Source organism: Halocynthiibacter sp., from assembly GCF_049608145.1.
Taxonomy (GTDB): Bacteria; Pseudomonadota; Alphaproteobacteria; order Rhodobacterales; family Rhodobacteraceae; genus Halocynthiibacter.
Map to the genome: position 1 here is coordinate 1 of NZ_JBMYXF010000008.1, position 57,671 is coordinate 57,671.

General features: G+C 54.2%; 54 protein-coding genes (1 of these 54 running past the window's edge). 26 read left to right on the forward strand and 28 right to left on the reverse strand.

Annotation, left to right across the window (positions count from 1 at the left end):
* The coding region (locus ACPGUT_RS04160) for a DNA translocase FtsK 4TM domain-containing protein (protein WP_423989057.1) at nt 1-1,996 on the reverse strand (1,996 nt) is incomplete at its 3' end.
* Nucleotides 1,997-2,290: 294 nt separating this feature from the next.
* On the reverse strand, nt 2,291-3,622 hold the full coding sequence (locus tag ACPGUT_RS04165) for an amidase (protein ID WP_423989058.1): 1,332 nt from the start codon (nt 3,620-3,622) through the stop codon (nt 2,291-2,293).
* Between the two features lie 48 nt (nt 3,623-3,670).
* On the opposite strand from ACPGUT_RS04165, the gene ACPGUT_RS04170 reads away from it, so the two are divergent.
* A complete protein-coding gene (locus tag ACPGUT_RS04170) occupies nt 3,671-4,933 on the forward strand; it encodes a UbiH/UbiF/VisC/COQ6 family ubiquinone biosynthesis hydroxylase (protein ID WP_423989059.1) in 1,263 nt (420 codons plus the stop codon).
* 12 nt (nt 4,934-4,945) lie between these two features.
* On the opposite strand, the gene ACPGUT_RS04175 is transcribed toward ACPGUT_RS04170, so the two are convergent.
* From ACPGUT_RS04175 to ACPGUT_RS04185, 3 genes are read right to left on the reverse strand one after another with little or no spacing between them, the layout of a single operon-like run.
* Nucleotides 4,946-5,143 carry a Trm112 family protein gene (locus ACPGUT_RS04175; protein WP_423989060.1) on the reverse strand — a complete coding sequence of 66 codons (198 nt, stop codon included), beginning with the start codon at nt 5,141-5,143 and terminating at the stop codon, nt 4,946-4,948.
* Nucleotides 5,140-5,775: an LON peptidase substrate-binding domain-containing protein gene (locus ACPGUT_RS04180; protein WP_423989061.1), complete on the reverse strand. Its 636-nt coding sequence runs from the start codon at nt 5,773-5,775 to the stop codon at nt 5,140-5,142. The genes ACPGUT_RS04175 and ACPGUT_RS04180 overlap by 4 nt, the downstream gene beginning before the upstream one ends.
* Before the next feature lie 26 nt (nt 5,776-5,801).
* Nucleotides 5,802-6,722: a tetratricopeptide repeat protein gene (locus ACPGUT_RS04185; protein WP_423989062.1), complete on the reverse strand. Its 921-nt coding sequence runs from the start codon at nt 6,720-6,722 to the stop codon at nt 5,802-5,804.
* Between the two features lie 166 nt (nt 6,723-6,888).
* Between ACPGUT_RS04185 and ACPGUT_RS04190 the strand changes: the two genes are divergently transcribed.
* Nucleotides 6,889-8,310, forward strand: coding sequence for a DUF2793 domain-containing protein (locus tag ACPGUT_RS04190; protein ID WP_423989063.1), 1,422 nt, complete (start codon nt 6,889-6,891; stop codon nt 8,308-8,310).
* A gap of 34 nt (nt 8,311-8,344) precedes the next feature.
* Here ACPGUT_RS04190 and ACPGUT_RS04195 read toward each other — a convergent pair whose 3' ends face one another.
* On the reverse strand, nt 8,345-9,133 hold the full coding sequence (locus ACPGUT_RS04195; RefSeq protein WP_423989064.1) for an exodeoxyribonuclease III: 789 nt from the start codon (nt 9,131-9,133) through the stop codon (nt 8,345-8,347).
* Nucleotides 9,134-9,223: 90 nt separating this feature from the next.
* Here ACPGUT_RS04195 and ACPGUT_RS04200 point away from each other — a divergent pair, with 90 nt between their 5' ends.
* The gene (locus ACPGUT_RS04200; protein WP_423989065.1) at nt 9,224-10,453 is read left to right on the forward strand and encodes an MFS transporter; all 1,230 of its coding nucleotides are present in this window, start codon (nt 9,224-9,226) and stop codon (nt 10,451-10,453) included.
* Between the two features lie 184 nt (nt 10,454-10,637).
* Nucleotides 10,638-11,585 (forward strand): LytTR family DNA-binding domain-containing protein, encoded by a 948-nt coding sequence (locus ACPGUT_RS04205; RefSeq protein ID WP_423989066.1) that lies wholly within the window; start codon nt 10,638-10,640, stop codon nt 11,583-11,585.
* Nucleotides 11,586-11,644: 59 nt separating this feature from the next.
* On the opposite strand, the gene ACPGUT_RS04210 is transcribed toward ACPGUT_RS04205, so the two are convergent.
* Entirely contained in the window at nt 11,645-12,331 is a 687-nt protein-coding gene (locus ACPGUT_RS04210) for a response regulator transcription factor (protein WP_423989067.1), read from the reverse strand.
* Between the two features lie 182 nt (nt 12,332-12,513).
* Between ACPGUT_RS04210 and ribA the strand changes: the two genes are divergently transcribed.
* A complete protein-coding gene (gene ribA, locus ACPGUT_RS04215; protein ID WP_423989068.1) occupies nt 12,514-13,605 on the forward strand; it encodes a GTP cyclohydrolase II in 1,092 nt (363 codons plus the stop codon).
* Nucleotides 13,602-14,108, forward strand: coding sequence for a L,D-transpeptidase family protein (locus tag ACPGUT_RS04220; protein WP_423989069.1), 507 nt, complete (start codon nt 13,602-13,604; stop codon nt 14,106-14,108). The genes ribA and ACPGUT_RS04220 overlap by 4 nt, the downstream gene beginning before the upstream one ends.
* Nucleotides 14,109-14,118: 10 nt before the next feature.
* On the opposite strand, the gene ACPGUT_RS04225 is transcribed toward ACPGUT_RS04220, so the two are convergent.
* Together ACPGUT_RS04225 and ACPGUT_RS04230 are read right to left on the reverse strand one after the other, a co-directional pair.
* Nucleotides 14,119-14,772 (reverse strand): YggS family pyridoxal phosphate-dependent enzyme, encoded by a 654-nt coding sequence (locus tag ACPGUT_RS04225; RefSeq protein ID WP_423989070.1) that lies wholly within the window; start codon nt 14,770-14,772, stop codon nt 14,119-14,121.
* A gap of 102 nt (nt 14,773-14,874) precedes the next feature.
* A complete protein-coding gene (locus ACPGUT_RS04230) occupies nt 14,875-15,813 on the reverse strand; it encodes a porin (RefSeq protein WP_423989071.1) in 939 nt (312 codons plus the stop codon).
* A gap of 280 nt (nt 15,814-16,093) precedes the next feature.
* Between ACPGUT_RS04230 and ACPGUT_RS04235 the strand changes: the two genes are divergently transcribed.
* The 5 genes from ACPGUT_RS04235 (at nt 16,094) to ACPGUT_RS04255 (ending at nt 21,360) form a co-directional block, all read left to right on the forward strand.
* Nucleotides 16,094-16,609 carry a DUF3576 domain-containing protein gene (locus ACPGUT_RS04235; RefSeq protein ID WP_423989072.1) on the forward strand — a complete coding sequence of 172 codons (516 nt, stop codon included), beginning with the start codon at nt 16,094-16,096 and terminating at the stop codon, nt 16,607-16,609.
* Between the two features lie 96 nt (nt 16,610-16,705).
* Nucleotides 16,706-19,264 carry a leucine--tRNA ligase gene (gene leuS / locus ACPGUT_RS04240; RefSeq protein WP_423989073.1) on the forward strand — a complete coding sequence of 853 codons (2,559 nt, stop codon included), beginning with the start codon at nt 16,706-16,708 and terminating at the stop codon, nt 19,262-19,264.
* The gene (gene lptE / locus ACPGUT_RS04245; protein ID WP_423989074.1) at nt 19,251-19,739 is read left to right on the forward strand and encodes an LPS assembly lipoprotein LptE; all 489 of its coding nucleotides are present in this window, start codon (nt 19,251-19,253) and stop codon (nt 19,737-19,739) included. Before leuS ends, lptE begins: the two co-directional genes overlap by 14 nt.
* On the forward strand, nt 19,736-20,758 hold the full coding sequence (gene holA, locus ACPGUT_RS04250; RefSeq protein WP_423989075.1) for a DNA polymerase III subunit delta: 1,023 nt from the start codon (nt 19,736-19,738) through the stop codon (nt 20,756-20,758). The genes lptE and holA overlap by 4 nt, the downstream gene beginning before the upstream one ends.
* Nucleotides 20,759-20,766: 8 nt before the next feature.
* Nucleotides 20,767-21,360: a glutathione S-transferase family protein gene (locus ACPGUT_RS04255; protein WP_423989076.1), complete on the forward strand. Its 594-nt coding sequence runs from the start codon at nt 20,767-20,769 to the stop codon at nt 21,358-21,360.
* A 16-nt stretch (nt 21,361-21,376) separates the two neighbouring features.
* On the opposite strand, the gene ACPGUT_RS04260 is transcribed toward ACPGUT_RS04255, so the two are convergent.
* The 4 genes from ACPGUT_RS04260 to ACPGUT_RS04275 form a co-directional block, all read right to left on the reverse strand.
* Nucleotides 21,377-22,531, reverse strand: coding sequence for a TIGR03862 family flavoprotein (locus ACPGUT_RS04260; protein ID WP_423989077.1), 1,155 nt, complete (start codon nt 22,529-22,531; stop codon nt 21,377-21,379).
* Nucleotides 22,528-23,865, reverse strand: coding sequence for a mechanosensitive ion channel family protein (locus ACPGUT_RS04265; protein WP_423989078.1), 1,338 nt, complete (start codon nt 23,863-23,865; stop codon nt 22,528-22,530). Before ACPGUT_RS04265 ends, ACPGUT_RS04260 begins: the two co-directional genes overlap by 4 nt.
* A gap of 75 nt (nt 23,866-23,940) precedes the next feature.
* Nucleotides 23,941-24,555: an enoyl-CoA hydratase/isomerase family protein gene (locus tag ACPGUT_RS04270; protein ID WP_423989079.1), complete on the reverse strand. Its 615-nt coding sequence runs from the start codon at nt 24,553-24,555 to the stop codon at nt 23,941-23,943.
* On the reverse strand, nt 24,552-25,307 hold the full coding sequence (locus ACPGUT_RS04275) for an SDR family oxidoreductase (RefSeq protein ID WP_423989080.1): 756 nt from the start codon (nt 25,305-25,307) through the stop codon (nt 24,552-24,554). The genes ACPGUT_RS04270 and ACPGUT_RS04275 overlap by 4 nt, the downstream gene beginning before the upstream one ends.
* A 299-nt stretch (nt 25,308-25,606) precedes the next feature.
* On the opposite strand from ACPGUT_RS04275, the gene ACPGUT_RS04280 reads away from it, so the two are divergent.
* The 7 genes from ACPGUT_RS04280 (at nt 25,607) to lpxK (ending at nt 31,955) form a co-directional block, all read left to right on the forward strand.
* Nucleotides 25,607-27,154, forward strand: a complete 1,548-nt coding sequence (locus ACPGUT_RS04280; RefSeq protein ID WP_423989081.1) for a DUF2125 domain-containing protein — start codon at nt 25,607-25,609, stop codon at nt 27,152-27,154.
* A 130-nt stretch (nt 27,155-27,284) separates the two neighbouring features.
* Nucleotides 27,285-28,631, forward strand: coding sequence for a TldD/PmbA family protein (locus tag ACPGUT_RS04285; RefSeq protein ID WP_423989082.1), 1,347 nt, complete (start codon nt 27,285-27,287; stop codon nt 28,629-28,631).
* The gene (locus ACPGUT_RS04290; protein WP_423989083.1) at nt 28,618-29,409 is read left to right on the forward strand and encodes a 3'(2'),5'-bisphosphate nucleotidase CysQ; all 792 of its coding nucleotides are present in this window, start codon (nt 28,618-28,620) and stop codon (nt 29,407-29,409) included. The genes ACPGUT_RS04285 and ACPGUT_RS04290 overlap by 14 nt, the downstream gene beginning before the upstream one ends.
* Nucleotides 29,410-29,471: 62 nt before the next feature.
* Nucleotides 29,472-29,717, forward strand: a complete 246-nt coding sequence (locus ACPGUT_RS04295) for a DUF4170 domain-containing protein (protein ID WP_039018608.1) — start codon at nt 29,472-29,474, stop codon at nt 29,715-29,717.
* Nucleotides 29,718-29,836: 119 nt separating this feature from the next.
* Nucleotides 29,837-29,980: a hypothetical protein gene (locus ACPGUT_RS04300; protein WP_423989084.1), complete on the forward strand. Its 144-nt coding sequence runs from the start codon at nt 29,837-29,839 to the stop codon at nt 29,978-29,980.
* Between the two features lie 15 nt (nt 29,981-29,995).
* Nucleotides 29,996-30,967 carry a 3-deoxy-D-manno-octulosonic acid transferase gene (locus ACPGUT_RS04305; protein WP_423989085.1) on the forward strand — a complete coding sequence of 324 codons (972 nt, stop codon included), beginning with the start codon at nt 29,996-29,998 and terminating at the stop codon, nt 30,965-30,967.
* The gene (lpxK, locus tag ACPGUT_RS04310) at nt 30,954-31,955 is read left to right on the forward strand and encodes a tetraacyldisaccharide 4'-kinase (protein WP_423989086.1); all 1,002 of its coding nucleotides are present in this window, start codon (nt 30,954-30,956) and stop codon (nt 31,953-31,955) included. Before ACPGUT_RS04305 ends, lpxK begins: the two co-directional genes overlap by 14 nt.
* On the opposite strand, the gene ACPGUT_RS04315 is transcribed toward lpxK, so the two are convergent.
* From ACPGUT_RS04315 to ACPGUT_RS04325, 3 genes are read right to left on the reverse strand one after another with little or no spacing between them, the layout of a single operon-like run.
* Entirely contained in the window at nt 31,945-33,087 is a 1,143-nt protein-coding gene (locus tag ACPGUT_RS04315) for a CaiB/BaiF CoA transferase family protein (protein WP_423989087.1), read from the reverse strand. The genes lpxK and ACPGUT_RS04315 overlap by 11 nt on opposite strands.
* Nucleotides 33,084-33,761: a DsbA family protein gene (locus ACPGUT_RS04320; RefSeq protein ID WP_423989088.1), complete on the reverse strand. Its 678-nt coding sequence runs from the start codon at nt 33,759-33,761 to the stop codon at nt 33,084-33,086. Before ACPGUT_RS04320 ends, ACPGUT_RS04315 begins: the two co-directional genes overlap by 4 nt.
* Nucleotides 33,762-33,773: 12 nt before the next feature.
* Nucleotides 33,774-34,307, reverse strand: a complete 534-nt coding sequence (locus ACPGUT_RS04325) for a DUF721 domain-containing protein (protein ID WP_423989089.1) — start codon at nt 34,305-34,307, stop codon at nt 33,774-33,776.
* A gap of 64 nt (nt 34,308-34,371) precedes the next feature.
* On the opposite strand from ACPGUT_RS04325, the gene mutY reads away from it, so the two are divergent.
* Complete coding sequence (mutY, locus tag ACPGUT_RS04330) at nt 34,372-35,421, forward strand: A/G-specific adenine glycosylase (RefSeq protein ID WP_423989090.1); 1,050 nt, start codon at nt 34,372-34,374, stop codon at nt 35,419-35,421.
* Between the two features lie 46 nt (nt 35,422-35,467).
* Entirely contained in the window at nt 35,468-36,601 is a 1,134-nt protein-coding gene (locus tag ACPGUT_RS04335) for an alkane 1-monooxygenase (RefSeq protein ID WP_423989091.1), read from the forward strand.
* Nucleotides 36,602-36,626: 25 nt separating this feature from the next.
* Here ACPGUT_RS04335 and ACPGUT_RS04340 read toward each other — a convergent pair whose 3' ends face one another.
* From ACPGUT_RS04340 to ACPGUT_RS04360, 5 genes are all read right to left on the reverse strand, one after another.
* On the reverse strand, nt 36,627-37,763 hold the full coding sequence (locus tag ACPGUT_RS04340) for a polysaccharide biosynthesis protein (RefSeq protein WP_423989092.1): 1,137 nt from the start codon (nt 37,761-37,763) through the stop codon (nt 36,627-36,629).
* 85 nt (nt 37,764-37,848) lie between these two features.
* Nucleotides 37,849-38,457 (reverse strand): sugar transferase, encoded by a 609-nt coding sequence (locus tag ACPGUT_RS04345; RefSeq protein ID WP_423989093.1) that lies wholly within the window; start codon nt 38,455-38,457, stop codon nt 37,849-37,851.
* Nucleotides 38,454-39,320: an NAD-dependent epimerase/dehydratase family protein gene (locus tag ACPGUT_RS04350; RefSeq protein ID WP_423989094.1), complete on the reverse strand. Its 867-nt coding sequence runs from the start codon at nt 39,318-39,320 to the stop codon at nt 38,454-38,456. The genes ACPGUT_RS04345 and ACPGUT_RS04350 overlap by 4 nt, the downstream gene beginning before the upstream one ends.
* A 208-nt stretch (nt 39,321-39,528) precedes the next feature.
* Complete coding sequence (locus ACPGUT_RS04355) at nt 39,529-40,632, reverse strand: site-specific DNA-methyltransferase (protein WP_423989095.1); 1,104 nt, start codon at nt 40,630-40,632, stop codon at nt 39,529-39,531.
* A gap of 106 nt (nt 40,633-40,738) precedes the next feature.
* Nucleotides 40,739-41,374, reverse strand: a complete 636-nt coding sequence (locus ACPGUT_RS04360) for a ribonuclease HII (protein WP_423989096.1) — start codon at nt 41,372-41,374, stop codon at nt 40,739-40,741.
* A gap of 112 nt (nt 41,375-41,486) precedes the next feature.
* Between ACPGUT_RS04360 and ACPGUT_RS04365 the strand changes: the two genes are divergently transcribed.
* Nucleotides 41,487-43,451: a hypothetical protein gene (locus ACPGUT_RS04365; protein ID WP_423989097.1), complete on the forward strand. Its 1,965-nt coding sequence runs from the start codon at nt 41,487-41,489 to the stop codon at nt 43,449-43,451.
* Nucleotides 43,452-43,492: 41 nt separating this feature from the next.
* On the opposite strand, the gene ACPGUT_RS04370 is transcribed toward ACPGUT_RS04365, so the two are convergent.
* Both ACPGUT_RS04370 and ACPGUT_RS04375 read right to left on the reverse strand, forming a co-directional pair.
* Nucleotides 43,493-43,912, reverse strand: coding sequence for a hypothetical protein (locus ACPGUT_RS04370; RefSeq protein ID WP_423989098.1), 420 nt, complete (start codon nt 43,910-43,912; stop codon nt 43,493-43,495).
* A 247-nt stretch (nt 43,913-44,159) separates the two neighbouring features.
* A complete protein-coding gene (locus tag ACPGUT_RS04375) occupies nt 44,160-44,798 on the reverse strand; it encodes a hypothetical protein (protein WP_423989099.1) in 639 nt (212 codons plus the stop codon).
* A 267-nt stretch (nt 44,799-45,065) separates the two neighbouring features.
* Here ACPGUT_RS04375 and ACPGUT_RS04380 point away from each other — a divergent pair, with 267 nt between their 5' ends.
* The 5 genes from ACPGUT_RS04380 (at nt 45,066) to ACPGUT_RS04400 (ending at nt 50,115) form a co-directional block, all read left to right on the forward strand.
* A complete protein-coding gene (locus tag ACPGUT_RS04380) occupies nt 45,066-45,347 on the forward strand; it encodes a hypothetical protein (RefSeq protein ID WP_423989100.1) in 282 nt (93 codons plus the stop codon).
* A gap of 291 nt (nt 45,348-45,638) precedes the next feature.
* Nucleotides 45,639-46,340, forward strand: a complete 702-nt coding sequence (locus ACPGUT_RS04385) for a winged helix-turn-helix domain-containing protein (protein ID WP_423989101.1) — start codon at nt 45,639-45,641, stop codon at nt 46,338-46,340.
* Between the two features lie 127 nt (nt 46,341-46,467).
* Nucleotides 46,468-46,866, forward strand: a complete 399-nt coding sequence (locus ACPGUT_RS04390; protein ID WP_423989102.1) for a hypothetical protein — start codon at nt 46,468-46,470, stop codon at nt 46,864-46,866.
* 219 nt (nt 46,867-47,085) lie between these two features.
* The gene (locus ACPGUT_RS04395) at nt 47,086-48,129 is read left to right on the forward strand and encodes a LacI family DNA-binding transcriptional regulator (RefSeq protein ID WP_423989103.1); all 1,044 of its coding nucleotides are present in this window, start codon (nt 47,086-47,088) and stop codon (nt 48,127-48,129) included.
* Nucleotides 48,130-48,153: 24 nt separating this feature from the next.
* Nucleotides 48,154-50,115 (forward strand): CocE/NonD family hydrolase, encoded by a 1,962-nt coding sequence (locus tag ACPGUT_RS04400; protein WP_423989104.1) that lies wholly within the window; start codon nt 48,154-48,156, stop codon nt 50,113-50,115.
* 27 nt (nt 50,116-50,142) lie between these two features.
* On the opposite strand, the gene ACPGUT_RS04405 is transcribed toward ACPGUT_RS04400, so the two are convergent.
* From ACPGUT_RS04405 to gltB, 5 genes are all read right to left on the reverse strand, one after another.
* Nucleotides 50,143-51,153 carry a KpsF/GutQ family sugar-phosphate isomerase gene (locus ACPGUT_RS04405; protein ID WP_423989105.1) on the reverse strand — a complete coding sequence of 337 codons (1,011 nt, stop codon included), beginning with the start codon at nt 51,151-51,153 and terminating at the stop codon, nt 50,143-50,145.
* 26 nt (nt 51,154-51,179) lie between these two features.
* Nucleotides 51,180-52,229, reverse strand: coding sequence for a tRNA epoxyqueuosine(34) reductase QueG (gene queG, locus ACPGUT_RS04410; protein ID WP_423989106.1), 1,050 nt, complete (start codon nt 52,227-52,229; stop codon nt 51,180-51,182).
* A 75-nt stretch (nt 52,230-52,304) separates the two neighbouring features.
* A complete protein-coding gene (locus ACPGUT_RS04415; protein WP_423989107.1) occupies nt 52,305-52,970 on the reverse strand; it encodes a glutathione S-transferase family protein in 666 nt (221 codons plus the stop codon).
* Between the two features lie 58 nt (nt 52,971-53,028).
* Nucleotides 53,029-53,829, reverse strand: a complete 801-nt coding sequence (gene mtgA, locus ACPGUT_RS04420) for a monofunctional biosynthetic peptidoglycan transglycosylase (protein ID WP_423989108.1) — start codon at nt 53,827-53,829, stop codon at nt 53,029-53,031.
* 156 nt (nt 53,830-53,985) lie between these two features.
* Nucleotides 53,986-57,671, reverse strand: partial view of a glutamate synthase large subunit gene (gene gltB, locus ACPGUT_RS04425; RefSeq protein WP_423989109.1) — the 3' portion only. The gene runs 844 nt beyond the window's last position; only the last 3,686 of its 4,530 coding nucleotides appear in the window; its start codon lies off the right edge, out of view; its stop codon occupies nt 53,986-53,988.

Genomic DNA, 57,671 nt, shown 5'->3' on the forward strand with positions numbered 1-57,671 from the left:
TCTTAGCAAGGTTTGCAACAACCGGAGCACCGCCAATGTCTTTGCCCAGTGCCAATGGCAGACTGTGGCTGCCGTCGCCAAAATCACGACCGGACAGAATCTCGCGGAAGCTTACCATTTCGCGTTTTTCGTTAGGCAGTTCGATACCAATCACCGACCGACCAGGCACTGTGGATACACGTGCGGACAGTGCGGACATGGAACGTGCAATATCATCAGCAAGACCAATCACACGGGATGCTTTCAGACCCGGCGCAGGTTCCAGTTCATACATTGTGACAACGGGACCAGGGCGCACGGAAACGATTTCGCCTTTTACACCGTAATCATCCAGAACGCTTTCCAGCATGCGCGCGTTTTCTTCCAGGGCCTCATCAGACAGATGGTGACGTTCAATCGTCTCAGGGCTGGCCAGCAGGCTGAGGGGCGGGTTTTCATAAGTCTCTGCCGAGGCATCAAACTTCAACGCAGGCTGCGCTTCGGCCTGGGCCTGACGAGAAGGCTGAACCGGCTTGTTTGGCGCGTGTTGTACGACAGCTTTCTGCACCGGCGGCTGTGGAATTTGCATAGGCGCAGCCATCTGTGGCACCGGATCAACCGCAATTGGGGCCGGGGTTTCCTCAGCAAAATCATCGAAAGGTTCGCCGTAATCATCTTCCTGATACGCCGAGTAATGGTCTGGCATATCTTCCACGATCACATCGTCATGATAATCCTGAAAATCATCGATTTCTGGTTCAGCCTGCCAAGATGTATCCATGGCTTCCATATCCACAGAGGGGGCCGCGGCAACGGGTGTTGCAACAACAGGCGCGGCCGCAATTGGCGCAACGGTCGGCACCGGCGCGCGGGACAGTTGCGGTTCGGCACGCATGGACGGTTCTGCCGGCCGTACTGTGTTTGCCTTCAGAACGGGCACACGACGGCGACGCGCCTGAATGGCATCAGAAATCCGCGACTTAATGCGGTCACTGCCATCTTCAGCGGGTTCTTCAAACGCAGGTGGTGCGGTCTGGACCAGCTCTGGCTCAGGGGTGCGACGCAACAACGATGCAAACAATCCCTGTTTGGTTTCTTCCTGAGGCAGGTCTTCGATGACCTCTTCCTGCTCATATGGGTGTTCATACACGGGTGCCGCCTGTGGGGGCTGGTAGTATTCTTCCGGGCGAACAACTTGTGTCGCGTGCTGAACAGGGGCAACAGGCTGTGATGCGACTGATGGTTCAGCATAAAGCGCGGCTTGTGCGGCCTCATATTCTGCATTCTGCTGACGGTCCAAGCGTGCTTGTTTTACAGATTGCGCGGTTGCGGCAGCTTTCGCAGCCCCACGACCAAATAGGCGACGCAACTGGGCATAACCAACGATGGCGCCCAACAATAGAAAGCGGCCGAAACGCCCCAGTTCACTGCGGGTAAAGCCTAGGACATACAGCATCATAGCAATCATACCAACGGCAGACGCGATGGACAGAAGATTGACCCAAACAGACATGCCACCAAAGCCCTGAACCACATTCAGAACCGCGCCAGAGATCAGATCCCCGATAACGCCACCCGGACCAAAACTGTGAACCCACAGATCCGAGTTGCCAAGGGATGAAGCAAATACAGAAATAGACGCATAAGCTGAAATCAAAGCAATCCCAACAGGCGTAAACAGCAGGCGCGACATCGCGCGTTCTTCACCATAGTGGGTAACAAAACGTGCCCCCCAACCCAGAAGAATAATCGCAACACCCCAGCCACCCCAGCCGACAAGCGTATAAAGAGGCCCGGCAATCGCCGCACCAGGCGTACCAAGTGTGTTCTGAACCGGCGCATCAGATGCTACAAACCAGCTTGGGTCAGACGGAGAGAAGCTGGACAGCAACAAAACGAAAGCCAGCCCGACAATTATCATCGCGACACCCAGCAATTCCTTGCCGCGTTTTTCCAGTGACGCCTGCGTGTCACTGTCGAAAAGAGGATCACGTTGTCTGATCTGATAAGACGCCATTTTGCCTGTCCTTACACTAACCAAACCGCTTTAATCGGCGGCTTTATCTTTGTTGGGGCGGTACATGCCCGTAATCATACTGTTGGCAGGGATGGGGAATAACACCGGTGAAACCACACCGAATGTGTCAAAAACTTCATAAAAGAAAAGGGCTGCGCCTGCTCTTTTGAAACCATATCTGCCTCTGCTCCGGGATCATTTCGCCCCGATTGGGTCCAGAATAAGGCGCATAATGCTATCTGTCCAGCCCGGTCCTGTCCGGTTCGTGGGATCGGGCTGATTTCTGTGACTCTTTTACGCCAGCGCGCTTTCTGCAGCCGCACCCAGACGCAAAAGCCGTTCTTCTGTATGGGGCGGGGTCATCAACGTGACGCCGCAGGATGGCACGCCGGTTGGCAGGGTCAGCGCGGTCAGACCCATCAGATTGCCGATACGCGTGTTGCGCAAGGCCAGCAGATTTTCTGTGATATAATAATCGTGATCTGACATCAGCCGTTCCGCATTCGGAGGCACAATCGGGGATGTGGGTAAGATCACCGCGTCATATCCAGCCGTTGCCTTTAGATAACCAGTGCGCAGATGTTCCATCTTTTGCCATGCGGCCACATATTCACCCGCAGACCAAGATTTCCCCAACTGAAAACGCCCCAGAATTTCCGGGAACATCACGTCAGGATTGGCTTCAATCGCATCTTTCCAAGTGCCCCATGCCTCCGAAGTATATAGGATGCTGGTCAATTCCATGATGTCGGAAACCTCAGATACATCGCCACGATCCACCTGTGCACCCGCCGCCTGCAGGCGCTCAACGGCACTCTGGAAAGCTGCACGTGGCGCATCCCGCAGATCATCCATCGCGACCGTTTCAAGCACCAGGAATTTACGCCCGGTCAAAGTTGCGCCTTGCAGGTTCGCAGGTTTCCCCCCCTCGGTCAAAGCCAGAAGCTGTGCACAATCTTCAACCGATTTCGCCAAAGGCCCAACCGTATCAAACCAGGCACACAGCGGAACGACACCTTCCAGCGACAGACGGCCAGCGGTTGTTTTCAGGCCAACCAGATCATTCCAGGCCGCCGGAATACGCACCGACCCGCCTGTATCAGATCCTATTGCAGCAGGTGCCAGACCAAAGGCCACGGACGCCGCCGCGCCGGAACTGGACCCACCCGACACAGCATCAATGTCGTTCACACAGGGCGACGTGGCGGTGATCGGGTTCAAGCCCAATCCCGAGAACGCCAGTTCAGACATATGGGTTTTACCAATACAGATCAGACCGGCCGCAGTCGCATTTTTCAAAACGACCGCATCCTGATCCGGCACACGGCCTTTCAGCAATGCTGTGCCTGCCTCGGTTGCGACACCCGCTGTATCAAACAAATCCTTCCAGGAGATCGGCACACCGTCCAGCGCGCTTAGCCGTGCACCGGTCTTTGCGCGTTCAGATGCGGCTTTTGCTTCGGACATGGCCCGATCTCGGGTCAGGCGTGCATAAATGCGATCCGTCATGTCATGCGTTTCAATCGCACGCAGCACAGCTTCTGTCAGATCGACCGGATCAAGTTCCCCCGCGCCAATCATTTTCCCCAATTCTGTTGCGGTTTTTTCCTGCCAGTTAAGCGACATCCCGATCTCTCCCTGTGTGTTGCAAGAACGGTAGCGTCACAGGGGCGCATGGACAATCCCCGCAGGGTCGCGATAGTGGGTTTTATGACCTGCGACTCAGATATCCTGATTGCGGGCGGCGGGTTGAATGGCCCCTCGCTTGCGCTTGCCTTGGCCGATGGCGGCCTGAACGTAACCCTTGTGGATGCAGCACCCGAAGGTGCGCGCGAAATCCGGGGTTTTGATGGCAGGTGCTATGCGCTTGCTCTGGCGTCCCAACGGCTATTTCAAGCCATTGGTGTTTGGTCCCTTCTGGATGACAACGCCCAGCCTATCCTGAATGTAAAGGTCAGCGATGGTCGTGCAGGCGAAGGCCCCGGTCCGTTTGTTATGGGGTTTGATCACGCTGAAATCGAAGAAGGGCCAACCGGTTACATGGTTGAAGATCGTTTCATTTCACGTGCCTTGCGCGAAGCCGTGGACAAACATCCACTGATCACAAAGGTGTCCGGCGCAAAAGTTATCTCCCAGTATGTGGATGGCGCGATTGTTACGGTTGGTTTGGATACCGGCGACAATCTGACGACCCGGCTTCTGGTCGGCGCTGACGGGCGCGGCAGCGGTGTTGCCCAACGTGCCGGCATCAAACGCAACGGTCATAGCTATCATCAAACGGCGCTGGTCTGTTCTGTAGAACACCAAAAACCGCATAACGCGACCGCGCATCAATTCTTCATGCCCGAAGGCCCACTTGCCATTCTGCCCCTGCCCGGCAACCATTCTTCAATCGTCTGGAGCACCTCTGACGCTGAAGCTGCGCGAATCTCATCTCTGAATGACGATAACTTCATGCAAGAACTGCGCCCGGTGTTTGGCGATTTTCTGGGCGAAATTTCACTGTCTGGTGCTCGCTTTACCTATCCATTGACCCTGTCATTGGCCGAACATTTCGTCGCTGACCGGCTTGCCCTGATCGGTGACGCCGCCCATGGGGTGCACCCTGTCGCAGGTCAGGGTCTGAACCTGGGTCTGCGGGATGTGGGGGCACTGGCGGAAGTTCTGATCGAAGCACGTCGCCGTGGGGAAGATTTCGCCGCCATCGATGTTCTGGCACGATATGAACAATGGCGACGCTGGGATACCACCGTGATGAGCGCCGGTATGGACAGCGTTGTACGCCTGTTTTCCAATGATAACCCGATTTTGCGGGCCGCGCGGGGCATTGGCCTGGGTGTGGTCAACGCCATGCCTAGCCTGCGCCGCAATTTCATCCGCGAAGCTGCCGGTCTAACTGGCGACCTGCCAAAGCTGATGCAGGGGCGTCAGATTTAACGCTGGACGGGCCTAGTCGATCCGGCGGGCTTCATCGATCAGCATTACAGGAATGCCGTTGCGGATAGGGAACGCCAGACGGGCCGCGCGGGAAATCAGTTCCTGGCGCTTTGCGTCATATTCCAGTGGCTGTTGTGTCTGCGGGCAGATCAGAGCTTCCAGCATACGTGGCGAAAATTCGGCATGGGATGTCGGGGCTTCGTCGTTCATTGAATAACCTCATCGTCGGAATTGCTATAGATCGCATATTCAAGCAATGCGGTCAGGGTTCTGCGTCGTTCTGCAAGATTTTCGGCCTCAAGCAAAGCCTGTTTTTCCTCAATTGAGAACGGACAGAGCATGGACAGAGAATTGACCAGCATATCTTCTTCCGCCCCCTGAATTTGTTCCCAATCTGTGCTGAGATCCCGCAAATCAAAATATCGCTGCAGCAGGCCCAGAAACCCCTGTCGGTCAAAGGACGGATCACGGCTCACGCGCTTTGAGTCGTGTTCAAATCCTGCCCAGCTGATCCGCGCACATTTGTAAGGGGTAAACCCATCTTCCAGCTGCTCAATTCGAAAACGTGACACACCGGTCAGCGTGATCATATAACGATTGTCATCGGTTTCCGTAAATGACGTCACCCGACCAAGACAGCCAACCTGATGCAGGGTTTCACTGTCTTTTTCCACGGGCTGCACGATACCGATCAGACGTGAAGCCGTGCGCAACGCATCATCCAGCAATGCAAGATAGCGCGGCTCAAATACATGCAAAGGCAACCTCGCCCGGGGAAGCAGTACCCCCCCAGGCAAAGGGAAAAGCGGAATGGTTTCGGGCAAGTCAGATGGCAGGATCATAACACCACCCTAACCCGAACAACCATTTACGCAAAGATCATTGATGACAGACGGCGACGCCCGTTCAGCACAACAGGATCTTCAGCCTTGAGTGCGTCAAAAATGGTAAACAGCTGGGCTTTGGCCGCGCCATCATTCCATTCCCGATCACGACGGAACAGATCAAGCAACATATCAACCGCAGCTTCTGTCTCGCCATTCGCATGCAACGCAGTCGCCAAATCAAGACGCGCCTGATGATTGTTTTCATCCGCATCCAAAGCGGCCCGCAATTCGGTCAGAGGGCCTGCTTCTGCCGCTTGTTTCGCCAGATCTAACTGTGCGGCTGCAATTTCAACTTCGGCACTTTCAGAAATCTCGGCAGGAACACCATTCAAGGCAGCCTCGGCTTCGTCCAGGTTGTCCATCGCAAGATGCCCACGCACCAGCCCACCCCACGCACCAGCATGCTGACCATCTTCTTCAAGAATCGCGGCAAAGGTCTGAATGGCGTCTTCAGTGGCACCTTCTGTCAGCATTTCCTCGGCCGCAGCAACAGCATCGTCTAGGCCGTTGTCTTCGTCACCAGCCAACGCTGCGAGCTTATCAACAAAGGCTTTGATTTCTGACGGTGGCAACGCCCCCTGGAAACCATCAACCGGTTTGCCTTCAAAGAACGCATAAACTGTCGGAACAGATTGAATTTGCAACTGTCCAGCAATGCCCTGATTCTTATCGACATCCAACTTCACCATGCGCACCTTGCCGCCGGCTTCAGCCACCGCGGCTTCCAGTGCCGGGCCCAAAGTTTTACAGGGGCCACACCAAGGCGCCCAGAAATCGACAATCACCGGAACGGTCTGACTGGCCTCAATGACATCCGCCATAAATGTGGCTTCAGATCCGTCTTTGATCAGATCTGCGGGTGCAGCGGTATCGCCACTGGTTTCATTTCCAAATTCAAGCATTCTCTATCCCCTTTGGGTTCTCTTCCTAGATGGCGTGAAATGACGCCGGTTTCAAGCCCGCTACCGGATCGTTTTCTTAACAGAAAGTTACCGGAACGCGTGCAGTCGCAGCCTGATCGAAAGGAATTTCAGTCCAGATTTGCCCATTCACAGCAGAGGCCACCACATGACCAACACGCCCATTCTTTCTATGCCCTACATCGCGCCCTCTCAGGCGCAAAAACACGTCACCCACAACGAAGCCCTGCGCCTGTTGGACATCCTTGTGGAATTGACCGCCGACAGCCGCACCACCACCACACCACCACCCGCCCCGACTGAAGGACAGCGTTTCATCATTGCCACGGGGGCAACCGGGGACTGGGCCGGACAGGACGGTCAAATCGCGGTGCGCGAAAACGGCGCCTGGATCTTTATCCCCCCGCAAATCGGCTGGATCGCCATGATCACCGATGTGATGGAACTGGCAACATATGATGGCAGTGACTGGGTTCCAGTGAAACCAAATCTGACATCTTCTGATCTGAACAATCTGCCCGGTCTGGGTGTGAACACCAGCTCAGACAGCACAAACCGGCTGGCCGTGTCTTCGGATGCAACGCTACTGACCCATGCAGGCAGCGACCATCAGGTAAAGATCAACAAAAACAGCATTGGCGACACGGCCAGCCTTTTATTTCAAAGCGCCTGGACCGGTCACGCCGAAATGGGACTAAGCGGGGACACAAATTTCTCAATCAAAGTCAGTGACGGCAGCAGCTGGTTCACAGCAATGGAAACGGATGGAAACACAGGTCGGGTTCGCTTTCCGTCCGGCGGTGTGCGCCCGGTTCTCGCAGGCCCGACGACCTGGTATGTTGATCCCGCCAGTGGCGATGATGGCACCAGCGGTCTGTCTTCCGGCACCGGGGCCTTTGCCACACTTCAGCGTGCCGTAGATGAAGTCCTGTCCATCGATGCGGGCGGTCATGCGGTGACCATCCAACTGGCGGATGACACCTATACGCTGACCTCGCCCGTTGTTGTCGACCAACCTCTCATTGGTGGTGGCGAAATTATGATCACAGGCAACACGTCCACCCCTTCCCTTGTCGCATTGCACGGCAGCGCCGGAGGGATTGAGATCATTGGTGCCGTTGTGTCTTTATCCGGTGTTGAGATCAGCACATCTGCCCCAGCTGAAGCTTGCATCACAGGCGCCGAGAACGCCCAGATTACCCTGTCAGACATTGAATTCGGCACAGGGGGCTCGGCTCACATCAGCCTGCAGAATGCAGAATGTGCAATCGTTGGAGATATCGAAATTTCTGGTGATGCGGACCGTCATATCGCTTTGGATCATACGGCCGTATTTCGGATGGATGGTCAGGCAATAACCCTGTCTGGTTCCCCAGATTTCACCACCGCCTTTGTCGAGGCAACCAACGGATCCAGTGCCAGCTTTGATGGCAACAGTTTCACAGGCACAGCCACTGGCCCACGATATGATGTGACAGTTGTATCCTGTATCAACACCTATGGTTCTGGGGCCACGCATCTGCCAGGCAACAGCGCTGGCAGCACGGGCGACGGTGGCGTCTATCTATAAAATAATAAGCCCCGGCTGTGGCCGGGGCTTGCCGTTAAATATCAAAGCTCGCAAAGACAGGTGCATGGTCAGATGGTTTTTCCCATCCCCGCGCATCGCGATACACGCGGCTGCTGTGGGCAGTGTCCTTAATATCCCCGGTTGCCCAGATGTGATCCAGACGCCGCCCCTTATCCGCCGCATCCCAGTCCTTCGCACGATAAGACCACCAGCTGTACAACTTGCCCTCAGAAATATCCGCGCGGGTCACGTCATGCCAACCGCCCGAAGTGCGTACATCTTCGAACAATTCAACTTCAACCGGAGTGTGGCTGACAACTTTCAAAAGCTTCTTGTGATCCCAAACATCATCCTCGCGCGGCGCGATATTCAGATCCCCCACCAGGATTGATTTCTCCGGGCGGTTCGCATTGAAATAATCCCGCATCTCTGAGAAGTAATCCAGCTTCTGACCGAATTTCTCGTTCACCTCACGATCCGCAACATCGCCCCCTGCTGGTGCATAGACATTGTGAATGGTCACCCCGTTTTCCAACCGCCCGGCCACATGACGTGCATGACCAAGAGATGCGAAATCCTGCATGCCAGCATCTTCAATTGGCATCTTCGACAGGATCGCAACGCCGTTGTACCCCTTCTGACCACTGGCAACCATATGTTCATACCCAAGCGCTCGGAACCCCTCCATCGGGATCTTATCTACCGGGCTTTTGCATTCCTGCAGACACAGTACATCCGGGGCCTGCTCTTCCAGAAGTTTCAGCACAATTGGTTCGCGCAAACGGACTGAATTGATGTTCCAAGTGGCAAGTGTGAAGGGCATGGGTGATCCTTTGCGGAGGGGAAGAACAAAGCATGTATATCCAGCCATATTCGCTTTGCCAATCCTTCAGCCCCATGTCAGGCTCGCGTTATGAAATTATTACGCACGAACCGGAATTACCGCCTGCTGTTTTCAGCGTCGTCCATCAGCAACCTTGGCGACGGTATCGCCGCCCTTGCATTTCCTTGGCTCGCCACACTTTTGTCTAGGGATCCTTTTGCAATCGCGATGGTCGCAATGGCCATGCGGATGCCCTGGTTTCTGTTTTCCCTGCCGATTGGCGTGTTAACCGATCGTCTGGATCGCCGTCTTTTGATGGTTCAGGCCGATATTTTTCGCGCCCTTCTAACCCTGGGCATTATTACCCTGATATTTTCCGTGGGTCCCCTGCCTGCGCAAAGCAGTGATCACCTGATCTGGGTCCTTGCAGGGGCGGCCTTTCTGATGGGCAGCGCCGAAGTCTTCCGAGACAACGCCGCACAAACCATGTTGCCTTCGGTCGTTTCAAAAGATGATCTTGAGGCCGCGAATGGCCAAATGTGGAGCGCAGAACAAATTATGGGGTCTTTTGTGGGGCCACCCCTTGCCGGGGTTCTGATCGCGCTTTGGGTGCCACTGCCTTTCAGTGTCAATGCGCTTGCCTTTGCTTTATCCGCTTGGGCGCTTTGGTGCATTCGCATGACAAAAACCGCACCACCCACGCGACGTCATTTCCTAACCGAACTGTCTGAAGGCATGCGCTGGATGTGGCAACATAAGATCATTCTGCGCTTTGCTCTGATGTTGGGCATTTTGAACGCATTGATCACCATGACCATGACCGTCTTTGTTCTGTTCTCTCAGGAAATTCTCGGTTTGAATGCGGCGGCCCATGGCATGCTGATGACAGCCGGGGCATTGGGGGGCGTGGCCGGGGGCATTCTGTGCCCCAAAATTATTTCCCGTCTTGGCCCACAACGCAGTGTCTTGGCGGCTCTGGCACTTTTCCCGATCCCTGCACTCGTGATTTTCTTCACGTCCAATGTCTGGATTGTCGCCATCGCATTATTCACAGAAATGTTCGCAGCAATTTTATGGAACATCGTAACGGTTTCTTATCGTCAGCGCTTTATCCCGGATGCACTTCTCGGGCGCGTAAACTCTGTTTACCGTTTCTTTGGATGGGGAATGATGCCTATCGGGGCTTTTGCTGCTGGCGTCATTGTTGACGCCGCGCAACCAGGTCTTGGACGGGAATTGTCATTACGCCTGCTATGGGGTATTGCCGCAGCGGGGAATACCCTTTTGTTCTTATATGGTACATTTCGCCTGAAGTTTTAAGGCGCCGGAATTCTTCCGGATAAACTGCGTTCATCGTCAGGCCAGGCGATTGAACGCGTATCAGGGAACTCTTTAACTTTGGCCTGTACTCACTACTCGATGCATGCAGCAGAACATCGATAAAATTGGGTACACTCTGTAACAAACACACTCTTGCAACCACACCTGATGTCATCTTAGTGCCATGTCCGACCCAGTAAAAAAAGGCAATTGCCGTGAAGTGCACTTATTTGTCACGAACGGCACACGTCTCCGAACAGATCTGTCCGAAGCCACCCGATTCCTCCTGGGGAAATTGACGATTGGCTGCGTTTTGGGATTCGCGGTCTTCCTCACATCCTTCAAAAATCTAAAATTTGACGCCGAAGCCACGCTGGTTTTCCGATTTTCTTACTGGCTTATGTGTGCTTCGCTTTGCGTGGTGTTATGGTGGCTGATCATGGCAGTTCTTTCCGTCACCTTTTGGCGAAAGTGGCCTGACCGCGCGCTGCCCAGTTTGGCAATCTCAACAGTTGTTTCATTCAGCATCGTTTGGATCGCCATTACATTTCTGATTTTATATGATGTCGTGCCCGATTATTCGGTCATCAGTTATATTGAATTTGTACGAAGTTGGATTTTTGTTGTCGGCTTTGAATTCTGTCTCGTTGTTTTTGTCTGGCCGGCTTACCAAGCCAACTATAAATCCGCGATAAATTCGGGAAAACAGCAATCACACAAACAGTCGAACCCAGAACAACCCACGACTGCCTCCCCTCCCGAGCTGAAGCCCATTGAAAATTACGTCGTGCAAATTGGCGACATTACAGTCGACACCCGCATGCTGCTTAGCATCCAGGCCCAGGAACATTATGTAGAACTACGCTGCATCAACAGAAGTGGCATCACGCGCCTTAGCATCAGCAAGGCTGTCAAAGCGGTCGAAGCCGTGGACGGTATGCAAGTCCATCGATCTTGGTGGGTCGCGCGCCGCGCTGCGAAGCAATTGAAACGCGAAGATGGCAAATTGGTGCTTGAACTTAACTCTGGTGAAACAATTTCGGTTTCCCGCGGACGCAGCTCAGCCGTGCGCGCCTGGATGAAAACCATTCCCCATGATGCGGGCGCCGTCGCAAAAAAAGACCCGGTATAAAACCGGGTCAGTCCAACAGGGAGAGATGGTGCCATAACCCGGGCACCGACGGGATTACGTTAACTGACGAGACGGTAACCACCGCTTTCCGTCACCAACAGGCGCGCATTAGAGGGATCAGGTTCGATCTTCTGACGCAGACGATAAATATGGGTTTCCAGCGTGTGTGTGGTGACACCGGCATTATAACCCCAGACTTCATGCAACAGCACATCCCGCGCCACCACACCATCTGCCGACCGATACAGAAACTTCAAAATATTGGTTTCTTTTTCGGTCAGGCGAATCTTGCGGTCGTCTTCAGTGACCAGCATCTTGGTCGCAGGTTTGAACGTATATGGCCCAAGCTGGAACACAGCATCTTCTGATTGTTCATGTTGACGCAGCTGCGCACGAACACGCGCCAAAAGCACCGGAAATTTGAACGGCTTGGTCACATAGTCATTCGCGCCCGCATCAAGACCCAGAATTGTATCCGCATCTGAATCATGGCCGGTCAGCATCAGGATCGGACATTTCACGCCCTGCTTGCGCATCAGACGGCAAAGTTCCCGACCGTCTGTATCAGGCAGGCCCACGTCCAGGATCACCAGATCATAAATCGCTTCACGTGCTTTTTCCATCGCACCGGCACCATCAGCCGCTTCGAACACATCGAAATCTTCGGTCATCACAAGTTGTTCTGACAAAGCCTCGCGCAGGTCTTCATCATCATCAACAAGCAGGATTTTCTTCAGGTTGCTCATTATATTTATCCTTGTTCAAACCGTATCAGTGCTGTGTCCCTATCAATTGAGTATGCCACAGATAATTCTCAAGTGGGCGAAACAAATTCTCACGGCCTCGTGTCCGTAACGCAGAATATGTTTCAATTCCGTGGATATTTTCATTATGTCTCACTCAGACCTGTAACAATCGGCGGCTCCAGATGAACGCTCTTTTCCCGACAACCACAGAACGACTCGCTCGGGCGCGGGCAGATCTGCGTATGGGCGTTGCCATTATTCTGACAGATGGTGACGACAGTCTTCTCGCGATTGGCGCTGAAAATGTCAGTGCTGATCGTCTGGCAGAAATGCGCACCTTGGGGGATGTCAGCCTGACACTTACCGCACGGCGCGCCGAAACCCTGAAGATACGCGCATATGATGGGGACATTGCCCGCCTGCGCCTGCCCTCAGACGCCGGTGTCGCATGGATCCGTGCCACCGCGGATCCTGCGGATGATCTGTTACATCCCATGAAGGGCCCCTGGAGCGAACTGCGTGGTGGCGATTGCCAACTTGCCCGCGCCGCAGTGCAACTGGCCAAATCCGCCCAGATCTTACCTGCGATGCTATGTGTTCCCGTGGATGGTGGTCGAAATTTTGCATCTTCTCATGATCTGACTGTTCTGGATGGCGCGGCCACGGAACTTTTGCTGAAGAACGGTCACGCCCTGACGCAAGTCGTCCACGCTCGCCTGCCCATGACCGTGTCCGAAGCCGGGCGTCTGCATATTTTCCGCACCGATGATGGGTCAAGCGAACATTACGCAGTTGAAATCGGATCACCTGATCGCGACCAGCCGGTTCTGACGCGTCTGCATTCTGCCTGTTTCACGGGTGACGTCATTGGTTCCCTGAAATGCGATTGTGGCCCGCAACTGAACGCAGCCCTGGCCGCGATGGGACAGAATGGCGCGGGCATATTGCTGTATCTCAATCAGGAAGGGCGCGGCATCGGACTTGCCAATAAAATGCGCGCTTATTCCCTTCAGGATCAAGGGTTTGACACCGTCGAAGCAAATCATCGTCTGGGTTTTGAGGATGATGAACGAGACTTCCGCACAGGCGCAGAGATCCTGAAAAAACTTGGTTTTAAATCCGTGCACCTCATGACAAACAACCCCGCCAAAGTCGCAAAAATGAACGATATGGGCATCAAAGTAGTCGAACGTGTCGCCCTGAAAGTCGGAGAGACGGAACAGAACCGCGCATATCTTGCGACCAAAGCAAAAAAATCGGGGCATCTGCTGTGACCCCTTTTGATCTGGTGGTGACCCCGCGCGGCGTGCGTTTTATGGGGCGTTTGTTTCCCTGTTCGATTGGCAAGGGTGGGATCCGCGCAGACAAATGCGAAGGTGACGGCGCAACCCCCGTCGGTCGTCATGAAATTGTTGGTGGTTTCTATCGCCCTGATCGCATTACGGCACCGCGCACCGCGCTGCCGATGATGCCTTTGCGGCTGAATGATCTCTGGTCAGATGACGTGGATGATGTGAATTACAATCATCTGATCAACGCACATCCCTATGATTTCAGTCATGAAAAACTGCGCCGCGCCGATCCTCTTTATGATCTCGTTCTGGTCACAACCTGGAACTGGCCCGTTGCCATCCCCGGCAAGGGATCAGCGATTTTCATCCACCAATGGCGCAGACCCGGCTACGGCACCGAAGGCTGTATCGCCTTCAGCCGACCTGACCTGCATTACATTGTGGAAAATCTGCGCCCCGGCGCCCAGCTCATTGTGCAAAGCTGATCACCGCAGATCAACCGTAATCCCGCGCCCCAAAGATTGCCGATCCGACACGTACATGGGTCGCGCCCTGTGCAATCGCGCGTTCATAATCTCCGCTCATCCCCATGGACAGGCCTTCAATACCGTTACGTTCCGCAATTTTGCGCAGCAACGCAAAATGCAGGGATGCTTCTTCATCCGCAGGCGGAATGGCCATCAATCCTACAATAGGCAGATCTAGCGCACGACATTCCTTGATGAAATCATCCGCATCTTTGGGCAGAACACCGGCTTTCTGATCTTCTTCACCCGTGTTCACCTGAATGAACAGATCCGGACAATGGCCCAGTTCTTGTGCAAGACGCGCCAGAGTATTCGCAAGTTTCGGGCGATCCAGTGAATGGATGGCTTCGAACAGGTCCATCGCCTGACGCGCTTTGTTCGTCTGCAACGGGCCAAGCAGGTGCACCTTCACATCTGAAAACTGTTCGCGGAACGCAGGCCATTTACCGGCGGCTTCCTGCACCTTGTTTTCGCCAAACAGACGATGCCCCTCACGCAAGACAGCTTCGACCCGATCATTGGGTTGCACTTTGGAAACCGCAATCAGCTGCGCGCTGCCCGGGGTGCGCCCGGTGCGGATCTCTTCTTTTTCAATTTTCGCGGTGATTTCTGAAAGTGACATAGTCGGCCCCGTTGTTTCAGGCCTGATCTAACATCGCTTCCCCACAAAAGAAAAGGGCGGGAATAAATCCCGCCCTTCCCTTATAAGAAATGTTCTTCTGAATTAGAAGGACATCGCCAGACCCAAGGACCAGGAAGAACCACCGAGTGGGTTAACACCAGTTTTGATCAGGTCAGAAGCGTAACCGAACTGAACTGATGCACCACCGCCCAGGCCGTAGTTTACAGCCAAGCCGTAACCGTCTGTTTTCACGCCAGCAACAGTTTCATACTCACCGTAGTTTGCAGAAACAGTCAGATCGCCAGAAACGTAAGCCAAGCCAAGCCCGATGTGCTTGTCGTTGTCTGTTGCAGCTTGACCGTCAAGATCAGAGTAGTTCAGGATAGCGCGCAGGCCGTTTGCGAAGGTTGTGTCAACAGACAGACCAACGATGCCGTTTGTGCCGTTGTCCTGGTAACCAAGACCCAGACCCAGATCCAGACCGCCCAGAGCAGCGTTGTATTTCAGACCAAGGCCGAAAACATCGTCAGCAGCTGTTGGCTGGTCGTTGATCTGAACAGATGCTGCTACGCCGAAATCACCAAAGGTGTTGTCGTAACGAAGAACCTGACCACCGTGGTCACCGTCAAGGCCGGAGTTGCCGTTGTAACCAACGTGGGAAGTGTGGTCATCAGCGATAGAAGAACCAACACCAGTTTCCTGCATCGCCCAATCCAGAGCGCCGTCTGTGTCACCCAGTGTCAGTGTGCCGAAGCCACCGGAGATGAATACAGCAGATTTGTTACCAGTGTTGCCGGAACCTACGCCCAGGCCACCAGTTTCGTCGAGATCGATAGTCGCACCGAATGTCAGGCCGCTCTCAGTTTCGCCGGACAGTGTGAAACGAACGTCGATGTCGTTGTGGAACTGTACGTTAGAGTTAACGCCATAACGATCGCCAGAGATCAGACCCATTTCAGCAGAACCGGACAGTGCTACTTCAGCAGAAGCGAAGCCAGCGGTTGCTACGAGTGCGGTAGTCGCGAGAAGAATTTTGTTCATTTTGTTTCCCTCATGGAATTCAAAGGTGCATCCCAATTCAGGGGAATCTGAACCGGGTATGAGGGTGTTTCCCCCGTTTTCGCCCGCCGATCAAGAAAAGCCCGCCCTGAACAGCGAAAGTCATCGCTCCTGGTGCAGCTTTGCCACAGTTCATTTCCGGGCCTGATGGCAGGTCTTCGCGCAACGCGACTATATTACACTATATAACAGGTGAAAAACCTTGCCCGGCTTCCCAGTCACCTGTAACAGAGGGAACGCAGGTTAATTCAGGGCAAAACACATGACACTTAGCAAATCTATTGGAAAACTGGCGATTGCCGTGACGTTGATTACCCTGGCAGCCTGCGGCGACAACCGTTCTGCCCGAAACGATTCCTACAGTGGCGAGAATCGCAGCCAAACACCTGCTATTGAACAAGCCAAACAGGAGTTGGCCGGCACAAGTGAACGCGAGACGATTTGGGATCTTTTCAACAGCGGGGATGACGCAAACGTTACCCTTGAGGTCAACAAATACATCTGGCGTGCCAGCCTTGAGACACTGAATTTCCTGCCCATCCAGACCGCCGATCCGTTTTCCGGCGTTATCTCTACCGGCTATGGCACCCCTCCCGGCAGTTCCCGCAGCTACCGCGCGACGATCTACATCACAGACCCCGCTCTTGATGCGCGCTCTCTGAACCTGTCACTGCAAACCCGTGGTGGCCGTGCTGTTGATGCAGACACACGCCGCGCTGTGGAAGATGCGATTCTCACACGTGCCCGCCAGCTGCGTATTGCCGAAGGCAAACTGTAACGCACTATATAACGTCCGCTCTGGACCACTGCCCATTCACCGATTATGACCACGCCGGGCCCGATGCCCGGCGTTTTCACGTAAAGGACCTGAGATATGTCTCGTTACACCGCATCTGATCTGGAACCCAAATGGCAAAAAGCCTGGGAAGAAGCCGGAGTTTTCACAGCCACCCGCGATGAGAACAAAGAAAAATACTATGTGCTTGAGATGTTCCCTTACCCATCCGGCAAGCTGCACATGGGTCATGTACGCAACTATACCATGGGCGACGTGATTTCGCGTTATAAGATGTCTTGTGGTTTTTCCGTGCTGCACCCAATGGGATTTGATGCTTTTGGCATGCCTGCGGAAAATGCGGCGATGGCAATCGGTGGTCATCCGAAAACCTGGACCTATGAAAACATCGACACAATGGTCGAACAGATGAAACCGCTGGGCCTGTCGCTTGACTGGTCCCGTATGTTTGCCACCTGTGATGTTGAATATTACGGGCAACAACAGGCCCTGTTCCTCGATTTCCTCGAAAAAGGTCTGGTTTATCGCAAAAATGCCGTCGTGAACTGGGATCCGGTGGATATGACGGTTCTGGCGAATGAACAGGTGGAAAACGGCTGTGGATGGCGGTCAGGTGCACCAGTGGAACGCCGCGAACTGACACAATGGTTCTTCAAGATCTCGGATTATTCCGATGAATTGCTGACCGCCCTGGACGGATTGGAAAACTGGCCTGCAAAAGTGCGCCTGATGCAGGAAAACTGGATCGGCAAATCACGCGGTCTGCAATTTGCCTTTGAACGTGTGGACGGCGAAGAACCGATCACAGTTTACACCACCCGCCCCGACACGCTGAACGGCGCAAGCTTTGTGGGGATTTCGCCAGATCACCCGATTTCCAAGGAACTGGAAGAAAACAACCCCGAAGTTGCTGCGATTCTTGCGGAAATGCGCAAGGGCGGCACCACGGAAGAAGCCATCGAAACCGCTGAAAAGCTGGGCTATGACACCGGTATCAAGGCGAAACATCCGCTGACCGGTGCGGAATTGCCCGTTTGGATCGCGAACTTTATCCTGATGGATTACGGCACAGGTGCAATCTTTGCCTGTCCGGCCCATGATCAGCGCGACCTTGATTTCTGCCGTAAATACGATCTACCCGTGATCGACACCTTCTTTGCGCTGGACAATGAGACAGCTGTCGAAAACGAAGCTTTCGTTCCAATGAAGTCCGAGAAAGTGAAATGGGTTGACCATTTCGCAGGCCTGGATGAGGCAACCGGCGAAGAGGCCATCAATGTTACGATTGATCTGGCTGAAAAAGACGGTTGGGGCGAAGGTGTGACCAAGTTCCGCCTGCGTGACTGGGGCCTGTCCCGTCAACGCTATTGGGGCTGCCCGATTCCTGTGGTGCATTGTGATGCTTGTGGCGTGGTTCCTGAGAAAAAAGAAAACCTGCCGATTGAATTGCCGTTTGATGTCAGCTTTGACCAGCCGGGCAATCCGCTGGACCGTCACCCGACCTGGCGCAACTGTGCCTGCCCGTCTTGTGGTGCTGACGCGCTACGCGAAACCGACACGATGGATACCTTCGTTGATTCATCCTGGTATTTCGCCCGCTTCACCGCACCGGATGCTGCAACGCCAACAGATATGGCCGAGGCCGAATACTGGATGAACGTCGATCAATATATCGGCGGGATTGAACATGCGATTCTGCACCTGCTCTATTCCCGCTTCTTTGCGCGTGCGATGCAAATCTGTGGTCATTTGCCGGACAAAGCGATTGAACCGTTTGATGCGCTGTTCACGCAGGGCATGGTGACGCATGAGATCTATGAAAACACCACGCGCAAAACCCCAGAAGGGCGCACGCTGTATCATTACCCGGAAGAAGTCGAGAAACGCGACGGCAACACCTATGTTAAGGGCACGGATGAACAGTTGAAGGTCACGCCTTCTGCGAAAATGTCTAAGTCCAAGAACAATGTCGTCGATCCCGTTTCTATCATTGATGCTTATGGCGCTGATACGGCTCGTTGGTTTGTTCTCTCTGATTCTCCCCCCGAACGGGATGTGGAATGGACAGCCTCTGGTGCCGAAGCCGCCGCAAAGCACCTGAACCGCGTCTGGAATCTGTGTGACCGCATTGGCGAGATGGATAAAGATGCCAAAGGCACGGGCGACGAAGATCTGCTGCGCGAAACGCACAAGGCGATTCGCGATGTAACCTTGGGTGTGGAAAGCTTTGGCTTTAACGCGGCCATTGCGAAACTTTACGGTTTCACCAACATCATTCAGAAATCCAAAGCCAGCCACAAAGCACAGCGCGAGGCCATCATGACCCTTGCGCAACTGATGGCCCCGATGACGCCACATCTGGCGGAAGATATCTGGGCGCATCAGGGCGGCGAAGGTCTGGTGATCAACGCACCATGGCCAAAGGCTGACAAAGCTCTCCTGGTGGAAAGCAGTGTCACAATGCCGATCCAGATCAACGGCAAACGCCGCGCCGAAGTCAGCGTGCCTGCGGATATGGGCAAAGAAGAGATTGAAAAAATCGCGCTGGCACATGATGCTGTGGTCAAGGCGCTTGATGGCAATGCGCCAAAGAAACTGATCGTGGTTCCGGGACGCATTATCAATGTGGTTGTTTAAACACCTCTCTGTATTTCTGATTGTCGCAGCCCTAACCGGCTGCGGCTTTACACCTGCCTTAGCACCGGATCAGTCTGGCCATGCGTTACAAAACAGCATCGAAGTCATGGCCCCTTCTGATCGCAACGGGTTTGATATCACCCGCCGCCTTGAAGAACGTCTTGGGCAGCCGGAAAACATCCGCTGGACGCTGAACTATCATTTAACGGTGGAAGAAGACGGTCTTGGCATTACGCCGGAACAGGTCACGACCCGCTATAATATTGATGGTGTGCTGACTTATACCCTGAAAGATGACACGACCGACAGCGTTGTCGCCGAAGGAAAAGTTTCCAATTTCACCAGCTACGCCGCCACAGGCACGACAATTTCAACGCAAACAGCACAGCGCGATGCACGCCAGCGACTGATGGTGATTCTTGCAGACCAGCTTTACACCAGACTGCTGCTTGTCAGCGATCAGATCGCCCCATGAAACTGGCGGCGCGCGAAGCAGGCAGATATTTTGCAAAGCCTGATCCGGGCAAAACCGGGCTTTTGATCTATGGCCAAGACGCAATGCGCGTTGCCCTGAAACGACAACAGGTGATTGCCGCCCTTGTTGGCCCCAAAGGCGAAGAAGAAATGCGCCTGACCCGGATCAACGGGGCAGAGCTGCGCAAAGATCCTGCCCAGCTGACAGACGCAATGAAAGCCGTCGGTTTCTTCCCTGGCCCGCGTGTTGTCTTTGTAGAAGAGGCCACAGAATTCGCGTTTCCCGCCCTGCAAACCGCATTGGACGACTGGCAAGACGGTGATGCACAGGTTGTCGTGACGGCAAAAGCACTGAAAGCCACATCCAAAACACGCAAACTGTTTGAAGGCCATCGCAACGCTTACGCTGTCGGCATTTATGATGATCCCCCCGGGCGTGAAGAAATCGAAGAGATGTTGCAAAAAGCCGGCCTGCAAAATGTGCCACGCGATGCGATGGAGACAATCGAAAACCTGTCACGCAGCCTTGACCCAGGTGATTTTTCTCAGGTCATCGAAAAGCTGGGTCTCTATAAACATCGCGATACATCCCCTGTATCCGAAGCCGATATCGAAGCCGTCGCGCCCACCTCTACCGAAGCCGCGCTGGATGACATGTTGAATATCATCGCCGAAGCCCGCACCGCAGAAATCGGCCCCCTGATGGCGCGTCTGCGCAGCCAGGGTATTTTGCCGGTGACGCTTTGCATTGGTGCCATGCGTCATTTCCGAACACTGCACGCCGCTGCATCTGATCCGGGCGGGCCGTCCCAGGGCATATCCCGACTGCGCCCCCCGGTTTTCGGCCCGCGTCGCGACCGTATGACACGCCAGGCCACGAACTGGGGATTACGCCGCCTGGAACAAGCCCTTCAGGTGCTAACCGAAACTGATCTTCAGCTGCGATCTTCATCCAATGCCCCCGCCAATGCCGCGATGGAACGCGCGCTGATCCGTCTTTCAATGCTTGCCCGACGATAGGAAACACCATGTATGAAGTCATCGGCGCGATCCGCTCGCGCACCCGCCGTGTCCTGTGGATGTTGGAAGAAATCGGTGCCAGCTATACACGCAACGCAGCCCCCGCCCGGTCAGATGCGGCCCGGGCCATCAATCCAACGGGCAAAATCCCTGCCCTGATTGCAGATGGCACCACCTTGACCGACTCGACCGCCATCATTCAGTTTCTGGCCGATCGTCACGGACAGCTCACCTATGAAACCGGCACGATTGAACGCGCACAACAGGATGGCTTTACCCAGCTTATTCTGGACGAATTTGATTCTGTTCTGTGGATGGCCGGTCGTCATGAACATTACCTGCCCGAGGAGGAACGTATTCCCGGCGTTCGCGACACCTGCGCAAAAGAACTTGCCCGCAATATGGCAGCACTTGCACCACGTCTTACCGGGAACGCATTTCTTATGGGCGATAAAATCACCGTACCGGATTTGATCTTGGCACATTGTTTAGACTGGGCGCGCAGTGCAGGTTTCGAAATCAGCGAACCCACACTGGAAGAGTATCGCAAACGCCTACGTGCCCGCGATGCATATCGCAGAACTTTGGCCATGACAGAATAAGGCCCTAACCCATGGGTTAGTCTCTATTTTGGGCCCAGTTTGCTGCTGCACGACCTGCAAACTGTCCTGTCGCTAGACAGGCCGTGATCAGATAACCACCGGTTGGGGCTTCCCAATCCAGCATCTCGCCCGCACAAAATACACCCGGCCTATTTTTCAACATTAGGCCACGATCAAGTGCTGCGAACTGCAGGCCACCTGCAACAGAAATCGCCTCGTCTATGGGGCGCGGGCCATCATGGGACAACGGCATATCCTTGATCGATCCTGCACTGAAATCAGACCCTATTTCACGCAAAAGCGCGACTTTTACTGCACTCAATCCAGCTTTACGCAGGTGATTGGTCATGCTGTTTTTCGCGCGTGGTCGATCCAGACGCATCTGTAATTTTTCGACGGATAGATCCGGCATCAGGTCCAGGAACAGATCCGCACCCTCGCGCATTTCACGGGACACCGCATAAATTGCACTGCCTTCAATCCCCCGCCCGGAAATTACAAATTCGCCTTTCACCTGACGATTGCCGCATTTCAGAACCACTGGTTTAACAGGCGCACCCAAATGTTTCGCCATGTGGTCAGACCAGTTTCTTTCAAATCCCATATTGGCAGGTTTAAACGGTACAACCTGATCGCCCAGATATTCCACCCAGACCCCATCGGCCCCCAATCGCGCCCAGCTGGCGCCGCCACAGGCGAGAACGGTCACATCCGGTGTCAAAACTTCGTTCCCGTTTGCGCTGACGACCGAAACACCGCCATCGGTGAAGCCATTCCAACGCAGGCCCGTTCGCAACACCACACCCAGCCCATCCAGTCGTATCAACCAGCTGCGTAACAGGGGCGACGCCTTCATCACCTTCGGAAACACCCGCCCAGATGATCCGGTAAATACGTCTTGTCCCAGCCCCTGGGCCCAGGCCTTTGTCTGTTCCGGTCCAAACCCATGCAGAATTTCCAACAACAGATCCGGCGCATCAGGGAAAGCCGCCAAAAAATCCGCAAGGGGTTCATCTTTTGTCAGGTTCAGCCCGCTTTTCCCCGCCATCAAAAATTTGCGCGCGGGGCTGGTTTTCGCTTCGATCACCGTGACAGACAACCCCGCTTTCGCCAGCTCCTCCGCGGCCATCAACCCGGCTGGACCCGCTCCAATGACAAGCCCCGTTTTCATTCTGCAACTGTCGGCAAAGCGCCCTTAATTTCGACAACGCGATGCGGATACGGAATTTCGATATTCGCGTCTTTCAGCGCATTCCAGACGATGAACATAATATCTGACGTGAATTTATTCTCACCGTCATCAAACCCGTTCACCCAGAATTCCACGGCGAAATCAACGCCGCTGTCACCAAACCCGCGCAACTCACAATCCGGAGGGTATGGCGCATCAAGCACACCTTTGTGCTGTGCCACTGCCGCTTCGATAATGTCCGGCACTTTGTTGATGTCGGTATCATAACTGACAGAAAATTCGACTTCGTAGCGGTTGGAAGACCCCTGATCAGAATAGTTCACAACACGGGTTGTAATGAAATCCTCATTCGGAACAACGATCCAGCGACCATCAAAGGTTTCCAGAAAAATCGCACGCGCAGTCATCTTTACAATTGTGCCGGATTCACCGCCGTCCAGTTCCACATAATCCCCCACGGTCGCCTGACCTTCCAGCAAAAGAATCACGCCCGAAATGAAGTTCGACGCAATTTTCTGCAGGCCAAAACCAAGACCCACACCAATCGCACCACCAAGCACCGCAAGGGCCGACAGGTTGATCCCCATGATGTTCAGAAGCAACAAAAAGGCGAGACCAAATATAAAGATCTCGGATGCTTTCACAGCCAACTGTCGCGTTGCAGGGCGCAGCTCTGCCTGCTTCTGGATATAGGTCGTGCTCTGATCATTCGACCAACGCCCCAACCAGAACAGCAACGCCCCGGCAATAACGCCACGCACCAAAGACATGACAGAAAAACTAATGTTGCCCAACTGGATGATGGTCGCACTTAGAAAATCTGTCGCCGGGTTCAACATACCCACCGTGTGCAGCGCCATGGCAGGCAAAAGGACATATTTGCCAAGAAGTTTCAGGAAAGAATCGTTGATAATATCCCGCACAAAGGCACGCACAGCCAGGAACAGGAACACACGTTTGCCAAAGGCAATCACAGCCCCCGACCCAAACAAAGACCGCGTCACACCTTCGCCGGCGCCGGTAAAAGCGTAAGCCAGCAAGGGCAACATCAGGGGCAGGTAGATCAGCGCATAGCGGCGCAGGCGCGCGATGATATGGCTTTGTTCTTCAGGCGGCGTGACCAGGCGAATAATCACCGGCGTTGCCTTGCGCGTTACATACCAGGCGATGCCAAAGGCAAGAACCAGCAGGGCAAATTGTGTCCATGCGGCGGGTGAAAGCAGCCAGTCACTGGCAAGATCCCAGGCCCATAGCCCATATTCTTTTACCGTCTCAACAATCCCGCCCTGGGTCTCTGTGGCTTCTACGCTCATAATACTCTCCGGTCCTGGCACTCAGAATAGATGATGCATACAGGCTCTGACCAAAATCTCAAGGCGAACCAGACGTTAACCCAACATGGCCTTGATCGCCGCCACATGCGCAGCAGACGCCCCACAGGGAACATCTGACAGATTGTGCGCCTCGGTCATCAGATCTTCCGGTGCAGTGATGCGATCAACCAATCCAAACGAAAGCGCTTCATCCGCTGTGATTTTCTGACCGCTCATCAAGATCAGTTTGGCGCGCGCCGGGCCGATCAGGGCTTTCATCCGGATGGGATCAGATGGCTGCGGCAGAAAGCCCAGTTTCATCACCGGATAGAAAAACTTTGCGTGCGCCACAGCAAGGCGCAGATCGCAGGCTAGGACCATCCCCATAGCGCCCCCGGCAAGCGTGCCATTCAATGCCGCAATCGTCAGGCAGGGCGCAGTGGCCACCGCCCCTGAAAGGCGTTCCCACAGGGGGGAAGTGGCAAGGCCTGCGCGGGCCTCATCCAGATCAGCCCCTGCCGAAAAAACCGTACCTTCCCCCGTCAAGATAACCGTGTTTACCCCAGCATCAGAGACTGATTCAAAGATCTCACACAATTCTTCTAGCATGCCAGAGGTCAGAGAATTTGCTTTCTCCGGCCGGTCAATTTTCACAACCTGACAGGCCCCGGATTTTTCGACCCGGATCATACGGTCAGACCTGCCCGTTTGCGAACTTCTTCATTCGCATGATGCACTTCCTGGCCCAGATAATCATCTGCATCTTCCCCACACATCCACAACAGGATCTTTGCGGGTACATCGACAGGATGGTGATCTTCCCAGTCCAGCAGGCTGACCGCATTAATGCCGGATGCTTTGATGTCTTTTTGCATGCGTGTCGCAACCGTTCCGGGGGAAAATCCCATAATCCGTACGCCCTTGCCGCCACTTTCCAGATGCGCCGCATTCGTCAGCATCGCGGTGCCGGCCTTAGACGTGCAATAGGCGCTCCAGCCTTCCAATGCGTTATGGGCCGCACCGGAACTGATCGTGATCACAGTGCCCGCACCGCGTGTTTCCATCCCCGGAATAACCGCCCGCATCCCGTTATAGACACCTTTTGTATTGATATCGAGCACACGTCCCCAAGCTTCGGGATCAGACGTCGACATCATACCAATCGGGTCGATCACCCCAGCATTATTGATCAGAATATCAATAGGTCCAAAGTGGCGTTCCGCCTGGGTGATCGCATTTACCATGTCGGGCCAGGACGACACATCGCCACTTACCGCCAAAGCATTTTCGCCAATTTCACCTGCAATAGTCTCTGTTTCGGCAGTCGAACGCGCGAACAGTACCACATTCGCGCCCGCCCCCGCGAACAGCCGTGCTGTGGCTTCGCCAATGCCGCGGCTTGCCCCGGTTATAAACACTGTCTTTCCTGAAACGCCGGCCATCCCATGCCTCCCTTTTTTCTGATACCCTCATGTTAGAACGCTAGGTCTGTCAACAAAAGGGCTTTGGGGCAGAATGTCACAACCGCTTGAAGCGGGGCCTGGGCACCCCCATATCAAATCACATGAGAACATCAGACAATCCACACCGATATATTACTGACCGATCCCATACAGCCTGCCCAGGCCTAAGTTTGACTTAAGCGAAATCCAGGCAATTTCCGTAGAACCTGTCCCCATGCCTTGACCGGCTGACAACCTGCGCGATAACTGAACTCAAATTCATTCCGAAAGGCTCTGCAATGAACCGTATTCTTTCATTTGGTGGTCTCGCCGCCACATCCACCATTCTAATGACCACCACAGCGCTGGCGGATATTTCCGCATCCGAGGTCTGGCAGGCCTGGCAGGAAGACGCTGCGCGTATGGGCATGAGCCTGACAGCCGCCAATGTAACAGAAACCGGCAATGGTCTGGATCTCTCCCCACTGGAATTCACTGCAACCATTCCACAATTCGGCGAAATGGAAGCCCCGCTTGATCTGCGCTTCAACATCGGTGGCGTATCTCTGCAGGAAAATGGCGGTGACGTCGCCGTTGTCTGGCCTGAAAATCAGGAAGGCGTGATTTCTGTGACTTATGGTCAGGATGGCGGCGCGCTGTCATTTGAAACCGCATCTTCAGCCCGCACCACCAATATCAGCGGCACGACCGACGAAATGACCTATGACGTCAATCTGGAAAACCTCGCTTGGAAGATCTCTGACTGGTCCGTCACCAGTGACGAACTGTCTACCGCTGATTTGGCGCAACTCGTCTTTGAAATGTCAGGTCTAATGGCAGGCGCAGAAATGCAGGCCATCGTGAACCGCGAAAACGGCTGGCAGGCAAATCTCACCGGCAAAACAGCAACGTCATCTTATGAATTCTTGATGGATACAGGTGATGGCCAAATGCGGCAGAGCCAGTCACAATCGCAATCCGGCGTAAATTACACCAGCCGCGTCACTCTGCCTGACGCAATGGATTTCACCACTGCTGAAGGTCTGATTGCAGCCCTGAAAGGTGGACTGGGCTTTGCCATGAGCGGCACCATGGATGAAATGGAACAAACCCAGGTGCAAACGACCCCGATGGGTGAGGTCACCAGCAACATCCTTGCCAAAGATCAGACCATTGACATGCAAATCGACAGCGGCATTGTAAAAATGGCGGGGGTTGCAGGCGAAACCAACCTGAATATCGCAGGCGGTATGATCCCGCCAGTCAGCATTGGCGCAGCGGGTATGGATATTGATATTACCGCCCCGCTGATCGCAGATAACACCCGTGCGCGCTATATGGTGGCACTGAATGAATTCACGTTGAACGATGAAATCTGGGGGATGTTTGACCCGGCTGCCATGTTGTCCCGCGATCCCGCCCAGCTGACCATCGATCTGTCCGCAGATCCGTCCTGGCAGATTGATGTGCTGGATCTTGCCGCTTGGGAAAGTGTCGGGCCAGATGCGCTTCCGCTGATGCCCAACGATATCCGCCTTGATGCGTTCGAACTTTCCGCTGCGGGTGCCAGCATCACCGGCACCGGCGAAATGTCTGTGAACTATGATCCCGTCGCAAAGGGCGAACAGCCCCTGCCTGCCGGTCATATTGATCTGGCCGCATCTGGTATCAATGGCCTGATGGACAACCTGACTAAAATGGGTTTCCTGCCAGAACAGCAAGCCATGGGCGCGCGTATGATGATGGGCCTCTTTGCCGTTCCAGGTGAAGGCGAAGACACGTTGAAATCCCGTCTGGAAATCAACGAAGCCGGGGAAATCCGCGCAAACGGTCAACGCCTGAAATAAGCCGACCAAATCCATTTTCGGGGCCGCGCAGTCAATCGCGCGGCCCTTTTCTTTTGCCCAAAGCCATCATCTGCTTGTGCGAAGGCCTCTGGGCAATTACCTCTGGTGCAAACAGACAGCAGGTCCGATTATGACAAACGCCCTTTCCGATATCACAGATGCCCTCCTCCTAGCCGCGCGCAAAGCTGGTGCAGATCACGCCGACGCGCTTGCGGTCGAAGGCCAGTCCGTTTCTGTGGACGTGCTAAAGGGCGCGTTGGAACATGCGGAACGTTCGGAAGGCACTGACATCGGGCTGCGGGTCTTTATCGGCAAACGCACCGCTGTTGTGTCATCATCGGACACCCGCACCGATACCATCGCCCAGATGGCGGAACGCGCAGTTGCCATGGCGAAAGAAGCACCAGAAGATCCCTGGTCCGGGCTTGCCGAAAGCGGCGAATTCGCAACCTCTTTTGATGTGGCGTCCCTTGAACTGGAAGACCCATCAGACGAACCCACCCCCAAAGCGTTGGAAGAAGACGCGCGTCAGGCCGAAGCCGCCGCACAGGCTGTTCAGGGTGTCTCGCAGGTGCAGTCTTCAAGTGCTGGTTATGGTCGCCATAGCATTCATTTGGCCACCAGCAACGGGTTTGCAGGCGGATATGCCCGCACCAATCGCGGCACATCCTGTGTGGCGATCACCGGGGAAGGCACGGGGATGGAACGTGACTATTACGGCGATTCTCGCATTTTTCAGAACGATCTGATTGCCCCTGCCGAAATCGGCCGCATTGCCGCTGAACGTGCTGTATCTCGCGCCAATGCCCGCAAACCGGCAACCGGCACCTATCCTGTGATCTTTGATGAACGGATCTCATCTTCGTTAATCGGGCATCTTCTGGGGGCTGTGAACGGTGCATCCGTCGCGCGTGGATCAAGCTGGGCGAAAGATTGCATTGGTGAACAGATCCTGCCGGAACATATGTCTTTGATTGAAAATCCCCACCGCGCCCGCGTTGGGGGATCCCGTCCTTTTGACGGCGAAGGTCTGGCGACCCGATCCCGTCACGTGGTTGAAAATGGTGTTCTGACCGGATGGACACTTGATCTTGCCACCGCGCGGCAGCTGAACATGACAAGTACCGCAAACGCCAGCCGAGGCACCTCGTCCGGGCCTTCACCAACCAGCGGAAATGCGACCCTAACACAGGGCAATCAGACCCTAAATGATCTGTTGCGTGACATGGGCACGGGCCTGCTGATCACCTCGATGATCGGGTCAACCATCAACCCAAACACCGGTGATTATTCCCGCGGCGCATCCGGTTTTTGGATCGAAAATGGCGAAATCCAATATCCGGTCAATGAATGCACCATCGCCGGAAATCTGCGTGATATGCTGAAACGCATCATTCCTGCCAATGATGCCCGCACCCATCTGTCGCGTGTCGTGCCATCGCTGATGATCGAAGGAATGACCCTTGCCGGAAACTGATCTGAACCTTTTGCGTGATGCGGCCCTGGCCAGCGGCGACATTGCGCGAAAATTCTGGAAAAAAGACCCCGATGTCACTGACAAGCCCGATGGCGCAGGCCCGGTCACCGAAGCCGATCTTGCGATTGACCGGATGTTGCACGCGGATCTGCGCGCAGCCCGCCCTGATTATGGCTGGCTTTCTGAAGAAACCGAAGACGACAATGCCCGCCTGTCGCACGATCGCGTTTTTATCATTGATCCGATCGACGGCACCCGGGCCTTTATCAACGGCGAGAAAAGCTTTTCCCATTCTCTGGCAATCGCAGAAAAAGGCGAAGTCATCGCCGCCGCTGTGTATCTGCCCATGCGCGACGAAATGTATTTGGCCCATCGCGATGGCACAGCCACATTAAACGGCGCAACAATACAGGCCACATCCGCCAACATGCAGGGCGCGACGGTTCTGGGCACCAAGAACAATTTCGCAGCACAGCACTGGCAACATGATGAAATGCCCCCGATTGAACGTCACTTTCGATCATCCCTTGCCTGGCGCCTATGCCTGATCGCCCAAGGACGTTTTGACGCCATGATCACCATCCGTCCGACATGGGAATGGGATGTCGCCGCCGGCAGCCTGATAGCACAGCTTGCCGGGGCAACTGTGACCGATCTTGCCGGGGGGCAGGCACGCTTTAACAACGCCCATCCGAAACTGCGTGGCATGCTGGCCGCTGGGCCTGGGCTGCATCAGGATCTGATAACACGGCTTAAGCCTGAATCAGTGCCCGACTAAGCCCTTTCACCCGGACGCAATTTCCCTTAGATTGCAGGCAAATTCAAAACCCAGAGGTTCCAATGACCCAACGCCTGCATCTCGTCTTTGGTGGCGAACTGACCGATCCTTCTAAAAATGCTTTTAAAGATGTGAATGACATCGATATCGTTGGCATGTTTCCGGACTATGACAGCGCCTATAACGCTTGGAAATCCGCAGCTCAACGTACCGTAGATAACGCGCATATGCGCTATTTCATTGCCCATATTCACCGTCTTCGGGACGAAGCCACTGCCGCTTCCCCGACCGAGGAACTTGGCAACTGAAAACCGGTTTCACCCCTCCCGTCAGCCTAAAACTTTATGAGGCTCTGACGCGGCGCAAACGTCTGACGGGGCATGCATCTGCCCCTCAGACACCGCGCCCGGAGGGTCCGCTTGTCTGGTTGCATGCCTGTACTGAACCTCAGGCCATTGCATTTACTGAACTGGCCCAGCGTCTGTCCGAAGACCGGGATGAACTGTGGTTCCTGATCACCACCCAATCCCCGCATGTGAAATCGCGCCTCGAAGTGCAGCTGGACGCCTAGCCCATGCCACAAGTCATGACCTACATGTTTGCAGAAGATGATGCGTCACTCGCCCGTCATTGGCGCCCCGATATCTGCATCTGGACCGGCGGCACATCCCATCTTTCCCTGTTGACTGAAATTGCCCGTACAAGTGAACTGATGATGCTTGCCGATGCCGAGATCCAGACATTGTCACGCGGCACCTCCCTGCCCATCCCCGGATTGCGCAAAGCTGTTGCAAACTATTTTGACAAGATTTTTTCGATTGATCAGATGAATTTGACGGGCCTGCAAACAACCGTTTCTGACAGCAGCCGTGTCGAAGAACTGGGCGCTCTGCGCGAAGGCGGGTGTCCCCCGACCTGCAACGAAAGCGAGCTTGCCGATGTCACCGCACGCCTGGCCGCACGCCCCGTCTGGCTGGCCGCCGCCTGTGCCCCGTCTGAATTCGACACTATTTTACGGGCGCATGAACGCGCATTGCGCAGTTCACACCGATTGCTGCTGATCATCAGTCCTGCGGAAGAAGAAGACGGGCCCCTGATCCGCAAATTGGCCGAAGCCCGAGGTCTGACGGCAGGCCTGCGATCCGAAGGTGAAGATCCAGAAAACGAAATTCAGGTCTATATCGCGGATTACCCTGAAGAAATCGGCATGTGGTACCGCATCGCCCCCCTGTGTTTCGTTGGGCAAACTTTGGCTGCGGGCATGAACCCCCAGTTTCTGGCCCCCGCGGCCCTTGGTTCGGCTCTGATTTTTGGTCCGCGCGTTTATGGGGTGCGCAGTCTGACGGACCTGCTCGAAAACAAAGGGGCCGCCCTGCGCATCACCGACGCGACCTCCCTTGCCGAAGCCGTGATCATCCTTCTTGCTCCGGATAAAGTTGCACGCATGGCGCATAACGCCTGGGAAGCCATCACAGAAGGCGCGGTTCTTCTGGATCGTCTGGTCGAAATTTCCGGATCCGTCCTAGATGGCGGAGGCATTCCCGATGCAGACACCTGACTTCTGGTCGCAGAAACCCGGGCTGAAATCCTGGCTGCTTTCCCCGCTTGGCGCCATTTACGCTGCGGGAACCAAACGTCGTCTGGCAAAAGGCACGCCAGAACGTCTGCCCATTCCCGTGATCTGTGTTGGCAATATCAACGCGGGCGGCACCGGCAAAACGCCGGTCTGTATCTGGCTGGCGATGGAATTGGCGGCCATGGGCCTGAAACCCCATATCGTTTCACGCGGTTATGGCGGCTCTCTGGAAGGGCCCGTGCGGGTGGATGAACAGATCCATAGTGCGGATCAGGTGGGGGATGAACCCCTGCTGTTGTCCGCCTTTGCCCCCGTGACCGTGTCAAAGGACCGCGCCGCTGGCGCAAAGGCGGCGATCACGGATGGTGCTGGTGTGATTATTCTTGATGATGGCTTCCAGAACCCTGCGTTAGAGACTGATTTCGCCTTTATCGTGGTCGATGCCAAGGTTGGATTTGGCAATGGCTTCTGCATTCCAGCAGGCCCTTTGCGTGAACCTATTTCTGCCGGACTGCCCCGTGCGTCTGCCCTTCTTAGAATCGGTGATGCGGAAACACAGGCGATGTTTGACACACGCTGGGGTTCTGAGATCAACCATGTCACAGCAGACCTGCCACAATATCACGGTCATCTGGAAACGTTGCAAACTGGAATGGACTGGGATGGTATGCCGGTTTTTGCCTTTGCAGGGATCGGCCGGCCCGAAAAATTCTTTAAAACACTGCGGGATCTGGGGGCACATCTGATCCATACCGAAGCACTTGCCGATCATCAGCCTCTGTCTGATCGCCTGATGTCACGTCTGTTAACTGATGCAAAAAACCATGGCGCACAGCTTGTGACCACGGAAAAAGACGCCGCCCGCTTGCCACAAAAATACCGCCAGAAAGTGTTAACACTACCGGTGCGTTTACAGATCGACGACGCAGAAACCCTGAAACAGAGCCTTCTTTCTGCGATCAATCCTTAACAGCCGCCCAAAGCTTCGCCCGAATATCCGCCCCGTGTTCATCCAGCGCTGGCGAAGGTTTTTTCATCGCCAATTCTGCACCTGAAAACACAACGGGTGTACGTACGGTAGGCACTCCATCAATATCAGAACGCATGCCACGGGCCTGAACCTGCGGATCGGCAAAGACTTCGCCCATGTCATTGATCGGCCCGGCAGGCACACCATGGGCTTCACACGCCGCCAAAATATCCGCTTTGGTACGCATTAGGGTCTGTTCCGTCAGGCGACGGGTCATTTCATCGCGGTTTTTCAGGCGATCCGCATTTTTCAGATAATCCGGATCGGTCGCCATATCGTCCAGTCCCAGCAGCTGACACAGGCGTTGGTACTGCCCATCATTGCCCGTTGCGATGATCAACCAGCCATCGGCACAGTCAAACACCTGATAAGGCGCAAGGTTCTGGTGCGCATTGCCAATACGTTGCGGGGCATTACCCGTGGTCAGGTAATTCATCCCCTGGTTCGCACCAATGGCCACGGCCACATCCAGCAATGACATATCGATATGCTGGCCTGTGCCGGTTTCATGACGCTGATGCAATGCGGCCAGGATAGCGGTGACACCGTAAAGGCCCGTGAAAATATCCGTGACGGCCACCCCCACTTTCTGCGGCTGACCTTCCACATCACCAGTCACGCTCATCAATCCGGACATGCCCTGAATGATGTAATCATACCCCGCGCGATGCGCATAAGGGCCGGTCTGGCCGAAACCCGTGACCGAACAGTAAATAACGCCCGGATTCACCTGCTTTAGGGTCTGATAATCCAGCCCGTATTTCGCAAGGCCACCCAGTTTAAAGTTCTCAATCAGGATATCTGCTTCCGCAACCAAATCACGGATAAAGGCCTGATCCGCGTCACTGCGCAGATCAACTGCAACCGAATGTTTCCCCCGGTTGCAGCTGTGAAAGTAAGACGCCGAACCATCACGTTCGACAAAAGGCGGGCCCCATTGCCGAGTGTCGTCGCCTTCAAAGCTTTCTAGCTTAATGACATCCGCGCCATAGTCTGCCAGCGTTTGCCCTGCCCATGGACCAGCAAGTACACGGGCAAGTTCGACAACTTTCAGACCTTTCAGCGGGCTCATTCTGCAGGCAGCTCCGCATCAATCAGTTCGGCCAGATCGGAATAATTCATATTGCCGTATTTCGTGCCGTTGATAACCAAAGATGGGGTGGAATTGATACCATCCGCCGCAGCGTTTTTCTGATAAACCGCCAGCATCGCACGTGGCATGTCTTCATCCGCGAAACACGTATCAAGTTCGGCATCAGAGATACCCGCAGATTTCCCGATACCACGCAGGTTTTCGACAATCTTCGCTGGATCGCTGCCTTCCAGCCATTCGCGCTGGGTGCTGTACAACTCGTCTTGAATGCCGAAATAACGCAGTGGGCCGCCACAACGGGCCACCATTGACGCCCATAGGCCAAAGCGATCAAAATACACTTCGCGATAGATGAAACGCACCTTGCCAGTATCGATATAATTCGCTTTCAGCTGTGGCATCACAGTGGCGTGGAATGTCGCGCAATGCGGGCAGGTGTAAGACGCATATTCCGTCACGGTTACCGGTGCATTTTCATCGCCCAGCACCATTTCAGTCACGCCGGATGTATCAATATCACCGGCTTCCTGCGCATTTGCGGCACTGACCGGGGCAAATGATGTTGTGCCGGGCTTTGCGCCCTGGCTAAGAAACCAGGCACCACCGCCCAAAAGCGCAGCTGCGCCTGTACCAAGAAGCATTCGTCTTTGCATGTCCATTCCTCTTCAGGATTTCTGTCTGGATAAAATGTTTTCACCAAGCAACGCAAGAGCGTCATGCAGGGTTTTGTTTTCAACCCCAGCAACCACTTCACGTGCATCGTCTTTTATGTCCTGGCTGATCACCTGCACGGGTTTTGCCCGAGGTTTTGGCTTGAACTGTACTTGCCCCTCAGAAAAGCCAGTCTTGGCTGTCTGAGTGATCCGCACTTTAGAAATTGCGGCATAGCCGTAACACAGGTTCACCTTTTCGCGGATCTTTTCCGCCTGCATCTGCAACAAAGGCGCATTTGCCCCGGTTGTCAGCACAGTCAGGGTCGCCCCCACGCCACCGCGCCCATAGCCCACTTTCACAGGCAGGGCGGTTGCCGCCGTATCTTCACCAACGATTTCGGCCCAATGCGTTAACAAACGCGAGACGCTGAAACCACGGCTTTCGCCAACCTTGCGGATCTGCTTTTCAAGCAGTGTCCCGGTGCGCGTAAATTTGCGCCCCCGCCGGCGATATGGCGGTGTCTTTTTTTGCGTGTGCTTTTCCATTTCATCTGTATTGTATCCCGGCCCGGGCGGGGCACCAGCGAAAAGACATCAAAGGATGTAAAACTTGCGTGATTTGGCCGATCTAAGTTCCGAGCTGCTGTTCTGGTACGACCGGAACGCGCGCGATATGCCTTGGCGCACCAGCCCCTCAGACCGCAAAAACGGCATTACCCCGGATCCCTATCACATCTGGATGTCCGAAATCATGCTGCAACAAACCACCGTTGCTGCCGTGAAAGAATACTTCCTGAAATTCACCACGCGCTGGCCGACAGTCCAAGATCTGGCGAATGCCGCAGACGAAGACGTCATGGCGGCTTGGGCCGGGCTTGGCTATTACGCCCGCGCCCGCAACCTGCTGAAATGCGCCCGGGCAGTGGTGACCGATCATGGCGGTATTTTCCCGGATGATCACGCGACCTTGCTTAGACTGCCCGGAATTGGTCCCTATACCGCTGCGGCTGTGTCTTCGATCGCGTTTGATCAGGCCTATACTGTGCTGGATGGCAATGTTGAACGCGTGATGTCGCGTCTTTATCGGGTGAAAACGCCCCTGCCCGCCGCCAAACCTGAACTGACAGATCTGGCCGCAAACCTAACCCCACAGTCCCGTCCTGGCGATTATGCCCAGGCCGTGATGGATTTGGGTGCAACCATCTGCACCCCAAAATCACCCGCCTGTGGGATTTGTCCCTGGATCACATATTGCGAGGCCCGCAAAGCCGGAGACCAAGCTGAATACCCTAAGAAAACACCCAAAAAGCCAAAACCAACCCGCCATGGCATCGCTTATATCGCCCAGCGCAAAGACGGGGCTTGGCTGTTGGAACGTCGCCCGGCAAAGGGCCTGTTGGGTGGAATGCTTGGCTGGCCTGGGGCCGAATGGGGCGATACCGCACAAGAAGCCCCCCCTGTGTCCGCTGACTGGAAAAACATCACAGAAGACGTGCGCCACACATTCACGCATTTCCACTTAATCCTACAATTGCGAATCGCCACTGTGCCCATGGATTGCCCGGGCATGTTCATCTCAAAACACGATTTTCAACCCAATGATCTGCCTACGGTGATGCGCAAAGCCTTCGCCATGGCGCGATCTCATATGTCACATTGAAAACATAATCCCTTTGCGATTTCATACCCGCAACCAGGAGTTCGTTATGCCATTTACATCCGACGTTCATAAGTTCAGCAAAGCCCTGCCATTCTGGATGAGCCTGCTGACCGTTCCCATCGCGGTCTTTGGCGCGGTGCACGGGGGCTGGGCGGTTTTTCTTTTGCCTATGGTCTGTTGGTATTTCTTTTCAATTCTTGATGCCATCACCGGGCTGAACCTGGAAAACGCCGATCCCGACACCAACGAAGCCGATCTTTTCTGGTATCGCCTGATCACTATGATCTGGTTTCCCGTACAGTTCGTGACCAGCTTTGCGATCCTCTGGTATGTCACCCACAGCGGCCATTTGGCGATTTGGGAAAAGATCGTTCTCTTCTTTGGCCTGGGCGTGATGAGCGGGTCTGTTGGCATTGTTTATGCTCACGAACTGCTGCACCAGAAACCCCGGATTGAACGTATTTTAGGTGATCTTTTGTTGGCTATGGTGATGTACAGTCACTTCCGCAGCGAACATCTGTTGGTGCATCACCGCTATGTTGGCACGCCCCGTGACACCGTCACCGCACGGTACAATGAAGGATTTCACAAGTTTTTCCGTCGGGTTCTTTTTGAATCTGTTCGCTCGGCCTGGCGGATCGAAGCTGAAAGACTTGAGAAACGCAAAATGCCCCCAGGCCACCCCAGCAACCCATTTTATCGCTATTGGGCCCTTCAGGCTGGGATGCTCATTTTGGCCATCGCCCTGGGTGGGTTTGCCGGGCTTTTACTCTTTCTCTGGCAGGCCCTTGTCGCCATCTGGCAGCTAGAGCTAACCAACTATGTTGAACATTACGGACTGGTGCGCAAACATCTGGGGGATGGGAAATATGAACACGTCAAACCCCACCACAGCTGGAACGCCGCCCATAAAGCCACCAACTGGTTGCTGATCAATCTACAACGTCATTCAGATCATCACTATAAACCTGACCGTCGGTTCCCACTTTTGCAGAACTATGATGCGAAAGAAGCCCCACAGTTGCCTTATGGATATCCGATCATGGCGGTTGCGGCGATGATCCCGCCTGTCTGGCGTCGCGTGATGAACCCCCGTGTTCTGGCCTGGCGAGAAACCTATTATCCGGAAATTGACAGTTGGCTTGCCTATAAAAATGCCATCAACCCCATGCCGCGGTAAACAGCCAGTTTGTGCAAAACCTATATCAGCTTGATTGCAGGTTTTGTCTCTGATCGGTGATGTCTTGGCTGGCGGTTTCACCCTCTGCAACTTTATTTTTCAACTCTGCAACCGCCCGGGTTTCGTCGCCTGCATCGATGAATTTACGCAGATTTCGCAACAGCGCTGCAATTTCAATTTCAGAACAACCATCTTCCTCAACCCGGAAAATCTTTTCACCGCATGGGTATATCTCGCCATCGGGACGCACCAGTTCCTCGTGCAGTTTCTCTCCGGGCAACAGCCCGGTTTCCTGAATTTCGATCCCCACATCCGCGCTACCTAGGGCACGCACACATGTGCCGGCGGCTTCAATCATTTTGACGGCAAGCTCTGCAATGCGGACAGGCTGCCCCATATCCAGAACAAAAATCTCTCCGCCCTGGGCAATTGCACCGGCACTTAATACAAGCCGGGACGCTTCCTGCACGGTCATAAAATAACGTGTCATTCGCCTATCACGCAGAGTCACCGGGCCACCGCGCGCAATCTGATCCCGAAAAATCGGCACAACAGATCCAGAACTGCCAAGCACATTTCCAAACCGGACAATCGAAAACACAGTTCCCGAACTGCGCAACGCCAGATCCCGGATCAACAGTTCTGCTAGGCGCTTTGTCGCCCCCATTACCCCAACAGGTCGCACGGCTTTATCGGTAGAGATCAAAACAAACCGATGCACATCGGCACACTGGGCCGCCAACGCAAGGCATCTGGTGCCAAACACATTATTCACGATACCTGCCGTTGGGTTTTTTTCGACCATCGCAACATGTTTATAAGCTGCGGCATGCAGCACGATATCGACTTTATGTTCCGAAAACACCCGCTGTAAAAAACCATCATCACATACAGAGCCAAGCATGGGGCACAGTTCAACCCCATCCGCCATTTCACTCAACAGCCCTTCGATACAAAACAACGCGTGTTCGCTGTTTTCCAGCAGAACCAATTTACGTGGATTCTGTACCAAAACCTGTTGGCAAAGCTCGGCACCGATTGATCCCCCAGCACCTGATATCAGAACAGTTTTATCCTCGTATTCCGCAACCTCCCCCCGGGATGTGCATTTCTGTTCGGGTTTCGGCCCGGTAACAAACGACAATATTGTCTGCAATTTCACCAACGTTTTCAGATCATTTCTAGCCAGCAGGCCACTTAATCTAGATCTACATCCCGTTGATTAAGAATTTACCAATATAGGCAATCTATCTTCCGAAAACACGCTGTAAGGTTTTCAAGATGATCAGGCCGTCAAAACACAGCCCCCTGTGTTTTTGATAGATCAGGTCCAGGCGTGCTTTTCGGGGCAGACAGCGTGTGACATACGCTTTGTCGGTCTCATCCGCGTTGCTACATTCCGCCAAAACTCTGGCTTCATATTGATGGATATACAACGTCGCGAGGCCCGTCACCCCCGGCCTGCACATCAGCACCTGTGCATATAATTTCGGGAAACGTTCCGTATAATATCGCAAGGGCGGTCGAGGACCGACAAAGCTGATATCTCCGCGTAAGATATTCAAAAGTTGTGGCAATTCATCCAAACGGTATCGCCGCAACCACCGCCCTGAACGTGTGATTTGGGACAGTTTTTCACCGCCCGTCACCCCGATATTGCTGGCGCAACAATGCATGGTTCGGAACTTCCACAAAATGAACCCTTCGTCGACTGTTTTCATACGTTCCGCACGATAGAAAACCGGGCCGCCCCCCTGCCACATCAATAAAAGCCAAATCAGGGCGATCACAGGAACCAGAACCACCGACAACGCCAGGGCCAATACGATATCAAAGATCCTTTTCTGCCACGTCATGGCAAAGCCCGTTTAAGACAGGCAAGTTCTTCCAAAACGGCCCCAGGAAACGACATTTCATCGGTGAAATCAAAAAGATCCTGTAACCGCCCTGTATCAAGCATCACTGTTCGGATCACGCTTTCAGGGGCAGGCACGGGCTGAAATGGGATATTTCCAGCCTGCAAAAGCGCATCCATCCCCATCACACCGGGCAGGGCAATATTCAAAATGTCGGGCAACTTCTCCCCAGCAATAACCAGATCAATCAGACGCGTCACGATGCGGGCCAAGGTCAGCGGCCCGATATAGCTGCGAGAGGGAAAGGCACCATCCGGAAACCGATCAAGCAGAACCTTGCCAGAATGCCCAACCCTGCCCAGCAATTGATCGGCCCCTGCGACATTCCCAAGGCGCAAAACAGTCGTTCGAACCTGCCCCGAATATGCCGCGATAACCTGTTCCATTTCATATTTCGACCCACCATATGCAGACACAGGATTGGGTATCTCATCTTCGGGATGCGCCCTATCAGATCCCCCGTAAACTGCTGATGTAGAAACGAAAAATACATGTTTCATCTGTTCTTTATCCGCACAGAACAGCACTTGTTGCGCCAATTCGGAATTTACAGAAAAATCACACCCGGTTGCAGGCGTTACACCGGATAATGCCAAGACCACAGAACATCCGCGCATCGCGTGTCGCATCCGTTCCACACCATCACACGCCAAGGGGTCAAAACAGATCTCTCCACATTCGGGGGATCGGCTTTGCCAGATCAGGCGGTTCTCACCCGTCACTTGAAAGGCAGCTTTCAACAATGCTGCGACACGGCCGCCACCGCCCAGCGCCAGAACCCCATCTTCAGATACTTTCTGCATCAGATTTTATGCTTTCCCGGTCAAAATGAACCCGTTCTTCACATCATCGGTGCAAATTCTTACCAAACCCTTATCGCAAAAAGGCCCCGCTGATAGACACAGCGGGGCAGGTATGTGCCGCGGAACATGTCGCGGGCACAGGCGGTAACCAGTTATTCTGTAGTTACACCAACGGGGTCAGATGCCCCGTTAGCGATTTTTGTGAACCTCAGTTCATCTCTGCGCGGATTTGCTGACGCAGCAGATCGATCGGCACGGTTTTGCCGTCTTTCTTATAGCACCAGTAGGTCCAACCATTGCAGCTTGGCGCGCCTTCAAGCGCAGCACCCACCTGATGGATCGACCCTTTTACATCCGGACCACCCACAAGGGTGCCATCCGCACGAACTTTCGCCTTATGGCGCATGTTCATGGAATACAGTTCTTCGCCAGGCAACAGCATGCCACGTTCCACAAGCTGACCAAAAGGCACACGTGGTTGCGCACGCTTAGACGTGGACACAATCAGGCTTTCTTTGTCGAACTTCCGGATCTTGGACAGGCGTTTTGCAGCAACCTTGCGATAGGCTTCTTCGCGCTCAATACCGATGAAATCGCGGCCCAGTTTCTTGGCCACAGCACCCGTGGTGCCCGTGCCAAAGAATGGATCAAGCACAACATCACCCGGGTTGGTCGCGCCGACCAGAACACGGTGCAGCAGGCTTTCAGGTTTTTGGGTTGGGTGGGCTTTGTCGCCTGCATCGTTCTTCAGGCGTTCGCCACCGTTACAGATCGGCAGAACCCAGTCGGAACGCATCTGAATGCCTTCGTTCAGGGATTTCAGCGCTTCATAGTTAAAGGTGCATTTTGCGTCTTCTGACTTGCCGGCCCAGATCATGGTCTCATGGGCGTTGGTCAGGCGCTTGCCGCGGAAATTTGGCATTGGGTTGGATTTGCGCCACACCACGTCATTCAAAATCCAGAAGCCTTGGTTCTGCAACTCAGATCCAACGCGGAAAATGTTGTGGTAAGATCCGATGACCCAAATCGCACCATTTGGCTTCAGCACACGGCGCGCGGCTGCCAGCCAATCTTTGGTGAATTTGTCATAGGCCGCAAAGCTGGAAAACTGGTCCCATTCATCGTCAACCGCATCCACTTTGGAATTGTCGGGACGGTGAAGATCACCTTTCAGCTGCAGGTTATAGGGGGGATCGGCGAAAATCAGATCAACAGAACCTTCGGGAAGGCCGTTCATGATCTCAATGCAATCGCCCGCAAGTATTTCGTTCAGCGGCAATTCGACTGCCGCTTTTGTACTGGTTTTTTTCATATCTGCCTCAATATCCGGGTGTCTTAAGCGCACCTCGTGATTGCCTCTAAGCATGAGTCATGATGGATTCCGCGTCAAATAATTTTTTGACCTTCAGGGGCAAGTTTTAATCTTGATACAAGATGTTGTGTACTGGCTTAAAGGAAACCCGATGATGTGGTGTCACGCCTAGATCCTTCAAGGCGTCCTGATGCATTTTTGTCGGATAGCCTGCGTTCTTTTCCCAACCATATCCCGGATATTGAAGCGCCAGATCCGCCATCAGATCATCACGCAGTGTCTTGGCGATGATCGAAGCAGCCGCGATCGATTGCGATTTGCTGTCGCCTTTCACCACGGCAGAACAGGGCAACCCAACACCGCGCGGGATCATATTGCCATCAATCAACAGATAGTCAGGTTGCGGATCCAGGGCTTCGACCGCGCGCAACATCGCAATATGGGACGCGCGCAGAATGTTATGTTCGTCAATTTCCTCAACAGAAGCCTCGCCCACCCCGATTTGCGCGGACATTTCCAGCAATTCCACCAGCGCCCGGCGTTTCTTTTCGCTCAGCTTCTTTGAATCGTTCAGGCCCTCAGGCACATTGGCAATATCCAACACCACCGCAGCCGCCATCACAGGCCCCGCCAACGGCCCACGCCCGACCTCATCCACACCAGCAATCCGCATGAACCCCTTTTCACGGGCTGCGGTTTCATAACTTAGGTCGGGGACGGGTTTTGTGGGCTTATCAGTCATATGTTCAGAAACGCGGTTTTTCCCGCAGGCGCAAGGGGCAGGTCATAAATTCCCGACCTTTCCCACCCAGAGTTTTCCTCATAAACATCAGATATCTGATCGGAGTATTAGTTTGCGTAAGAGTATCCTCGTTCCCACCCTCGCCCTCTGTCTGACCATCGCAGTTGCCGCCTTCTGGTTTCTGCGTGATCCATGGTCTGGCACCACAGAACCACAGCATTTTGCTTTCTCTGAATTCCGCTTCCTCGAAACAGAAACTGGGCCAGAGGTCAGCGCAGATAAGATCGCTGAGGAATACGCCTTCTTCGCCTCGCTTGTCTTCCAGGTGGCTGATCAGGTCACTACCGGTGCAGAGGACGGCTATCTCACCTATGACCCGGCAACACAGACAATCAGCGCATTCACATTTGGCCAAGTGATTCATGCCCCTTTCCCTGAAGTTGGCGCGTTTTCAGCCTTTGACACAGAAGGCATAGACAGCACTCCGGCGTTCATCAAACGGGCAGACAACGGGTTGGGATTGATCTTTCACGCACCGGTCGAAGGGCTGGGCAGCGACCTTCGGATCGAACTTACCTTTCTGCCCACAGACGACATATCTGCGCAAAAAGAAACCCAGGCCCGGCTGATCCGGGAACAAGAAGAAGCGCTTGCAACCTGGCACGAAGACATGAAGGCGGTCAGCGATCTCATAGCTGCTGGCCCAAAACCCGGCGAAGCCGCCTATCGCACCAGCCTGCCGGGTTGGCAGGGGTTTATCACTGTTCCGGGCCGCTACAGTTATGGAAACCACGTCGACTTCCCCCGCACTGAATTTCAGGATCTGACAGATCAAAGCAGGCCAATCACCGTGCTTGCGCTAAAACAAGGCGAAGGCGCAGAGGTTTTCGCCCGCGAACGCGAACGCATTTTGGAAACACCTACCCGGGAACTGGCGCTGTTTGCCGATGACGAAAACAGTATTATTGGTGCACAATATGGCCAGGGGTTCTTCGCCTATTTTCAGACCTCCGCGGGCCTGATCGACTACTTCATCTTCACTCACACCCCCGACGCAGCGCTTTTGCCCGAATTCATGGCTGCCGCAAATAGTTTATCAGAAGATGGCTTGATTTCCCCAGCGATCCTATCAGACAGTTTCGACGCCTTCGTATGGATGGAAGAGCAGGGAAAAACCGTGTTTGCACAAACTGATCCCAACGAATGGAATAACCACTTCTTTATCGACAATTTTGCGCCGCTGTACCTGATCAGCCTAAATGCACTGCGCGTTATCGACGAAAGCCTGAGAGCATCACTTCAACCAGATGGTTTTCCGGACTTCAATATCGATATAAGCTGCCTCCCCTCACTGCCTGCTGAAACACCGCTCTCTACAGCACATGAGCAATTCAATTCGCTGGTACGGAATGATTTTACACACGGATCTATCTATTACGCACAACACATCTCCAGTGGGGATTTTAATGAAGGTAAAGACTTCGAGATGGCTGTGCTGGACCAATATCCGCAGTGGGACCCTGTCTGGTTTACCGACAGCCCCACACGTGCCACTGGCGCAGAGGGACCGATGTATTATGTCTATCTGTCCCGTCCGATTTCAAACCTGAAACTGGTATGCCGCCTCGCCTCTGAAAACCCACTCACCCTGCGGCTGGCTGAACAGATAGCGATGCAGATGGAACTACCTGAGATCCCGCCACAGCCTGACTGGGTTATCAATCAATTCCGCAAATATCTAGGTTTTGTAAGTGAAATGATTGATGGCGTGTATGAAGTTTCAAACCAGGACGGTACATCCCGCCTGATCCGTCGAAATGGCGAACGATTGCTGGCAGAAAACTTCACGTGGGTCTGGGATTATGAGGACAGCAATGCATTTGAAGCCCGCCTTGAAGAAAACGGCCCTCTGGGCTTGTGGCTTCTGGATGGGACACCGTTGCTGCCAGCAGAATACAGCAGCTTCGACGAAGAACCACAACTGGGCGAAGGTGTAATGAGCGCCTATCATTCAAATGATACAACCAAGCTATACTATTCCATCCCGGAACGCCGTTTTATCGACAGGCCTGAATAAATACGCGGCGGAGACAGGCATTGCCTCCGCCCGTTTGGAAATTAGCGACTTGCAACCGTAAAGCCTTCGCGCGCCATACAGCGTTCAGGATAAAACGTCGTCCAACGGCCACGCGGGTTTACACCTCGTCGGGCGCAATGTTCTGGCGGGCTCACACGGGCGGCCCGGTTGTTCAAACACCCGACGCCAAAACCATATTTGATCTGACGTCCTGTATCGAAACGTTTCAGGCAACGGCGCGGCAGAACCATACGTGCGGATTGTTCTTCAGCCTCGCGACGCGCGGCCCGACGGGCGTCACGCCGATCATTGCGATTATCGATTGCGACGGCGACACCCGCAATCACGGCCAGGCCAATCAGGGCTTTTGTCAGGTCATCATTTCCCGCTTTTGCCGGGGTCGTGAACCCTGTGATGGCCAGCGAAGCGGTCAGGGTTAGGGCGATAAAACTGCGAAACATAATCTATACCTCGTGGTGGTGGTTTGTCTGTGTCTTCAACCTGATGCCCCGAACCACAGACAAACAATATCGGGCGGTTGTTATCAGATACGGTCCCTTGTTTTTAAGGTACCGGAGAGGGCGCGGGATCAAACGCCCCCTCCGGTGGTTCAAAGTTTTGGTGCTAAAAAGTCAGTCTTAAAAAATTGTGCAGTAAGGTTTCGTCATCAAAATTCATCAGATGCCGGGGCAGGCCCGGCACCCGATCTCAGCGCCAGGTGGTATACCCCACACGCATGGTCATCGGGCTGGCATCGGTATAATCATTCACCCGAAACTGGCTGACCCGCCCTTCGCTGGTCTTCATGCAGACATACGACCCTACGGGTACGGCGTGGGCTTGCACCCGGGTGCTGCTATAACGGGCGGTCGAACATCCGGCATAACCGCGATTGCTGCGATCTCCGACGCTGATCTTTGCACCGTTGCGGGGATGTAGATATCTGGTCCCATTATCTGCTTCAAACCAGATGTCCGCATCATCACCTGCGCCAACGCTGCCGGCATCAAAATCAGCGGTCCATGTCTGTGGCACGTCCAAGATATCGGTTGAATGGGTCACGGGCAGTATCGGCAAAAGCGGAACAGGGGTCAGAACCGAAGGGTCGATCAAAATTGGCGGGGGTACATCCGTGGCAATCACCGGAGGATCAACCGGATCTACGGGGGCAGGGTCAGCGGATGCCTCATCATCATCGTCATCCAGCGCATTGGCGATGCCAGCAATAACAGCCCCCACCAAAAGGGCTTTCAGAACATCTTCTTCATCCGCCTGAGCAGGCACAGATGTGACAGAAGTCAGAACCAGAGAAGAGACGAGAGCAGTTGAAATAAAACGACGTGTCATAATGTATCCTTACATTTACGTTTGCCAGCGCTGCGTATTCCGGTGGTGCGCTGTGGCATGTGAATTTGATAAGGAAACATTGCGCCTTTGGGGAAAGTCGCTCAATAACGATGAAATGTTATCCAATTTCCCCTTTAAAAATAAGGCTTCGAACGGAACTTCCTTAATAGAAATAAATTTCAGGAACAGGTCAGAAGTTCTTTGCAAATCACGTGAAATTCCGGTCTGATATTGAATAACCACAGATAAAATCACATAGATTAGAGCATGATCAAAAAACTGACTCTCACCCTCGCGCTTTTATGCGCCACACCCGCCGCCGCAGATTGCTATGCCGATTATAAGGCCAAGCAGGAAGACCCCCTGCGTCTGCATTACGGTGTGATTGAACTGCCCGAACGTGCCTGCAATGCAAATGCAGCGCGGCGCTATATTGCCGGTCGTATTGACCGCGATGATTGGCAGTTGCTGAATGTGATATCAGTCTTCGACGAAAGCGAACTCGCCGCGAAACGTCGGGAAGCGGGGCAATACTACCTGCGCTACTGATCACTTCAGCCACGACAAAATATAAGAAAACGCCCGCCGGATATTCTGGCGGGCGTTCACGTCAAACGACCAGCCCCCGAAATAAATTTACGCTTTGTCATGACAGGTTCCTCTGCTAAATGCGGATCATTCGTAAAGTAAAACCGTTCAGAACAACGCCAGAACTTATTTCAACTTCACCGGTGTGCTATCACTTATCCGGGGCGCATTTTTAAAGATCACCCGCCTTCATTCCTGCGGGTCTTGATTTTCAGCCGCAGGGGCGGGACACTAAATTGGGGAGGGCAGGACATGCCAGAGAACAAAAAGATTTCCAGACTGCCGGTTTCAGGCAATCAGATTGTCACCGGCGGCATCGCAATGATCGTTCTGATCTTGCTGCTGGTTGCGGTATTTCTGTTCTTTAACCTGCCTGACGCCAACGCCTTCAACTCCCGCGTGGAACAGATCTTTGTGGAAAACACCTCCCTGACCGATCCGGGTGATATTCGCTTTCTCGAAGTGCTGGCCCAATCCGGAACATCCTTCCAGGACACGCTAGGATCCTACCGCGCCGCCATTTTTGTGCTTCTGGTCTTCGCCACCGCCATGATGATCGCCGCCCTTGTGTTTCTGGTCACCATCGTCGCCCTGAACCGCCGCCTGTCTGAGGTCGAACGCGCAGGCATTCAAGTGTCATCCCTGATGATTTCTCGCGAAGAAAATACGGTTTACTTGAACAACATGGAATTCAAACTGACCGAAGCCGCGCTGGAAACCATTTCCGTCCTGGCCGAAGCCCGCATGGATGACGAAGTGCTGTCAGGCGCTGAAATCGAAGGCATGATCTCTGGCCGAAGCCCGTCTGACTGCGAAGAAGCCGCCGGCGCCACCCGCATCAAACGCCTGCGCGACACCCTTGGCAATCAGATGGTCAGTGATTTATTGGTCAAAAACATCGCCCGCCGAGGCTACATGCTGGCGATCGAAAAAGACGTGATCCGGATGGTGTGAGGTCACAGAGAAAGTCCAAAGTGAGCCCAATCTACTTGAGACTGCAAGGATAGAGAATATCTGCTCTTCTAGGTGCAACTAGAAAAAGAGGATCGGGAAGTCCGAGTCTGCAATGAGGGAGAAAAAGATGTTGAAAGAAGAGTTTTACAGCAACGAGTTATTCCGTCGGGAAGCGAATGAGCGGCTCATTGCAGCAGATCAAATAGCAGCGTATGCTAGAGGCCTGCATTCAAACCGAGACGTGGTTGCAGACCTTAAGTTTGCGCATGAGGCAAATTCGGAGGACTACTCTGACGACGATTACGCATCACTTGGCGCTAAAGTGCCTAAATATATGGATGATACGATCGAGAGTATGGGGCGATGCCCATATCACGGTCGACTGTCTGGAGACTTTGACGCATTCTCAGATTTTAATGGGTGGTACTTAGAACGAGTTGTCTATGGTGGTTCCCCGTTCGAAGCTTCACTACAAGAGTATATTCGAATATCGCCCTATATTGAAGCCAATGGCAGTAAGAAATAGATCTGGTATTCATTCTTGCGTTGAATCCAAATGACCTGACCGCCGGCAAGCAGACCTTTAAACGGCTTGTACCATCGTCTGCATAGCCGACATCAAGCTTTCTTCATCCGATCGCCCTGCTTACCACTCCATTCCGAAACAGAAAAATTCAAGGCATGGATTTCTCCTCCAACTCTGGGTAACAATAGCGCTAACACTTATAAAAGGCCCGCGTACCCTATGACATCCACACCGCCGGAACCGCCCAAACGTGCCCTGACATTGCGCGATGTATCCGAGGCCTCTGGCGTCAGTGAAATGACCGTATCGCGTGTCCTACGCAATCGGGGCGATGTGTCGGCAGCCACCCGCGAAAAGGTTCGTGCAGCGGCCAAAGCCTTGGGATATGTCCCCAATAAAATTGCCGGTGCCTTGGCGTCCCAACGTGTGAACCTTGTCGCCGTCATCATCCCCTCCATGTCAAACATGGTCTTCCCCGAAGTCATGACCGGCATTTCCGAAGTCTTGGATGGCACCGGCCTGCAGCCCGTTGTTGGCATCACCGGATACCGCCCGGAAAAGGAAGAACAGGTTCTGTATGAAATGCTGTCCTGGCGGCCTTCTGGCGTGATCATCGCCGGGTTGGAACACACCGATGCGTCGCGCGCCATGATGCGCAATGCTGATATTCCCGTCGTGGAAATCATGGATGTGGATGGCAAACCGATTGATTCCATGGTGGGCATTTCCCACCGTCGCGCAGGCCGTGAAATGGCAAAGGCCATCACCAAGGCAGGCTATGAACGCATCGGTTTCCTTGGCACAAAAATGCCGCTGGATCACCGCGCGCGCAAACGGTTTGAAGGCTTTACAGAAGCGCTCGCCAAAGCCGGGCTTGAGATCCAGGATAAGGAATTCTATTCCGGTGGATCAGCGCTGGCCAAGGGCCGCGAAATGACACAGGCCATTCTGGATCGCTCGCCTGATCTCGATTTTCTTTACTACTCAAACGACATGATTGGCGCGGGCGGGCTGTTGCATTGTCTCAGCCAGGGCATCGATGTGCCCGGCCAAATCGGCCTTGCGGGGTTCAACGGTGTTGAGCTTTTGAAAGGCCTGCCCGTGCAGCTTGCCACCATGGACGCCGGGCGTGCGGATATCGGGCGCAAGGCCGCGGAAATCATCATTGGCCGCAATGCACCGGACACAGATCATGCACCCATCTGCACCGAAATTTCACCCGTCATCGAATTTGGTGAAACGCTAAAACGGCGCCGTAGATAGACACAAATACAGGGAAATATCGCGATGTTGCACAACGAACAGATCACCATTCATCGCGACATGGGCATTCCCCTGTCAGATGGCACACGCCTATCCGCACAGGTCTGGATGCCCGAAGGCTGTGACACGACCCCCCTGCCCGCGATCCTGGAATATCTGCCCTACCGCAAATCTGATGGAACCGCCGCGCGCGACCACGGCATGCACCTGCATTTCGCACAGCACGGATATGTCTGTCTGCGCGTTGATAGGCGCGGATGCGGCGATTCCGATGGTGTGTTTGACGACGAATATTCTGAACAGGAACTGTCCGATGGCGAAGAGATCATAAACTGGATCGCCGCCCAGCCTTGGTGCAGTGGCCGTGTTGGCATACAAGGCATATCCTGGGGCGGTTTTAACGGATTGCAACTTGCCATGCGCCGTCCACCTGCCCTGAAAGCCGTGATTTCCATTGGCACCACGGTGAACCGTTATACAGATGACATCCATTACAAAGGCGGCATTCAGGTTTCCGAAAATATCGGCTGGGCCGCCACCGCAACATCCTGGAATTCCATGCCACCCGATCCGGCGCTGCGGGACAATTGGCGGGATCTGTGGATGCAACGGCTGGAAAGCACACCCTTTCTTGCCCAAACATGGATGCAACATAAAAACCGTGATGATTACTGGAAACACGGGTCCGTTTGCGAAGATTATAACGCGATCAAGGCCCCCGTTCTGGTGATGGGTGGGCTGCATGACGGCTATCGCAATGCCATGTCTGAATTGGCGGAAAACGCCTCAGCCGTGGTCAGGGCGGTTGTTGGCCCATGGAACCATAAATACCCCAATATTTCGACCATTTCCCCTGCAATAGACTATCTTTCAGAAGCGTTACGTTGGTGGGATCACTGGCTAAAGGATCAAGATACCGGCGTTCAAAACGACCCACAATATCGTGCCTATGTGATGGACAGCTGCACGCCTGATACGGCTCTCACCCATCGCGACGGGCAGTGGATCTCCGAAGAAACCTGGCCCAGCGCCCAAGTCACCAAACGCGAATTCCATCTGATATCTGAGTCTAATCCAGCGAAAACCGTCACAACGGATCTGTTGTGCGGTCAGGGCTGCGGCGAATATTTTCCCTTTGGCTTTGGCCCAGGCGAATTGCCTGATGATCAGACCGCAGACAATTCCCGCGCCCTGTGCCTGGATCTGCCTGAGATGGATACAACCGATATCCTTGGCGCACCTCAGGTCACACTGACAATATCTGCCGATCAGGCCCGGGCGCAGGTGTTCCTGCGTCTCTGCGATCAACGCCCGGATGGCACATCTAACCTGATCACCATGGGCATGCTGAACCTGCGCCATCATGTCAACGACAGCGAACTCTCGGATCTCACCCCCGAAACCCCTGTAACAGTCACTATTTCTCTGGATCAAAGCGCCTATCGCCTGCCTGCCGGGCACCATCTGCGTCTTGCGGTGTCACCATCCTATTGGCCCTATGCCTGGCCCGAAGCAAAACCCGTCACCCTGACCATTCATCAGGCCAGCCTGTCCCTGCCCTGTCGCAATACGCTTGCCTCTAAAGATGAATATAACTTCGCATCCCCCATCCCCATGCAAGCGCGCCCTCTGAAAACCCGCAGGGAAGGGGAAGAGGAAAAAACATGGAAAACAGACCCTATTTCAGGGGATTTCACCCTAACCATTCGATCGGGCCGCAATGAAACAGAAGATCTGGTACACGGATTGATCACAGGATCCGAAATGTCAGAAATCTGGACAATTCATCCAGATGATCCCGCATCTGCCCGCGTAGAATTGACCTGGGATCGCTGGCTGACACGCGATGGCATGACGGCCCACAGCACCCTGACAACCAAGATGTCCACAACCGAAGATCACTTCTGTATTGTCCAAGATTTCCGCGCCCTTGAAAACGGAGAGGAGATCTTCAAGCGCGAAATGAAAGACGACATCCCGCGCTAGATCAGTCTCTGTTTCAGAGAGTTTTGATTATGCGACGCCCAGGTTCAACAGTTGCAACAGGGTTAGAACACCAACCGGCTTGCCCGCTTCGACCACATATGCGGCCGAGATCTTATTCTTCTGCATCCGCGCCAGCGCACCCGCCGCCAACATGTTCTTTGACAGGCAAATCGGATCGGCTGTCATAATCTCAGATGCTTTGGTGCCACGCATCGCCGTCTGCATACTGGTGTCAGAACTTTCCGCCAAATACCGCCGCAGATCGCCATCCGTCACAACACCAATCAGAGCGCCCGTATCATCAGTGATCCCTACAATACCAAGATTTTTGCCCCAGATCCCCGACACCACGTCAAACACCGTCTGATCCTGGCTTACCAACGGCATATCACCGCCCTTAGACATGATTTCCCCAACATCGGTCAGAGATGCGCCCAGTTTGCCACCTGGGTGGAAATCAAAGAAAGATTTCTCGCTGAAACCACGCGCACGCAACAAAGCGACCGCCAGCGCATCGCCAATCGCCAGCTGCAGCAATGTCGATGTGGTTGGTGCCAGATTATGCGGACAGGCTTCGGGCGATTTCGGCAAGGCGATCGCAACATTCGCGGCTTTCGCCAACGTGCTTTGTGCATTGCCGGAAATGGAAATCAGCGGCACCCGGAAACGGCGGCAATAGGTGGCAATGTCACCCAGTTCTCGCGTTTCACCGGACCAGGACAACATCAGAACCACATCATCCTTGGTAATCATCCCAAGGTCACCATGACTGGCTTCAGCAGGGTGCACAAAAAACGCAGGTGTACCTGTGGATGCAAACGTCGCGGCCAGCTTGCTGCCAATATGTCCACTTTTGCCCATGCCGGTGACAATCAACCGGCCTTGCATGTTCAGAATCGTCTCTAACGCCGGCGTTAGTGCCTCATTCAGCCCCTGATCAAGACTGTCAACAGACAGGTGATCTTCCAGGGTACGGATGCCATGACGAAACGCCGTCAGCGCTTCACGGATATTCTCAATATGCTGATTGTCACTCATGTCATGGCCTTTTTGTTTTGTCTTTTCTACCGGGCAGATGCAGCCTGATCAAGCTGCCCCACAGCCCAACGGGCCGCATCCGCGACCGTCGCATCTTCATCCTGCGTCAGGCCCTGTGCGACCTCTTTCAAAGCAGCCTGTCCAGAATTCCCAATGGCGTACAGCACATTTCGCACAAACCGGTTGCGACCGACGCGTTTTACTGGCGATCCTGAAAAAAACGCCCGAAACGCCGCATCATCCAAAACCGCCAGGTCCGCAAGTTCCGGGCCCAGTAATTCAGGTCGCGCGTGATAGCGGATCTCGGATGCGGTCTTTGCAAATTTATTCCAGGGACAGGCCGCCAAACAATCATCGCAACCATAAATCCGATTGCCCAACATCGGGCGCAATTCTTCATCCACCGGCCCGTGATGTTCAATCGTCAGGTAAGAAATGCAACGCCGCGCATCCAATTGATAGGGCGCAGGAAACGCATCTGTCGGACAAACATCCAGACAGGCCCGGCATGATCCGCAACTATCCTGACCCGCCGCATCTGGTTCAAGTTCAACCGTGGTAAAAATCGCACCCAGGAAAAACCAACTGCCCAGATCATGCCCCACAAGGTTTGTATGTTTCCCCTGCCAGCCAAGGCCCGCCGCCGCACCCAGGGGTTTTTCCATCACAGGTGCTGTATCCACGAACACTTTAATCTGCGCGTCAGGGTCTTGTTCAATCAACCAGCGCCCGACACGTTTCAAGCGTTTCTTCACGATGTCATGGTAATCACGGTTCTGCGCATACACTGAAATTGCCGCATGATCTTTGTGTTCCAAAATGTCCCGGGGATCATGTTCCGGCGAATAGACCTCTGCCAACATCACAACCGATTTCGCTTCGGGCCAAAGGGTCGCCGGGCTGCCACGCCAATGCATACGTTCTTCCATCCAGCCCATCTGCCCATGCCGCCCGGCATCAACATATTGCTGCAAACGTTCCGCAATCTGGGGCACGGCATCTGGCCGACACACGCCCATCTGCGCAAAACCAGCCTCAAGCGCAAAATCCTGTAATCGCGCCTTCAGCCCATCCATTTTATCTCTCCCAATATCCCCCGGGGGAAACCAGAAAGGAGGAAGGGCCAACAGCCCGCCTGCGTGGAAAGCAATTTAAAAATCAAGGTCAGCATAATGCGCAGGCGGTGGAAAACCAGACACCTGATCCGCCAAAATGGAACGAAACGCCGGACGCGATTTTATCTTGGCGTACCAATCTTTCACCGTCGCGGACCGGTTCCAGTCCACATCTGAAATATAGTCTAACGCTGACAAATGTGCAGCAGCGGCGAAATCAGCAAGGGTCATCACGTCACCGGCCAACCAGCGTCTCTGATCCAAAAGCCAGGCCATATAATCAATGTGAAATTTGATCGCCTTTGCGCCCGCTTTCACATTCTTACTGTCCGGATAACCCTGTTTGGTAACCTTCTTGTTCACCCGTTCATACAACAGATTAGATGTCACCTCATTGTGGAACTTATCATCAAACCAGGACACAAGCCGGCGCACTTCATAGCGCGCCTGGGGGGCGGTTGGCATCAAAGAAGGGGTTGGAAACTGTTCTTCGATATATTCGCAGATCGCAGCACTTTCCGAATACAACCCACCATCCATTTTCAGAACAGGCACTTTTCCCGCCGGATTACGGCGCAGAAAATCAGGGTCCTGTTCCCAATAGCGTTCTTCAACCAGCTCCACCTCAAGCCGTTTTTCTGCAAGGCTCAACCGGACTTTGCGGCAAAACGGCGACAGGGGAACGTGATACAGACGGATCATATGAATCAAATGCTCTTTTCAGGGTTCTTCTTTTCTTTCGCCCGAAGTGGCCCATAAATCAAGGCGCAAAACATCCGGCACGGCCATCATTGCGAATAAGCGCCGCCCCATCCGACACAGATCCGGCACGTCGGCGCTGCCAATCGCTGGGCTCACTGGCTGACCGTCCCTTCGGATCGGGCAACACAGTCACCAGACGCGCCGCCTGACGCGCGCTCAGGTCTGCGGCGTTCACGCCAAAATAATGCACCGAAGCGGCTTCTACCCCAAAGACGCCCTCATCAAATTCCGCAACATTCAGGTATACTTCAAGAATACGTTCTTTTGACCAGATCAGTTCCACAACAGGCGTCATCATCGCCTCAAGTCCTTTGCGAATCCAACTGCGCCCCTGCCAAAGATAGACATTCTTCACCACTTGTTGGCTGATCGTTGATCCGCCACGCCGCGCCCCGCCGGACAATGCATCCCGCAAAGCCGCACCATCAAATCCCCAATGATTACAGAAATTCGCATCCTCGGCGGCAACAGCAGATCGCGCCATCACAGGGGCAATGTCTTCAAGCCGCACCCATTCATGATCCAACTGGCCCAGACGATGGGTTTCAGAAATCATATAGGGGGTCATACGGGGGTTAACCGCCAGGTAGAACAATGCAGCCAGCACGTTCAGAACCAAAAGCCCGCCAAGAATACGAACAGGCCAGCGTAAGACACGCCAGATCCTTGCCATACGTGACGGCCCTGTCTTTTTGGAAGATTTACGCGGTTTACGTGTGGATTTAGCCGAAGAGGTTTTCTTCGCCGTACCGCCTTTACCCGCGTTGCCTGTGGTTTTTTTTGTCGTTTTCTCTGTCACCCTTCAGCAATCCCATATGCCAAGGGGCAAGGTCAACCGCACAACGCCGCAAAAGCAGTTTGTCGCCAGGGGGCAATGATAGAAACATTCCGCATTTTCGGAATACGCCACCGTAAACAAAACGGGCCGGTGCATTTCTGCAACCGGCCCGCTGTTTTATTCCGCTGCAATTACTTCAAGTGGTGCAGGCAAATGCGCCAGCATTTCCTTTGGACAGATCTGCACGAAATTCGCACGCTCCAGATCCCAGTGTTGCAGGATGTCCCCCGCCTTACGGCTGCCGGTTTCATCATAGTGGTTCTCGATCAGCCCTTTCAGCTGATCTTCCCAATGCGGATGTGTCACCGGGTTCGCAACCAAGGTTTCATGGTTCATCAGCGCATCAACTGTCCCTTCAGGGTCGTAAATATACGCCATCCCACCGGTCATCCCCGCGCCAAAGTTCGCACCAATGGACCCAAGGATCACCGCAACACCACCGGTCATATATTCGCAACCGTTAGAACCACAGCCCTCAACAACCACGCTCGCACCAGAGTTACGCACAGCGAACCGTTCGCCCGCGCGCCCTGCCGCCAACAGCATCCCTGCCGTCGCACCATAAAGCACCGTGTTGCCAACAATCGTATTTTCAGATGCGTTCAACGGGCTGTTCATCGGCGGACGCACAACGATCATGCCACCAGACAGCCCCTTGCCGACGTAATCATTCGCGTCACCAGACACTTCCAGCTTCAACCCAGGCGCCGCAAACGCGCCCAAAGCCTGCCCAGCAGAGCCCGTCAATTTCACCGTCAGGTGATCCTGTTGCAGCGAATTGCGCATGCCAAAGTTCTTTACGATATGGGACGATGTGCGCGTACCAACCGTGCGATGGGTGTTCTGAACCGCGTAATGCAGCTGCATTTTCTCACCATCATTCAAGAACCGCGCCGCATCGCGCACGATTTCCGCATCCAACGTGTCAGGCACGAAATTGCGTTCTTTATCACGGTTGTAGATAATATCAGCCGCACCATCGACGGTGATCAACAGCGGGTTAAGGTCCAGCTCATCCAGATGCGCAGACCCACGCGAAACCTGTGTCAACAGATCCGCACGCCCGATAATGTCATCCATCGACCGCGCCCCAAGGCTCGCCAGAATTTCACGTACTTCTTGTGCATAAAACGTGATCAGGTTCACGACTTTATCTGCATTGCCGGTGAATTTCTTACGTAGATCATCGCGTTGCGTACAAACCCCAACAGGGCAGGTGTTCGACTGACACTGACGTACCATAATACAGCCCATCGCGATCAGCGCAGCGGTACCAATGCCATATTCCTCAGCGCCCATCATCGCGGCCATAACAATGTCACGCCCGGTGCGCAAACCACCATCGGTGCGCAGGGTTACACGTTCGCGCAGGTTGTTCATCGCCAGAACCTGATGCGCCTCTGTCAGGCCCATTTCCCACGGCAGACCGGCGTATTTGATGGACGTTGCAGGCGACGCGCCCGTGCCGCCATTATGGCCGGAAACCAGGATGATATCTGCCTTGGCCTTTGCCACACCAGCAGCGATCGTGCCAACACCGCTTGAGGCCACCAATTTCACCGTCACCTTACAACGCGGATTGATCTGTTTCAGATCGTAGATCAGCTGCGCTAGGTCTTCGATGCTGTAAATATCGTGGTGCGGCGGCGGTGAAATCAGGGTCACACCTTTGGTCGCATGACGCAGGCGCGCGATCAGGTCGGTCACCTTCATACCAGGCAGCTGACCACCTTCGCCGGGCTTCGCACCCTGGGCTACTTTGATCTCAAGTTCTTCACATTGGTTCAGGTATTCCGCCGTCACACCGAACCGCCCGGACGCCACCTGCTTAATCTTTGCGCTGGGGTTATCACCATTGGGTTCCGGGTGGAAATGCGCCGGATCTTCGCCGCCTTCACCACTGTCAGATTTCGCCCCAATCCGGTTCATCGCGACGTTCAACGTCTTATGCGCCTCAGGCGAAAGCGCGCCCAAAGACATGCCCGGCGTCACAAAACGCTGGCGAATAGACGTGATGCTTTCCACCTCATCAATTGGCACAGGCGCACCCATTGGCTTCACATCCAACAGGTCACGCAAATGGATCGGAGGCAGGCTGCGGATCTTGGCAGAATATTTTTTCCACAACTCAAAACTGGCATCATTACACGCGGTTTGCAGCAGATGCATTGACTGCGCTTCCCATGCGTGGGTCTCGCCAGATTTGCGTGACTTATAGAAACCACCCACAGGCAACACGTTGGAACCGCTAAAGAAAGCGCGTGAATGCACTTGTTCCAACTTGCGTTGAATACCCGTGATCCCGATGCCCGAAATCCGGCTGGTCATGCCAGGGAAATATTCCGCAACCATCGCACGTGACAGGCCGACGGCTTCAAAGTTCAGGCCGCCACGATAGCTGGAAATCACAGAAATCCCCATCTTCGCCATGATCTTCAACAGACCCTGATCAATCGCATTGCGATAGCGGCTGACGGCTTCGGTCAGGGAACAATCCAACAAGCCGCGTTCCACACGATCCGCCAAACTGTCTTCCGCCAGATAGGCGTTCACAATGGTCGCGCCACAGCCAATCAACACAGCAAAATAATGCGGGTCAAGACATTCCGCAGAGCGCACATTCAGCGATGTAAACGTCCGCAGGCCCTTGCGTGTTAACCATGAATGCACCGCAGACGTCGCCAAAATCATCGGCATGCCCACGCGGTTTTCACCCAGCGCCATATCCGTCAAAACGATGTGCCCCGCACCGGAACGCACAGCTTCTTCCGCCTCTTTGCGCACCCGCGCCAGGGCATCCGCCAGCGTGCCGTCGGTCGGGAAAGTACAGTCGATTTCAGCCATCGGCGCGTTGAATTCCGCGACCAGCTTTTCAAACTGCGCATTGCCGACAAATGGGCTTTCCAACACCAGGATTTCGGTCTGCGAGCTGTCTTCATCCAACACGTTTTTCAGGTTACCAAACCGTGTTTTCAACGACATCACCCGGAATTCACGCAGTGAATCAATCGGCGGGTTTGTCACCTGCGAAAACGACTGTCGGAAGAAGTGGCTCAGCGGGCGGTACTGGTTCGACAGAACCGCGCTTGGCGTGTCGTCGCCCATGGATGCCAGCGCCTCTTTCCCGTCTTCCGCCATTGGGGCCAGGATTTGTTCCAGCTCTTCCAAACTAAAGCCCGCCGCAATCTGACGTTCGCGCAGGTCATCGCCGCGAAACACGGCTTTTTCTTCGGTTGCAGCCAGCACGCCGTCAATTTCATTGATCTTGCCAACCCATTCGCCAAAGGGGCGCGATCCCGCCAGCGTATCTTTCAATTCGGTGTCATGAAACAGGCGCCCGTCTTTCAGATCCACAGCAATCATCTGCCCAGGTCCAAGCGCGCCTTTTTCAACGACAGTGGCCTCGTCAATCGGCACCATTCCAGCCTCAGAACCCGCGATCAGCAGACCATCACCGGTTACAACATAACGCATTGGACGCAGACCAGACCGGTCCACACCCGCGCAGACCCAACGCCCATCGGTCATCGCAAGGGCGGCCGGGCCATCCCAAGGTTCCATCACGGAATTGCAGTAGGAATACATGTCCAGCCAAGGTTGTGGCAGCTGGGTCGAGCTTTTCGACCAGGCCTCTGGCACCAACATGGTTTTCGCCATAGGGGCAGACCGCCCTGCGCGCACCAAAAGCTCAAAAACAGAGTCTAATGCGGCGGAATCCGATGCACCACCAGACACAATCGGTTTAATATCACCCGCGCGATCCCCGAAAAACGCACTGGCCATGCGGATCTCGTGGCTCTTCA

Coding starts and splice junctions, on each gene's coding strand:
- ACPGUT_RS04165 (WP_423989058.1), bottom strand. CDS start 3,622: ATGTCGCTTAACTGGCAGGAAAAAACCGCAACAGAATTGGGGAAAATG.
- ACPGUT_RS04170 (WP_423989059.1), top strand. CDS start 3,671: ATGGACAATCCCCGCAGGGTCGCGATAGTGGGTTTTATGACCTGCGAC.
- ACPGUT_RS04175 (WP_423989060.1), bottom strand. CDS start 5,143: ATGAACGACGAAGCCCCGACATCCCATGCCGAATTTTCGCCACGTATG.
- ACPGUT_RS04180 (WP_423989061.1), bottom strand. CDS start 5,775: ATGATCCTGCCATCTGACTTGCCCGAAACCATTCCGCTTTTCCCTTTG.
- ACPGUT_RS04185 (WP_423989062.1), bottom strand. CDS start 6,722: ATGCTTGAATTTGGAAATGAAACCAGTGGCGATACCGCTGCACCCGCA.
- ACPGUT_RS04190 (WP_423989063.1), top strand. CDS start 6,889: ATGACCAACACGCCCATTCTTTCTATGCCCTACATCGCGCCCTCTCAG.
- ACPGUT_RS04195 (WP_423989064.1), bottom strand. CDS start 9,133: ATGCCCTTCACACTTGCCACTTGGAACATCAATTCAGTCCGTTTGCGC.
- ACPGUT_RS04200 (WP_423989065.1), top strand. CDS start 9,224: ATGAAATTATTACGCACGAACCGGAATTACCGCCTGCTGTTTTCAGCG.
- ACPGUT_RS04205 (WP_423989066.1), top strand. CDS start 10,638: ATGTCCGACCCAGTAAAAAAAGGCAATTGCCGTGAAGTGCACTTATTT.
- ACPGUT_RS04210 (WP_423989067.1), bottom strand. CDS start 12,331: ATGAGCAACCTGAAGAAAATCCTGCTTGTTGATGATGATGAAGACCTG.
- ribA (WP_423989068.1), top strand. CDS start 12,514: ATGAACGCTCTTTTCCCGACAACCACAGAACGACTCGCTCGGGCGCGG.
- ACPGUT_RS04225 (WP_423989070.1), bottom strand. CDS start 14,772: ATGTCACTTTCAGAAATCACCGCGAAAATTGAAAAAGAAGAGATCCGC.
- ACPGUT_RS04230 (WP_423989071.1), bottom strand. CDS start 15,813: ATGAACAAAATTCTTCTCGCGACTACCGCACTCGTAGCAACCGCTGGC.
- ACPGUT_RS04235 (WP_423989072.1), top strand. CDS start 16,094: ATGACACTTAGCAAATCTATTGGAAAACTGGCGATTGCCGTGACGTTG.
- leuS (WP_423989073.1), top strand. CDS start 16,706: ATGTCTCGTTACACCGCATCTGATCTGGAACCCAAATGGCAAAAAGCC.
- lptE (WP_423989074.1), top strand. CDS start 19,251: ATGTGGTTGTTTAAACACCTCTCTGTATTTCTGATTGTCGCAGCCCTA.
- holA (WP_423989075.1), top strand. CDS start 19,736: ATGAAACTGGCGGCGCGCGAAGCAGGCAGATATTTTGCAAAGCCTGAT.
- ACPGUT_RS04255 (WP_423989076.1), top strand. CDS start 20,767: ATGTATGAAGTCATCGGCGCGATCCGCTCGCGCACCCGCCGTGTCCTG.
- ACPGUT_RS04260 (WP_423989077.1), bottom strand. CDS start 22,531: ATGAAAACGGGGCTTGTCATTGGAGCGGGTCCAGCCGGGTTGATGGCC.
- ACPGUT_RS04265 (WP_423989078.1), bottom strand. CDS start 23,865: ATGAGCGTAGAAGCCACAGAGACCCAGGGCGGGATTGTTGAGACGGTA.
- ACPGUT_RS04270 (WP_423989079.1), bottom strand. CDS start 24,555: ATGATCCGGGTCGAAAAATCCGGGGCCTGTCAGGTTGTGAAAATTGAC.
- ACPGUT_RS04275 (WP_423989080.1), bottom strand. CDS start 25,307: ATGGCCGGCGTTTCAGGAAAGACAGTGTTTATAACCGGGGCAAGCCGC.
- ACPGUT_RS04280 (WP_423989081.1), top strand. CDS start 25,607: ATGAACCGTATTCTTTCATTTGGTGGTCTCGCCGCCACATCCACCATT.
- ACPGUT_RS04285 (WP_423989082.1), top strand. CDS start 27,285: ATGACAAACGCCCTTTCCGATATCACAGATGCCCTCCTCCTAGCCGCG.
- ACPGUT_RS04295 (WP_039018608.1), top strand. CDS start 29,472: ATGACCCAACGCCTGCATCTCGTCTTTGGTGGCGAACTGACCGATCCT.
- ACPGUT_RS04305 (WP_423989085.1), top strand. CDS start 29,996: ATGACCTACATGTTTGCAGAAGATGATGCGTCACTCGCCCGTCATTGG.
- lpxK (WP_423989086.1), top strand. CDS start 30,954: ATGCAGACACCTGACTTCTGGTCGCAGAAACCCGGGCTGAAATCCTGG.
- ACPGUT_RS04315 (WP_423989087.1), bottom strand. CDS start 33,087: ATGAGCCCGCTGAAAGGTCTGAAAGTTGTCGAACTTGCCCGTGTACTT.
- ACPGUT_RS04320 (WP_423989088.1), bottom strand. CDS start 33,761: ATGCAAAGACGAATGCTTCTTGGTACAGGCGCAGCTGCGCTTTTGGGC.
- ACPGUT_RS04325 (WP_423989089.1), bottom strand. CDS start 34,307: ATGGAAAAGCACACGCAAAAAAAGACACCGCCATATCGCCGGCGGGGG.
- ACPGUT_RS04335 (WP_423989091.1), top strand. CDS start 35,468: ATGCCATTTACATCCGACGTTCATAAGTTCAGCAAAGCCCTGCCATTC.
- ACPGUT_RS04345 (WP_423989093.1), bottom strand. CDS start 38,457: ATGACGTGGCAGAAAAGGATCTTTGATATCGTATTGGCCCTGGCGTTG.
- ACPGUT_RS04350 (WP_423989094.1), bottom strand. CDS start 39,320: ATGCAGAAAGTATCTGAAGATGGGGTTCTGGCGCTGGGCGGTGGCGGC.
- ACPGUT_RS04355 (WP_423989095.1), bottom strand. CDS start 40,632: ATGAAAAAAACCAGTACAAAAGCGGCAGTCGAATTGCCGCTGAACGAA.
- ACPGUT_RS04360 (WP_423989096.1), bottom strand. CDS start 41,374: ATGACTGATAAGCCCACAAAACCCGTCCCCGACCTAAGTTATGAAACC.
- ACPGUT_RS04370 (WP_423989098.1), bottom strand. CDS start 43,912: ATGTTTCGCAGTTTTATCGCCCTAACCCTGACCGCTTCGCTGGCCATC.
- ACPGUT_RS04375 (WP_423989099.1), bottom strand. CDS start 44,798: ATGACACGTCGTTTTATTTCAACTGCTCTCGTCTCTTCTCTGGTTCTG.
- ACPGUT_RS04380 (WP_423989100.1), top strand. CDS start 45,066: ATGATCAAAAAACTGACTCTCACCCTCGCGCTTTTATGCGCCACACCC.
- ACPGUT_RS04385 (WP_423989101.1), top strand. CDS start 45,639: ATGCCAGAGAACAAAAAGATTTCCAGACTGCCGGTTTCAGGCAATCAG.
- ACPGUT_RS04390 (WP_423989102.1), top strand. CDS start 46,468: ATGTTGAAAGAAGAGTTTTACAGCAACGAGTTATTCCGTCGGGAAGCG.
- ACPGUT_RS04395 (WP_423989103.1), top strand. CDS start 47,086: ATGACATCCACACCGCCGGAACCGCCCAAACGTGCCCTGACATTGCGC.
- ACPGUT_RS04400 (WP_423989104.1), top strand. CDS start 48,154: ATGTTGCACAACGAACAGATCACCATTCATCGCGACATGGGCATTCCC.
- ACPGUT_RS04405 (WP_423989105.1), bottom strand. CDS start 51,153: ATGAGTGACAATCAGCATATTGAGAATATCCGTGAAGCGCTGACGGCG.
- queG (WP_423989106.1), bottom strand. CDS start 52,229: ATGGATGGGCTGAAGGCGCGATTACAGGATTTTGCGCTTGAGGCTGGT.
- ACPGUT_RS04415 (WP_423989107.1), bottom strand. CDS start 52,970: ATGATCCGTCTGTATCACGTTCCCCTGTCGCCGTTTTGCCGCAAAGTC.